This window comes from Vibrio glycogenivorans (genome assembly GCF_051660965.1).
Classification (GTDB): Bacteria; Pseudomonadota; Gammaproteobacteria; order Enterobacterales; family Vibrionaceae; genus Vibrio.
The window spans coordinates 115,344-173,014 of record NZ_JBPVIS010000008.1 but is presented as its reverse complement, the minus strand read 5'-3'; the positions used below and the strand labels follow the sequence as shown (position 1 = coordinate 173,014).

Here is a 57,671-nt window from a genome sequence, read left to right as displayed (position 1 = left end):
TCTCAATTGCCAAGGATAAGCTCGCCACCCGCCGCGCTGAGCTTGAGTCTGAAATTGAGCGTCTTGCCTCACCTGGTGGCTCGAATGATCCACGTCTTAAAGGCCTTGCGGATACGCTAGGCGGTGTGCTGCTGTCTGAGATCTACGATGATATCACCATTGGTGACGCGCCATACTTCAGTGCGATGTACGGTCCGGCGCGTCATGCGATTGTGGTGTCTGATCTGTCCGATATTGAAGAGAAGCTCGTCGAGCTGGATGATTGTCCAGAAGATCTGTACATCATTGAGGGTGATATCGACGCCTTTGATGACAGCAGCTTTAACGCCGAAGAGCTTGAAGGCGCAGTATGTGTGCGTCTTAACGAGCGCCAAATGCGTTACTCTCGCTTGCCGGAGATCCCATTGTTTGGCCGCGCAGCCCGTGAGCAGCGTCTTGAGCTTCTTCGCAACGAGCGTGAAGAGGTGGTTGAACAGCATGCTAAAGCGGCGTTTGATGCGCAGAAACAGCAGCGTTTATACCAGAGCTTTAATAACTTTGTTGCCAAGCACATCCAGGTGGCTTTCGATGCTGACCCAGAGCAAGCTTTGGATGCGGCGCGTGATAAACGCAATCAAGCGGTGCGACTACTAACTGAACTCGATAGCAAAGCTCACCAGCAACGCAGCCAGACAACAACCAGCAAGCAAGCTTTGGCAGCGATCGATAAGATTGCGCCAACCATGCGTCTGCTAGAAGACGACACCCTATCTGAGCGATTTGAAGAGCTGGAAGGGAAGATTGCCCAGTTGTCTGAAGCTAAAGTGTTCTTGAATGCCCATCGTAAAGCCGTTGTCGAACTGGATAAAATCGCCAATGCGCTTGAAGCTGACCCAGAGCAGTTTGATGCTTTGCAAAATGATTATCAACAAGCCGATCAAGCACTGCAAGCACTCAAAGCACAGATTTTTGCTGTTTCGGATTTAGTTGAACGTCGTCACTACTTTAGCTACTCAGACTCAGTGGACTTGCTGAGCAAGAGCAGTGAGCTCAGTGAGCAGCTTAAGAATAAATTGGTCGAAGCCGAGCGTGCACGCACCCGCTCGCGCGATGAACTTAAGCAGTCTCAAGGTCAGATGAACCAATACAACCAAGTGTTGGCTTCACTGAAAAGCTCGCATCAAGCGAAACTTGAGACGGTACAAGAGTTCCGTCAAGAGCTGCAAGAGTTCGGCGTGAACGCTGATGAGGGCGCGCAGGAGCGCGCATTGCGTCGCCGTGATGAGCTTCAAGAGCGCTTGCACGCTTCACGCACGCGTAAGAGTGAATATGAGCGTACTCTAACGTCCACCGAGCTAGAGATGAAAGGCCTAGCTAAGCGGATGAAGAAGGTACAGAAAGAGTATGTTGAGCTGCGCACCTTTGTGGTCGCGGCGAAAGCGGGCTGGTGTTCAGTGCTGCGTCTTGCACGCGAGAATGATGTCGAAAGACGACTACACAAGCGCGAGTTGGCGTACATGAGCGCCGATGAGCTGCGTTCGATGTCGGATAAGTCGCTCGGTGCGCTGCGCCTTGCGGTGGCTGATAACGATGACCTGCGTGATGCACTGCGCCTATCAGAAGACAATGCTCGTCCAGAGCGCAAAGTTCTGTTCTATATCGCGGTCTATCAGCACCTGCGTGAGCGTATTCGCCAAGATATCATCCGTACCGACGATCCGGTTGAGGCGATCGAAGAGATGGAAGTGGAGCTGGCACGTCTGACCGAGGAGCTGACTCAGCGTGAAAACCGTCTGGCAATCAGCTCTGAATCTGTCGCGAGCATTATCAAGAAGACCATTCAGCGTGAGCAAAACCGCATTCGTATGCTCAACCAAGGCCTATCGAATATCTCGTTTGGTCAGGTGAAAGGCGTGCGCTTGAATGTCAAGGTGCGCGAGAGTCACGAGGTGTTGCTTGATAGCTTGGCAGCGCAGCAAGACACGCATAAAGACTTGTTTGAGTCGATGCGCTTTACCTTCTCAGAGGCGATGGCGAAGCTATTCCAGCGCGTTAATCCGCACATTGATATGGGCCAACGCTCACCGCAGGTACTGGGTGAAGAGCTGCTAGATTACCGTAACTACCTTGAGCTTAGCGTTGAGGTGAATCGTGGCTCCGATGGTTGGCTACAAGCGGAGTCGGGTGCACTATCAACGGGTGAGGCGATCGGTACCGGTCAGTCTATCTTGTTGATGGTCGTGCAGAGTTGGGAAGAGGAATCGCGTCGACTGCGCAGCAAAGACATTGTTCCGTGTCGCCTATTGTTCCTCGATGAGGCTGCCCGTCTGGATGCCAAGTCGATCTCCACCTTGTTCGAGTTGTGTGACCGTCTTGATATGCAGCTTTTGATCGCCGCGCCAGAAAATATTAGCCCAGAAAAAGGCACGACCTATAAGCTGGTGCGCAAGGTATTTAAAGATCATGAGCATGTGCACGTGGTTGGCCTGCGTGGGTTTGGTCAAAACGATAAGACCGGCTCGCAAGAGCTAGCTGCAGAAATCGACTAACCTTGTCAATTTGCTAACTATAAAAATGCCCGCAGATGCGGGCATTTTTCTATCCCTCGGTTGAGCTGAGGGAAGAGCGATTCTACGTTACACGTAGCATCAGGCTGCATGTTTGGTAACCTCATGAGGGTAGATGCGCATGCCGCTTAAGGTATTCTCATAAACAGAGAGCTCGCTAAGGTAGGACCAAGCAGTAGGCTCTGTCGCCGTTTGGGCCGCTAGGCGAGCGATGACGACGTCAATATCACGACCTGCGTAGTCTCGTACTGGAATAAACAATTCTTTTATCACTGATAACATAAGCTTTCCTTTTCTAAAATGTAATTAAATTACGCCCTAAAGCCCTTTAACCTTAGTTTAAATTCAAAATGTGATCAAGATCGGCTTGATAAATGTCATAAAGAGTTCATTGACTGTAATTTGATTACATAATTTGCGAATCTGAAATTTGTAGACAAATGATGGTTATTGATTAATTTATCAAATTGAGTGCAAGTTTTGCTTCGTTTGTTAGGTCTAGACGTATGAGACCCTGACAAAGGAGGTAACTCATGAAAACACTACTGTTTAGCATCATCATTCTTTTCTCTGGCACTGCGTTCGCAGGTCAGGGCACAGGAGGTACGCCGTCTGTTCCTTGCTACATTAACGGCGAATACGAAGGCACGATTCAAATCACCACTTGTCACCGTATGGGGGGCAAAGTACCGGGTGAAGCGGGTTGGAAAGACAGTCAAAGCTAACGCAATAGCTTTGTCAGGACACGTGGCATAGAGGCTGTTGTGCCACGCCTTCCCTCCAAAATTACCACTATTGAACACTCTTTACTCCAAGCTTATTTATCCCTCCTAGTCTTGATAAAACTGTCAATCAGAGGCGGTTTATCCCAATAATTTGCTATTTTTACAAGGTCGAGACGTATCACAACTTAGTTAATAGGAGGCATCCGATGAAAACTTTGTTAGTCAGTATTGCGCTGACATTCTCTGGCATCACGCTTGCGAGCAATGGCTCAGGAACAGGGGGCGCTCCGACAGCGCCATGTTTTATCAATGGTGAGTATGAGGGAACCATGGTTGTCACTGAGTGCTATCGCAAGGGTGGCAAAGCACCAGGTGAGAAAGGTTGGAGAGAGCGTCAGTGATCAACGAATGATAATGGTTGTTGTAGATAAAGATTCGGGTGCGTGGTGTGTGTTGATCAACTTCATACACCCAGAATCTTAGTCATATTAGTGAGACCGTTACTCGATGGGCACTACAAACACCATCATCATCCGATAATGTTGTCGCTTGTTGCTTATCTTGTCGATTTCCTCGGCGGTTACGTCAAGATTACTTGGGATCAACACATCGCTGTGCTTATCAAAGCGCTTGCGATAGAGGTAGAAATTCTCATTGCCTTCATTGAGCGAGTACTGACCATCAACAAGCTGATAATCAGCGGTCAACCATGCTGGGGTCGGCACCGTATCGGGATGTGCCACGTATACCCATGCGTCTTGGTTGATCACAAAACCCACTACATCAGCTGCCCAGTAATCCCAGTCATGGAACGGTAGGCGGATCTGCTCTGCATGCGCGATACTTGGGTGCACAGCTTGAAATGGGTTGGGGTAGTCACTGTAAGCCGCTTGGCCAGCGATTGGTCTAACGATATCGGCACCCGCCTGAGAAGGACCCGTGTAAGTCAGGTTGGTAACAATGCCATCAACTTTTTGCGCCTCTAGCGGTTTGGTTCTGCGCGCCATCTCAAAGTCCTCTGCCCCTGGTGGAGATTGACGCACCGTTGGTTGGGGTACAGGGATTATTGGCGGATAAGAGCTGATGCCATTATCAATCTCGGCAGGCAGGGACGCGATAGTGATACTCGCAGACTCAATACCTTGCGCTTTGGCCGTCAGGGTTATCTCTCCGGGGATTTGAGTCGAGCGAATCGCAACGCGATTGATCCCCGATTCTAGGTCCAAATAAAGATGATTGATTGAATCAATCTTGCCGCTATTGTATCCCCCGCGCCATATGCCTGGGCCTGAGACACTAAAGTTAACCTGCTCATTCCATGTTGGCACACGATTTTGCTTGGCATCCAAAGCCTCAACATCAAACAGCACCACATCACTACCGTTGGCAAGCAAGCCTTTTGGTGACGTCATAGGCGTAAGCCTTAACTCAACCGCTTCTCCTGTAGTAAGCTTGCGCATCTGAGAGACGACTTTCCCGTCGTTGTAGCCAAGCGCCACGACTTCGCCTGGGACAAAGTCAACGTCAGGCCAGGCGAAGATCATCGGATGCTGATTATTGAGTACATCAGTGCCAAGGGTGCGCGGCTTTTTGCCCAGCGATTGACCGTTGATAATTAGCTCAACTTCTTCGACATTGGCCACCACATACTGGGTTTTTGATGTTCCTAGCGGGTAATTCCAGTGTCCAAGTAGGTGCAGATCAGGTTCATCAGCAAAGATCACCCTGCTAGTGTAAAAGGCTTCTTTCGGTAAGCGTACGCCATCGACCTCGCCAGAGGTTCTTGCCACCTCGGTATTCACGCGACCGCCGCTGGTGGAATCAGAGAAGATCCAGTTGGCGCCCCCACCATGGGAGCGATGGCTAACCTTGTCCCATTGCCAAACTTGATTTAGGGCAAACTGCTCGGCGGTAAGATCATAGCTGCCACTCGCATGCCAGTTTTCATACGGTGGTGTTTGTCTATCCCATACCCTGCGCGGGCTCTCCTCACGGTTGTATTCGCCCTCAATCGGCGTCATGTTTTGTCGAAAACCACCGCCTTCCATGGTAATGCTGACATCACTGTATTTCGCCACCACTCTGTCAGGGGAGCGATGGCCATAGCCGCGACCTCCGTAAGGGTCATACTTTTCCACCCAAGCGGTGAGCTCTTTGACATGCTCTTCACTCACTCTGCGGTTGCCTCCTTCCCAGACAATGATCGAAGGGTGATTGCGAAAATAGATTATCATGTCTCGAAACGCTGCGCTGCGCACATCCCAGGCATGTCCTTCTACGTCCTGCTCACCGTCAACGCCGGGTTGGAGAGTGAGAATACCAAGGTGGTCAGAGGCAACGAGGGATACCTTAGCACCGGCAGTATGCCCCCAGCGCACCATGTTGCCGTTAGCCTGCTGCATAAGCTCCATGGTGTAGTAGTGCATCCAGTCAGGTTGGGCAGCGCCAAGCCCCGGCCACTCGTTAGTCGATTTCTGCCCCCAGCCTTTGAGTTTGACGTAGCGGTCATTGATGTAAAACCCCGTGTGGGGGTTGAATGTCATCCAACGGATCCAAAGTGGCTGTTGATCGCTATCGATAAGGCGCCCGCCATGAAAGAGCTCAGTGGTGACTTGATAAACGTGGGGTGACGCTGGCTCCCACAGTCGCGGCATATCAAGTTGACCACGCAGGGTGACGATTTTCTTTTCTCCTGAATCAAGCGAAACATCTTGGCTGAGCGACAGAACAGAAGCGCCATCTTCATCTTTCACCGTTGAGACCAGCGTCAAGTTGATAGGGTGGTTGGCGGTATTGTGTATCTGTGGCTCAATGCCGACGGTGGTATTTTCTCGACTTGGCTTAATCGCGTAGGTATAGGTCCCCACGGTTCCAAGGTTGTCGTAAATTGGAAGGGTAAGGTGTTGCGGGCTCTTGATATGCAGCTTAACGTTGCGATAAATTCCGCCATGAGCAGGATGCCAGTGGGGATTGTTCCAGGGAAGGCGAGCGCCTCCTTCGTACACATGCCACTTGGTTCCCTTGCCCTCTTCATCGGCCACAAATCGGTTATCAACCATGAGTGCGAGGACATTGTTACCGTCCGGGTTTAGATGTGGCGTCAGGTCAAAACCAAACGGCAGAAATCCATTCTCTGAGGTGCCAAGTAATTGACCGTTTAGATAGACCTCAGCGAGTTGGCGAACCGCTTCAAATTCAATGTACACACGCTTATCTTGCCATTCTGATTGAGTGACAAAATGTTTACGATACCAGGTACGCCCCGACCATTGATTGCGTTCACCAACATGGCCTAATTCTGACCAATCATCAAAGGTGTCGATGTCGTTAAAGGTATGGGGCGCCGAGACCGTTTCCCAATCACTGTCATCAAGGTCTATCGCTTGACCATCGACCACATCTTGTTTGATGAACTTCCATGAGGGATTAAAGTTGAGGGTATGTCCAGCCACACTGGCTGACAGTAGTAGGCTCGCTAAGGTTACTGCGGCCTTGAGCAGGTTTTTCATGCATCTCCTTACACTGTCATGATTTTATCAGATTGAGTTGTGAGAACAGAGCCAAATTCGGCTTGATCGAATCGTTTCACTTTAATCAGATAGTGATAAATTGCGAGCTTACGACGGTTAATTCGTGACTGGGTAACGAGAGGATAATAAGGAGTTTGACCTAGTTCAGATTACAAACCAAGATCAGTCGAAACCGCCATTAGCCTTCGACAAAAAGTGTGATAATAGGGCGGTTGGGGAGAAATGCTCATGAGCCGTTGCAGGGACCCATGAGCAATATAAGTGCTTATTGATTGAAGATAAATTGCTCGATGCAGTGCGCGACACCATGTTCATCATTACTGATGGTGATGTGATCAGCGATTTGCTTTGTCTCTTCCATCGCATTAGACATTGCAATCCCAAGCCCTGCGTAACGCAGCATATGGTGATCGTTTTCCGCATCACCCATAGCGATCACTTGCTCAGCCGGAATGTTGAGGTATTCTGCAATGGCCGCGACACCAATACCCTTGTTTGATAATGGGTTAAGGAATTCAAGGAAGTAGGGCGCACTTTGCACTACGTTGAATTCTTGTCTCAACTGCTCATCAATCGCAGCAGAGGTCTGAGTGATTTTCTCAGCAGGGCCGACCATCATGACTTTGATTATCGGGTGATCATCCTCAAGCGATTCGAAGTTCATTTCAGTTGCAGGGGTACCGTTGATATCGGTTTCAATCTGGGTATATGGGTTGTGCTCTGTGGTGATCAAACCCAGCTCGGTACTGAACGCATGGCAATAAACCCCAAGCGCTTTTGCCTTGCGTGCCACCTTTTTCGCTGCCTTGCCGTCAATGATCTGCTGATGGATCACCTCGCCTGTAGCAATGTTCTGAACCATGGAGCCGTTATAACAAAGGACAAAATCTCGATCAGAATTGATTCCTAGCAGTTCTAGTTTATCAACCATGCCTTGGATAGGGCGCCCGGAAGCCAAAACGACGGTTACGCCCGCTGCACGCGCTTTAGCGATAGCTTGTTGGTTTTGCTCAGAAATGCGCTTGTCGCTTGCGAGTAGGGTGCCGTCTAAATCAAGGGCAATTAACTTGTACATCTATACTTACCTGCAAAATAAAACCGTAATGAAACACTAAATAACGGTAAAAGAAAAATGAATTTTTGGCGAATGACGAAAATCATTCAGTGACCACTACTTCTGGTGGATAGCTTGAAACTGCTGGGATGGCGGTGAGGACAATAAAAGAAGTGATGGGAGAGGTGACTTTAGGTCTAGCCTCTCCCTATTTTGCTACCACTAGAAAGCTATCGGAGTTGTTTAAAACTGTGCGCGGATTAGCTCGATATGGCGGTTGGTCACTTCGCCTTGTTGATAGATGGATTCAAGCTTTTCTGCAATTTGTATTGTGCTTTGCAGTAAATCACCGGTTTCTTCAACATGATTGTCGATATGGCGAATACTCTCCAAAATTCGCGTTGTTTGCTCGTTGGCCACATCCATTTCACTAGTAACGGTGGTTACGTCCTTAGTGATCTGCCCGAATTGGTTAAGCAGTCTGGCCACACTATCACGTGAATCATTGAGTGATTCTTGGGTGTTTTGTGCCAGCTTGCGCACTTCATCTGCGACGACGGCAAATCCGCGTCCATGTTCCCCTGCGCGAGCGGCTTCAATACTGGCATTCAGCGCCAGCAGATTGGTTTGCTCTGCAATCTTCTCAATAATGCTAAAGATGGCCTCAATTGTTGAGAGATCACCCTCGGCACTATTAACGTTGCCACTTAAGACATTAAGCTGCTCGGTTAACGTCGTGATCGATTGATTGAATTCACTAAATTGATCGTTAAGCTCTCGACTGTCACTATTGATTGCATGAGTTTTTTGCTCAGCCTGCTTTGATAGCGCCAAAGATTCATTGGCCACCGACATGGTGCTTTGACTGGTTTGGATCATGCTTTGTTGCATTTGGCTAAGCAATTGACTTGCTTGCAGCTCAAGCTCTACAAAGTAGCGGGCGAAAGAGGCGTACTGGGTGACAAAATTACTACTGCTGACTGGGTGGTGTGCTTCTTGACGATAGAAGAACAGCGCGCTTAAGGTTTCATTGACGTTGACGCCACACAACTCGCCCAAGGTAGAAAAGCCCGCACACGGGAAGTCGTTAAAACTATTCAAACGGCTCAAGGCAGTTGGGTTTTTTAGGCGGCGCAAGATGCAGTCAAACAGTACGCCACCCACCGGCTCCGAGCCGTGACCATTGAGTGCATCGAAATCGCGTTGGGTCGTTGCGCCAAAATCATTACTCTTCATTAGATACAGATGAGTCGCTAGTGGAAGATCACAGTAGAAAGAAAGACCGCCTTGTGCGATATCAATTGCTGCCACTGAGCGGATATAGAAAGTGTCTTTGACCTTAATTGCAAACGTATAGCCCTCTAGTGCCTTCTCTAGCTGCTCTGGCTGGCAGTTAAGATAACGACACAGTGCATCAACGATGGACACCATTCCTGACTCGCCCTGATCAAGCACCTTGGCGACAGTACGCAGGGGAGGATTGGCCTCGGTGATCAGCCAGTGTTGGCTGGTCGGCTGATAATTATGGCTGGTGAACAACTGGTAGCGATACGCCTTACTCAGTTTGACAAAACAAATGATGGCGTGCTGGTGAACAACCTGCGAACTGGTGGCAATAGAGGTCACATTGGTAGACAGATCGTTGCCCGCAGTCCCCCCGACCACAGGAACCGCAAACTTACCGCTTTGATACAGTGCCTCCATGAGCCAGCTCTCACAGTTGGTGAAGCCATTGACTAAGGTGAGGGCAAAACTATTGTGGTGGTCAGGGACAAAAGACGGAGTAATTGCGCTTAACTGGTCGGTGATCGCCTTGATTCTTTGCTCTTTGGTTAAAGATAAGCTTTGCTTATGAATATCTTGGCAAGGGAGCTTAATCACATGACAAGAGACCTGTTCAATCAATTCTGAGGAGAATACTTGTAACACGACTTGTTTGTCTTGCCCCGTTTGGTAGAGGTTATTTCCCCCGGTGCTCGCGAGTTGTCCCGCTGTGCTGGTAAGAACAACCTCACAATCAACGATTGAGGTCAGCGTGCGACGAATTCTGTCAATGTCAAATTGACAAGGAACAAAACCAAGCACTAGGGCTGGTTGGTCGTCGGAATCGGAAAGCTGGGCTTTAGATAAGCTCAATACTTGTTCAAACTCTAATGAGAGAACCTTTATCGGCTCGACATTCGCCGAGCGCTCGGTACTTTTTTGTCGGTTAAAAAAACGCTTCATTTGCCTGCTTTTCCCTGGCCTGTGTTACTTACTGCTTTACATGATCCCGAATCATACTAATGATTTGTGACAGATATTATATTATTTGATAATAATATCAGTGCTTTGGAATCGCCGTCTCATTTTGTAGAACTCAAAGACTAGCACGGCTGTTATCAACACCTCGCTGTCAAATTGCAAATTTTAGTGTAAACGTTTCCACAGTGTGAAAGTAGTCACAAAATCAAGCGCAATTCTTGTCTAGAATCTATCTCAACAACTTGGGAGGAGTTTATGAAAGTATTAGTAACTGGCGGTATGGGCTACATTGGCAGTCATACCTGCGTGCAGATGATCGAAGTAGGGATTGAACCGATTATTGTCGATAACCTGTCAAATGCGAAAGAGGAAGTCTTGCATCGGATTGAGGCGCTAACGGGTCGCAAGCCTGCGTTCTATCAGGGTGATATTCGTGATGAAGCCTTCCTTGACTCGGTATTTTCTCAGCATCAAATCGACGCTGTTATCCACTTTGCGGGTTTGAAGGCTGTTGGCGAATCAGTTGCTAAACCCATTGAATACTATGACAATAATGTCAATGGTTCCCTGGTGCTGGCGCGCAGCATGCGCAAGGCTGGTGTTAAGAGCATCGTGTTTAGCTCATCGGCCACTGTCTACGGTGACCCTGAGGTTGTGCCTATTACTGAAGACTCTCCTACTGGGGCAACGACGAACCCATATGGTCGCAGTAAGTATATGGTTGAGCAGTGCTATTCGGACCTGTTTAACGCAGAGAACGACTGGAGCATTACACTGCTACGCTACTTTAACCCAGTGGGTGCACATCCATCTGGCACCATGGGTGAAGACCCACAAGGAATTCCGAATAACCTGATGCCATTTATCGCTCAGGTAGCCGTCGGTCGGCGCGAAAAATTGGCTGTTTTTGGTAACGATTACAATACCCCAGATGGCACGGGCGTGCGCGATTATATCCACGTGGTTGACCTTGCTGATGGCCATATTGCGGCATTGAAGTCGGTGGGTAAAGAGTCAGGTTTACATATCTTTAACTTAGGTACTGGTAAAGGCTCGAGCGTGCTTGAAATGGTTGAAGCATTCAGTCAAGCCTGTGGTCATCCCGTACCATACGAAATTTGTCCTCGCCGCCCAGGTGATATTGCCGAGTGCTGGGCAAGTACAGAAAAAGCAGAGCGTGAACTAGGCTGGAAAGCCACGCGCAGCGTTGCACAAATGACTCAGGACACTTGGACCTGGCAATCGAAGAACCCACAAGGATATGAAGGATAAGTAGTACTTATGTCAAACATCGAATTTAACCCAGTCGACCATCCACATCGTCGTTACAACCCGCTAACGGGTCAGTGGATCTTGGTATCACCGCACCGTGCGAAGCGCCCTTGGAGTGGTCAGGATGAGAAGCCTTCAACTGAAGAGCTACCAAGCTACGACCATAAGTGCTTCCTATGTCCAACCAACGAGCGTATCTCGGGTGACGTTAACCCGGATTATGAAGGAACATACGTATTTAGTAACGATTTTGCGGCCTTGATGGTGGACTCACCAGATGCACCTGAATCAGATAATCCATTGTTTAAAACGCAAGGCGTTCGTGGTCTTAGCCGAGTGATCTGTTTCTCCCCAGATCACAGCAAGACTCTGCCAGAGCTGCCGGTTGCTAAAATTCGTGGTGTAATCGATACCTGGAACGAGCAAATTGAAGAGCTAGGCAAAGACTTCCTTTGGGTTCAAGCCTTTGAGAACAAGGGCGAAACCATGGGCTGTTCTCAGCCACACCCACATGGTCAGATTTGGGCAAACAGTTTCTTGCCAAACGAGATAGAGCGTAAAGAGCAAAATCTACGTGAGTACTACGAGAAGTACGGCTCTAACTTGTTGGTGGATTACGTGAACGCGGAAGTTGAAGACGGCTCTCGCACTGTAGTTGAAACCGAGCACTGGATTGCCGTGGTTCCGTATTGGGCAGCATGGCCATTCGAGACCATGCTTCTACCTAAAACTCACATTCGTCGTATGAGTGAATTAACCGATGAACAGCGTGATGATTTAGCGGTAGCAATCAAAAAGCTAACCAGTCGCTATGACAACCTGTTCCAGTGCTCATTCCCATACTCAATGGGTTGGCACTATGCTCCGTTTTTTGAGGAAGGAACGGACATTGAGCACTGGCAACTTCACGCCTTGTTCTACCCACCATTGTTGCGCAGCGCGTCAGTACGCAAATTTATGGTCGGTTATGAAATGCTGGCAGAATCACAGCGTGATTTGACCGCAGAGCAGGCAGCACAGCGTCTGCGTGACTTAAGTGATGTTCACTATAAAGAGCAGTAACTGTCTGTTCAAAAGACAGTCATTAACTATAAACATGGGGTACTTGAGTGCCCCAATCCCAAAAACTATCAACTATTATTGAGGACGAAGGATGTCTGATTTAGTCCAAAAAGTGAAAGCCTCATTTGAGGCGGTATTAGGCTACGAGCCGACCCACATCATCCAAGCGCCTGGCCGCGTTAACCTGATTGGTGAGCACACCGATTACAACGATGGATTTGTATTACCATGTGCGATCAACTACCAAACCGTGGTTGCCGCCGCTAAACGTGAAGACAACTTGGTTCGCCTAGTGTCTGTTGACTATGGTAATGCTCGCGATGAGTTTAGCCTTGATCAAGAAATCGAGTTCCAGCAAGACAAGATGTGGTCGAACTACATTCGTGGCGTGTTGCAGTGTCTTCAAAAGCGTGGCTTCGAGTTCGCTGGCGTTGATATCGCGGTGAGCGGTAACGTGCCTCAAGGCGCTGGCTTGAGTTCATCAGCAGCGCTTGAAGTCGTCATTGGTCAAACCATCAAAGAGCTGTACGGCATTGAGATCACTCAAGCAGAGATCGCGCTGAACGGCCAGCAAGCAGAAAACGAATTCGTTGGCTGTAACTGCGGCATCATGGATCAGATGATTTCAGCTGAAGGTAAGGCGAATCATGCGCTGTTGCTGGATTGTCGCTCTCTGGAGACCAAAGCAGTGCCGATGCCAGATGATATGGCGGTGGTGATCATCAATACCAACAAGAAGCGCGGTCTCGTTGATAGTGAATACAACACCCGTCGTGAGCAGTGTGAAGAAGCGGCGCAAGTATTCGGTGTTAACGCATTGCGTGATGTTACCATTGAAGAGTTTAATTCACGTGGACACGAGCTTAATGAACTGGTTTATAAGCGTGCGCGTCACGTGATCACCGAAAACGATCGTACCGTTCAAGCGGCGGAAGCTCTACGCCAAGATGACATCCGTCGTTTGGGTGAGCTGATGGCGGAATCTCATGCCTCTATGCGTGACGACTTTGAGATTACAGTAAAAGAAGTGGATACTCTGGTTGATATCGTTAAGGGTGTGATTGGCGATCAAGGCGGTGTGCGTATGACTGGCGGTGGTTTCGGCGGTTGTATTGTGGCTCTTGTGCCGCCAGCATTGGTTGGTGATATCACGGCAACAGTTGAGCGTGAATATGAAGCGGCAACCGGTCTCAAAGAAGACATCTATGTGTGTCAAGCGACCGATGGCGCCGGCTTGATCGCTTAAGCGACTCAATGCCAAACTGAGTGTGCTCGTGGTAATTTTGCTACGAGCCACACAGGCTGCTTACATCAGTATTAAAATCGCCTTACATTTACGGTAACGTTTTAGTTGGATAGTCGTGATAGTGTTACTATCAACGTACCAATGTTGACGCAAAAATAGGTTAATGCGAATGCTGTTTGGCCATGTAAGTAAACTCAATCTTGTCCCCTATATTCATCCAACCTTGCGCGCTCTGATACAAGAGAGCTGGATGATCGCCCACGATGACGCCGCTGAAGATGGGCAATATGCTCTCTCGATGAGCGGTGCCTATGTCGTATTAGCCCGTGCAAAAACCAGTCCCAAAGACCAGCGCTCTGCCAAGTTTCATAAACATTACCTAGATATTGAGCTTCTGCTTGAGGGCAGAGAAGCTATCGGTTTCTCTAACCATCTTGAAGACGAGCTGGTTGAAATGGAGTCGCTCGAGCATGACATCAAAATATGCAAAGCGATCAAGGATGAGCAATTTGTAACGCTCGCGCCTGGTGATTTTGCGTTGTTCTATCCTAATCAACCTCATCGCCCCCTGTGCATGGCAGAGGAGGCGCGGGTGGTGCGTAAAGCGATCATCAAAATCCCTTGCTCGCTGTTTGCGTAGCAAGGTTTTATTTCAATAGTTTGCAAGAAGTTACTGTCCCCCCTGGCTGATGATTCGGCACAGGGTTTGGCGCAATTTTCTTACTCGTTGACGCAGTGTCATGACGTTTTCTGAATATTGTTCATCAAAGCTCATCGATTGTTGAGTGAGGATCTCAAACTGAACTCTGAGCGCCTCTAGGCACAATCGAGTGCGTTTATTACTGGCGCGTAAAATGGTCCGTGCACGCTCATCTGGGCCATGTTGAACCTTGAGTTCATTGCCGATGGTGCTCAGGTGGATGAGCTGGCTGTCGATATCCCCCAATAACTTTTTGATCTCTCCAGCCCGTTGTTTAGTCGCCGTGGTTTCGAGAAGATTGATGGAAAAAATACGATCGAGAAGCGCGTTAAGGGGCATGAGGTCAGCATTAAGGGTGTTCATATCTTGTTGTCCGTTTCATTAGCTTTACATTTTCTCGCAGGTGGCTGCTGAGAGTGATTAAAACCACTGACGTCTGACAACGAGCTGCCTCTTGCTGGGCCTTATTAGCTCACGAAAGAGCATAGTGGGGGCTAGTCAGAATTGTTAGTTGAGGCAGCCCATATTTGGCAAAATTCTTTACAATGATACGCAGTTTGGTTCACTAGAGTGATTATATTGGTGACACTGTCACTTTTGTTTTGGCCTTCAAATCGAGGAGCTCGTCAAGGATCATCAGCGATGAGTGCAATCTATCACCCTTGGTTGACTAAAATGACGATTTAACAAGGAGAATGGTTTGATACAGGTATATTTTGTTTGTGGGTTTATCGGCTCTGGTAAGTCGACACTTTCCAACAAGCTCGCCACTGAGCACAATGGATTTATTTTTTCACCCGATGAGTGGATGATCCCGCTGTTTGGTGAGCATATGGAGCGTGAAGTATTTGATCGCAGACTCAACACACTGCGCGAGTTGTTCGACCGCAGCGCACTGCGTATGGTTCAGCTGGGCGTTCCAGTGATTTTTGACTACGGTTTTTGGAGCAAACGAGAGCGCGAGCAAGCCGTCGAATGGGCGCAGTCTCATCAGCTCGACTTTGAATTTATTTATTTGGGCGTTGATTACGAGGTATGCCGAGCGCGGGCATTGCTGCGTAACACAAAAGAGGGTATGACTTGTTATCAGATGAGTGATGAGATGCTCGAACTGTTTTGGTCGAAGTTTGAACCACCAGTCGACGAGCCGTACATAACCACTTATCAAGGAGAGGGGATGCTGAAGTAGGTTACCAAAAGTTAACTAATTGAAACTTGGATTCTAGGTTACCATAATAAACCACATAGCGAGTCGACAAGCTAAATGTGTATTTCTACAAGGTATTTATATTATGAGTAACGTATTGATTATTAACGCCCACGAGCCTTCTCCTTACTCACAGGGTAAACTAAATTCCAGTCTTGTCGATATGGCGGTAACATCGCTTGGCGCAAAAGGACATCAAGTTCGCGTGGTGACGATGCAAGATGATATTGTTGTTGATGAGCAACTCAGTCATTTTGAGTGGGCTGACCGCGTGATCATTCAATCACCGATCAATTGGATGACAGTGCCTTGGTCATTTAAAAAGTATATGGATGATGTGTTTACTGCGGGCATGGGTGGCGCGTTGTGCCACTTTGATGGTCGAAGTGAACAAGAGCCAAAGAAGAATTATGGTACGGGCGGAACACGAAACAACAGCAAGTACATGCTTTCTTTGACGTTCAATGCGCCACAAGAGTCATTTGACGACCAAGAAGAGTACTTGTTCCAAGGTAAGAGTGTTGATGATCTGATGCTGCACATGCATGCTAACTTCCGTTTCTTTGGTATGCAGGCGCTGCCAACATTTGCCTGTTACGATGTGATGAAGAACGCGGATATTGAGGGTGATTTCGCGCGATTCGCAGCGCACCTCGATAGCCACTTCTAACAGGTATATTGAGTCGCCCAATGTGGCTGAAGCAAACCAAGTAACCCTGTATTGAAGGCAAGACGTCATCTAGGGTTACTTGGATGTAATGAGTTGTAGGAGAGATATGGAAAGTAAAATCAGTATTGACCAACGTGGTCGAAAGTCAGTGGTTAACGTGTGTTCGGAGCCGTGTGCGATTGAGAAAGGCATGCGCCTTATCGGCGGGAAGTGGAAAGGGTCTTTGATTTATCACCTCAAAGATGGTCCCGTGCGCTTTAATGACTTAGCCCGAATGCTCGGTGGGGCAAGTAAGAAGATGATCGATCAGCGACTTAAGGAGCTGGAAGCCGAGGGCATGATCACCCGTACCGTACTGTGTGAAAAGCCGCTGGCAGTGTGTTACGAGCTTACCGAGTTTGGCCGCAGTGCACTGGATATTCTCGAGTCTTTGCGCCTTTGGTCAGAGGCACATCAAATTGAGCTGGTTAAATAAGTGATACTGGCAAGGCCAGTATCACTTATTTGTTTATCCTTAGTAATCCAGTGTCCCGCGGATCGGATAATGGTTATCTGGGTCTCTAATCCAAGCCAGACCGCGCGTTAATGCTCCAAGCTCAGGGCGGACAAATGGGTTGTTTGAAATGTCCACCACATGCAGATTCCCTTCTTCATTTACGATAAACAGACCAGGCTCTGCGAAGTTGTGGTCGGTCTCCTTTTCTGATCTTGGTATTGAGATGTAAACGCCCAGCGTTTTTAACTGCGCTTCTGTCAGTCCGTATGCGATTGGGAAGTTAATCTCCAGTTTTTCAAGGTGTGACTCAAGCTGAGTTTTTGAGTCAGCCGATACCGCAATAATGTCGACGCCAGCGTCAGCAAATGCCTGTTTATAGCTCGCTAGCTCGTTAAGGTAACGAGTGCACAGTGGGCAATGTCTACCACGATACACGAACACAGCCTGCCAAGTGGCCGGGCTGTTTGGCTTACCCAGTTGTACTAAAGAGCCATCAAGAAGGGTGGCTTCTATTGAGGGAAATTGATCACCAGCTTTAAGCTTTGAGGAAGTCGCCATTGCTGTCACTCCATATTCAGATTGTCGATTTACCTTAATCAATTTAGTCATGCTTGCATGAATTATCAATTAGTTACCTTTTGGTAACCTATGCTTGCCCAAGTAAACAACATCCCCGAGTAATCAGGTGGTTAAAATACACTATTCACTAAATACACATTTTTGTGGAAACGTTTACACAAACGATAAACCGATCACGGTTAGCCGGTAAGACCAGTGGTACTATTTAGCCAAATCAGAATTACAAGGATTGAAAATGAGCGAAGTAATATCAGTGAACGATCAGTTGAATGGGTTAGAGTTACTCGAGCAAGCGATGACACAAAGCGTTTATCGCGATGGTCGAGCGGCGAAAGTGGTACACCTGCGTAACAGCAATGGTGTGACTGCCTCATTTATGGATATTGGGGCAACCTGGCTGAGTTTTTGCGCCCCGGTTGGCGGGCAAAACAGAGAGCTGTTGATCAGACCCAAGCACATTGAAGCTTTTGCGCAGCACGGGGCTTATATGGGGGCAACGGTCGGACGTTTTGCTAACCGTATTGCCAATGGTAAATTCAGCATTGATGGTAAACGCTATCAGTTACCGGTCAATAATGGGCTCAACTCTTTGCATGGCGGTGACGCTGGATTCGACCAGCGTCGCTGGGAAATCACTGAGTTCAATACCAGTCGTGTGGTGTTTGAGCTTGCGTCAGCGGATGGTGATCAGGGTTACCCGGGCAACCTTATGGTCAAGGTGGTTTATCAATTAAGTGAATCAAATGAGCTGACGATTGATTACTACGCATCATGCGATCAAGCGTGCCCAATCAACCTGACCAATCATGCTTATTTTAACCTCAGCGCGGAAAATGCCGATGGAAGCGCTCTCGAGCATCAGCTACAGATTTTATCTGATCACTATTTGCCGACCGACCAAACCGCGATCCCGACTGGCGAGCTGCGCAGTGTTACGGAGACCAGCTTTGATTTTCGCGTGGCGAAATCCATCGGACGTGACTTTTTGCAAGATAGCGATCAAAAACTGGCTGGCGGCTATGATCACTGCTTTGTGTTTGAGCCTGAGGTGTGTGATTCAGTTTCTGTACTGGCCAAAATGGTCGCGCCGGAAAATGACGTCACCTTGTTAGTCAAGTCAACCAAACCAGGGATGCAATGCTACACAGGTAACTTCCTAAATGGTATTGAAGGCTTTGATAAGCAATACGCCAAGTACGATGGTGTTGCGTTAGAGACTCAATACTTCCCTGATGCACCTAATAACCCTGAATGGCAAGACCGCTGTCCAATGCTTCGCCCTGAAGAGACCTACCGTCACCGCACGGCGTATCAGATCATGTTCTGAGTCGATGTGGATTAAGTGATAGAAGCCTGCGCAAAGCAGGCTTTTTGCTTTATGACGAAATAAACTACTGCTTAGCCTCTTGCTGGTACTGGCTTGGTGTCATACCCGTCAATTTCTTAAATACCGTAGAAAAGTAAGTCGGGTTGTTAAACCCAACATCAAACGCCACATCGGTGACCGGGTGGGAGAGCAGCAGTATCTTGGCGCGATTGACGCGAACGTCGGTCAAATATTGGGTAATGGTTTGCTGTGTGGTGGCTTTGAACACTTGAGTAATGTGAGAGCGGCTCACGTTCATCTTTGCCGCAACATCATTGAGACTAATGTCTTTGTCATAACAGGTGTCTAGGTAGGTCTTGATGTCTGTAACCAATTGGTTGTCCGATTGGTTATCCAAGCGGTGACTCGAGAGCTCCACCATGGTTTGTGCCACATACTGACACTCATGAATGATAATATCAAAGATTGCCTCACCGTCAGTGACATCATCAATAGCTTGACTAATCTCTTCAAGCCTCTGAATCAGAGGGGGCGCATCCGCTCCCGCCAAGATAACCGTGTCGTAGAGCATAAATACAATTTCTTTTACTCTGACACGAATCGTGTTGATGTCGTTGTCAGTAAACTTTTTTAGCTGGTGAAAAAGTGCGGCGGCTTTGTCCTCAATCAAGCCAATACTTGACGTCTTAACAATCTCGATTAGCTCTTCACGCTCTTTCACTGGGAAAGCAGATTCTCGCTCTGTGGGATAATAATCGCTAAACGACTGTTTATCAGGTGACGAAGTGCCAGCCTTAGCCAGTGCCTTCTCGTGATGATGCTCGAGACTACGGTTGGTTTGCTTGATATCAAAGAACATCGCGGCTGCCCAAATCAACGCGGTTAGGCTTGAGCCGGCATAGTAGAGTTCCCAGTATTCAAATACGTTGCCGATTAACATGAAAAAATACAGGCTCAAAACACCCCAGAGGAAAAACTGCACGAATCGGGATGGGCCTTTCAGCAATATATAGCAAGTCGGTGCTAACAAATATAGGGTAATGAGTACGGCTTGTGAGCGATAGACAGTACTAAACCTTGGTGAAAAATCTATGCCTATATCGATACCAAGCGCCAATGCGAGCAGTAATGACCAAGATAACCCCAACAAATACGGCCAAACTTTCACGGCCCTGGGAATAGGGATATTGGCGAGAATAAACAAGCCCTTTAATAACATAGGAATACCTATGGTAAACAGCAGAAAATTCCGCAAAAGACCATAAACTGTCTTAATCGATTCATTGGGCATCACATTAATCAGTGGTCCGCATAAGAAGATAATAAAACACACAATGAATGCGGCTATGTAAGGATAGGCATGGTCGATAGTTTTCCTGACCAAGGTTAGATAAATTAAAACCCCTGCAAAAACATAAGCACCCGCAAAGGGTAAAATCGTCCTAATGAGAATTGCCCACTCAATTTTCATCTCATCCATAAATATTGGCCACAAATAATCCTAGTCAAATTCTACAAGCGCTGCGCGTAAGACCTCAACAAGTATTGCTAAAAAGATGATCTAACAGACATTTTTGCGTGTTGTAGGGCTGATGATGAGCCATTAGTTGCGCCTAGGTGATTTGATGAAGCTCTCATTTTCCGCTTTGAGTCTAGGTTTAAGTTATTGAAATTATGAAGTTTGGCCGATTTTTAAAGTGGTACTGAGCAAATCTTTAGGCATGTGTTTTCAGCAAGTGGTTAAATCCGACACAGGACAGAAGGGAACAGTATATCTTTACCGGAATGACATTCTGCATCCCAAGCTAATAACATGTTTTATGCAGTTATATTTTTTCCTGATAGTAATTGTCTATGCCTTAGTGGTTAACTAACCCCAACTTTAAATAAAGTATAAATGTAAATTAAAATCATAGGTCAGTGGAATATATATGAACAAACAGCTAATAGTGATAGCACTACAAATATTTTTTTACCCAATAAATCCTTAATTCGCTATTTAGCCGATATCCAAAGGAATGGAACCAATGAAGAAAAATAGTTATTGCCGTCAGTTAGGTACACTGTGTCTCTCGATGTGTGCGATCTATAGTTATCCGACGCTCGCCGAACATTCCCAGCCCAACATCTTGTTAATCGTCTCTGATGATGCCGGTTATGCGGACTTTGGTTTTCATGGTAGTCGTGTGATGCAAACCCCTAGGCTCGATGAGCTGTCTGCCGCTGGAACGATATTTTCACAGGCCTACGTGACTGCAGCCGTTTGTGGGCCATCACGAGCAGGTTTACTCACTGGGCGTTATCAGCAGCGCTTTGGTTACGAGGAAAATAACGTTCCTGGTTACATGAGTCAATCGGGTTTAACGGGTGATGACATGGGGCTGCCACTTGAGCAAAACACCATGGGGAACTACCTCCAAGATTTGGGCTATACAACGGCGATCATCGGTAAATGGCACCAAGGCAATGCCGATAAGTTTCATCCGACCAAGCGAGGCTTTGATTATTTCTTTGGTTTTCGCGGTGGGGCACGAAGCTATTGGGGCTATGGTGAGAACGACCGTTATTTAGAGGAAGACAAACTCGAGAGCGGACTTGGGAGCTACAAAGAGCCAGACTATTACTTAACCGATGTTCTTGCTGATAAAACTATTGAATTTATTCAGCAAAACCAAGATAAACCTTTTTTTACCTATCTCTCTTACAACGCGGTGCATGCGCCCATGGATGCGATGGAGGCCGATCTTGAGCAATTTCCTCAGTTGACTGGCAAGCGCCAAAAACTGGCGGCGATGACGCTGGCAATGGACCGCGCAACGGGTCGGATTGTTGATTCGCTTGAGGAGCTAGGGCTTGCAGATAATACCTTGATTGTCTTTACCAATGACAATGGCGGTCCAACGGATGCCAATGCATCGGATAATGCCCCGCTAAGCGGTAACAAAGCCAACCATTTAGAGGGGGGACTGCGTGTGCCCTTTTTCATTCGCTGGCCGAGTTCTATATCAGCGCCAAGTCAATTTGATTACCCAATCAGCACGCTTGATCTATTGCCAACCTTCGTGGCGCTTGCAGGCGATGATCCTAGCCAGTATCAGGAGTTCGATGGTGTGAATTTGATCCCCTATGTCGCTGGTGATGACGATACGCGGCCTCATCAAACGCTGTATTGGAAAAAAGAGACCCGCGCAGCAATACGTGACGGTGATTGGAAACTATTGCGCTACCCCGATCGCCCGGCCGAGCTGTTCGACCTGAGCAAGGATATCTCAGAGCAAAATGACCTGGCAGCGGTCAAGCCCGAGTTGGTGCGTGAGTTATACAAAAAGCTCTTTGCTTGGGAGCTGGAATTGGAGCGACCACTGTGGCAACTGCAGAGAAAATATGAGGGTTATGCGATGGAAAGAATGGATGCTCACCGGGCACCAGTTACGCGAGTACAGCCCAAATAGATAAAAATCCCAAGGGTCATATGTTGCCGCTTGGGGGAGTTAAGCCGTAAGGAAAATACCTGGAAAAACATTATGAAACTATCTAAGTCTACTTTAGGTCTCTCGATAGCACTCGCCTGTACCGGTATGGCACCGATGCAGGCAACGGCAAACACCGAACTACCTAATATCATTGTTATCTTAGCGGACGATTTAGGCTATAACGATGTCGGTTTTACGGGTAAAACTGAGATTCAAACACCCAACGTCGACCGATTGGCCAAGGAAGGGGCAATCTTCAATAATGGCTACGTCACGCACTCATACTGTGGTCCATCGCGAGCGGCATTACTAACTGGTCGCTATCAAGCCCGTTTTGGGATGGAAAACAATATCCATTATGCCCCTTACGATCCACATATGGGCCTGCCGCTGTCTGAAACGCTGTTCGTTGAACATCTTCAGCAGGCGGGGTATCGCACGGGTATGATGGGTAAATGGCATATGGGCGGTGCTTTGCACTTTCAGCCACAAAACCGCGGTTTCGACTATTTCTACGGTTTCCTAGGTGGCGGTCATAATTACTGGCCAGACGCTGTCGCTGTTGGACACCCGAACTCTTACTGGGAGCCGATGGTTGAAAATGGTAAGCCAGTCGAATTTCACGAGTACCTCACCACAGCGCTAAGTCGCAAAGCCTCTGACTTTATTGGTGAGACCGCAGGCGAACAACCATTTTTAATGTACGTCTCTTATAACGCGCCGCATGCTCCGCTGCAGGCGCCCAAAGAGGATATTGCCAAGTATCAACACATCGAAGACAAAAACCGACGTACCTATGCTGCTATGGTGGATTCGATGGACCAAGGCATTGGTATGATCATGGACAAGCTCGAGGAGACAGATCAGTTTGACAACACACTGATTTTCTTCCTTTCAGATAATGGTGGCGTGTTTCCAGAGGCTTGGCTGCCCAACTCAGATTGGGCGGATAACACGCCATTTCGCCGTGGCAAGGTGGCACTGCTTGAGGGTGGAGTTCACGTACCGTTTATCGCTCACTGGCCAAAAGGGTTTGAGGGTGGCATTGAGTTCGATGGTCTTGTCTCTGCGTTGGATATTGCCGCAACTTCACTGGATATTGCTGGCGTAGATACTTCCGACTTGCCACTTGAGGGCAAAAACTTGATCCCTTACCTTAATGGTGAAAAACAAGGCTCGCCACACGCCGCCCTGTTCTGGCGCTTCGAGGAAGGCGACGATATCTGGTCAGTACGAACGCCTGAGTACAAGTTTATGTCTCAAGGCTTCCCTGCGACTGATCGCGGAAGAGGGGATGCGGGGATCAGTGGTCGCTCGTTGTTTAATATGATTGACGATCCATACGAGAGCACCAACCTTGCTGGTAAAGATGCCCAGCTTGAAAAAGAACTGGCCGCCATGTGGAACACATGGAACGAGGGTAATATTCGGAATGTGCTTGAGCAAAGCCACCATTACAAGAAATCGGTAGGGGATTGGTATGATAGACATTATGCAGAGCGCAGAAAAATGGCTGAAAACCGTGCTCCTTTCAAAATAGATTAAATGTCCCACCTTAAAAATTAACCAAAGCCGGATGATGCCATTAGCCGCTTTGTTATTAAATTAAAAAGCCTGCGCACTGCAGGTTTTTGTTTCAAAGAAGCCAAAATCAATGGGAACAGAATAGCTCAAAATTTCCTAAGTATTTACTGCCGTGCCACTTGTTGGTATTGACTGGGTGTCATACCAGTTGACTTTTTAAACACAGTAGAAAAATATGTGGGGTTGTTAAACCCTACATCGAATGCCACATTCGTTACTGGTTGAGACAAAAGCAATATCTTAGCTCGATTAACACGGATATCGGTTAAATACTGATTAATGGTTTGCTGTGTGTTAGCTTTGAACACCTGCGTAGCTTGGGAGCGACTGACCTTCACCGTGGCGGCGACATCATTAACACTAATGTCTTTGTAATAGTATGTATTCAGGTATTTCTTGATATCTTCTACTAACTGGTTGTTTAAACTACGATTGGAACTCTCTTTTACCGTTTGTACCAAGAACTGACACTCTTGAGTGAGTATAACAAAGATGTCATCGCAGTTGGTGCAGTCGTCAATACGCCTACTGAGCCCTTCAAGTTTTTGAATTAGCGCAGGTGCTTCAGCACCAGTAAAAATGACAGTGTCATAAAGCATAAACAAGATTTCTTTGACTCTCAGGCGAATAGTATTGATATCGTCATAAGTGAACTGCTTAAGCTTAGTAAAAAGCATAGTAGCTTTGTCCTCAATTAGACCGGAGCTGGATGTTCTTACTATCTCAATCAGCTCTTCACGCTCTTTCAATGGATAAGCCAAATCACGTTCAGCTGGGTAGTAATCGCTGAATGTCACTTTGTCTAATATTACTTTTTCTGGCCTAGTTTTTTCTTGTTGATGACTGTGCTCTAACTCACGGTTAGTTTGCTTGATATCAAAGAACATTGCAGCACCCCAAATTAAGGGGGTCAGGCTTGAGCCAACGTAGTAGACCTCCCATAGTTCTAGCAAGTTACCAATCAACATAAAAAGGTATAAGCTCAATGCACCATAGAGAAAAAAAGATACAAACCGAGATACACCTTTAAATAACAAATAACAGCATGGAGCTAATAACCATAGAGTGATAAATAAAGCCTGTGCATAGTAAATAGTAGGGTAAGTTGGCACATAATCGAGCCCTAGATTAAAAGGAAGGGTTAGAAAAAATAATGCTGACCATGCTAAACCTGATGTAATACTTAATATTGCAATTTTTTTTGAGATGCGTGAGTTAGCGAGAATGAATAGCCCTATTAGTAAAGCAGGGATCCCAGTTGAGAAAAGTAGTAAGTTTCGGATTAAATCATAAATAGCTTTGATTTCTTCGTTAGGCATAACATTAATCAGAGGCCCGCATAAGAAGAGAATGAAGGTTATGATAAAGGTAGATATATATGGGTAAGCCTTACCCATACGCTGCCTTACTAGTGTTAAATATACAAACACACCAGAAAAGACACAAGCACCCGCAAAGGGGATAATGGCTCTAGCAAGGATTGTTAACTCTACTTTTATTTCGTACATAATCAAATTCTATGGTTAGTTTTGTAGATTATATAAGCTGAGTTGGTTACAACTCAAGAGATTGTTTTTGAAATATGATCCAACGAGCACTTTACTGACATTAGCTAGGTTGTGATTTTTTTCAAATATATTCATTGTTGATCTAAGTCTCGTTATGGAACGATGGTTTTGTTGTAAGTCTCTGTTTTGTATGAGTTTAACCTATTTTTAAAAATGTTTACATAAAATGTTGAAGCACTATTGTGAGGTAACTGGTTAAATGTAGTTACTAACGGATATAAGGGGGTGGTTGCTGGTAAAGTACTTGTGTCACACGTCTTGCTGGATTTGCTTTCTGATAGCTAAAAAAGTGACTGTATAGGACTTAGGTAAAGTACGTTGCTTGAGAATTAAATGTTGATTTGTCGCTATGATAGGTGAGGTTAAATATAAAGTTAATGTAGTTAAATTAGTAATCTTTAAGTGATTGCTTATCTAAGGATATAGCCAGAATAGCAAGAGTTAAGTTGTGGCATGAAGCTGCTTGGTGTTATTTGGCTAAGCGTAAAAATATTAGGGAAAATAATATGAAATTGACTAGGTCTACCTTAGGTCTCTCAATAGCACTCGCCTGCTCGGCCTGTAATGGTGTTACGCCTGCGCAAGCAACGGTTAATTCCGATTCACCAAATATTATCGTCATACTAGCGGATGATCTAGGATATAATGATGTAGGCTTCACTGGTGAGACTGAAATTCAAACGCCAAATCTTGATAGGTTGGCAAACGATGGAGTTATATTCAATAATGGTTATGTGACGCATTCATACTGTGGTCCCTCCCGTGCTGGATTACTTACGGGTCGTTATCAAGCTCGCTTTGGTATGGAAAACAATATTCATTACGCACCAAATGATCCACATATGGGATTACCTCTTTCAGAAACACTCTTTGTAGAGCACCTGCAACAAGCTGGCTACCGTACTGGTATGGTGGGAAAATGGCACATGGGGGGCGCTTTACACTTTCAACCACAAAATCGCGGATTTGACTATTTTTATGGATTCCTTGGTGGCGGTCACAACTACTTTCCTGAAGGGGTCGCGGTAGGGCATCCGAATGAGTATTGGGAGCCAATGGTTGAAAACGGTAAGCCAGTGGAATTTCATGAGTATCTGACAACAGCGTTAAGCCGCAAAGCATCTGAGTTCATCGATGAAACAGCCGGTCATCAACCATTTTTAATGTATGTGTCATACAATGCCCCGCATGCTCCTCTACAGGCGATGGGGCAAGATATTGCAAAATATAGCCATATTAAAGACAAAAACCGTCGGATCTATGCTGCTATGGTTGACTCAATGGACCAAGGTGTTGGAATGATAATTGATACCCTTGAGAAGACCAATGAGCTAGACAATACCTTAATTTTCTTCCTCTCAGATAATGGAGGGGTGTTCCCAGAGGAATGGCTACCCACGTATGATTGGGCGGACAATACGCCCTTCCGTCGAGGAAAAGTAGCCTTACTTGAAGGCGGTGTACATGTACCGTTTATTGCTCATTGGCCTAAAGGCTTTAGTGGGGGTATCGAATTTGACGGTTTGGTATCTGCACTCGATATTGCCGCTACCTCACTCGATATCGCAGGTATTGATATTTCAAAATTACCATTAGAGGGGAAAAACTTGATCCCTTATCTCAATGGAGAGAAAAAGGGTTCCCCACATGATGCATTATTCTGGCGTTTTGAAGAAGCCGATAATATCTGGTCTGTGCGCACACCTGAGTATAAGTTTATGTCGCAAGGTTTCCCTGCTACAGATAGAGGCAAGGGTGATGCTGGAATCAGCGGCCGATCGCTGTTTAATATGATTAATGATCCTTATGAAAGCTCCAACCTCGTGGGTAAGGATGCAGAGTTAGAAAGAGTGTTGGCTGCAAAATGGAATGAGTGGAACGAAGGTAATATTCGTAATGTTCTAGAGCAAAGTCATCATTACAAGAAGTCTGTCGGTGACTGGTATGACAGACATTATGCAGAGCGCAGAAAACTCGCTGAGGAGCGTCCTCCTTTTAAAATCGAGTAAGCCTATAGTTTCCTAACCTTCGGGCTAGGAGTTTAATCATACAATAGATTGAGGCTACTAGTTGGACTCTAAAATCCACTTTGGGAAGAGTGATTAAATTAAAATTATAGGGTTGGTAACATAAAGTTAAACCTATAAATGTATTGAGCTGAGTGATGAAGCTTATTATACACATCATTGAAATTATTTTTTTCATAGGTTTTACTTATTGTTGGTTAAGTGATCACTTGTAATGATTAATTTTTTGAAGGTTAGAGCGCTACAAGTGTGTCTGGTTTCAATACTCAGTGTGAGTGTTTGATTTGCTTAATGAATAAATTGTCCAGTAATAAATCTTTATATCTCAAAGGAACTCTAAATGTACATGATGAAAGTAAAAAGCACTGTAATATTGACTATTATACTTTTTGGTGTCTACGGTTGTGGAACGACAAATGTGGCACAACAAGCAAGTACAAATGCCACGGTCAAGGTGAATGAGTACAACTCAGCAGTATTTCTATCTTCTGCTAAACCTAAATATTCAAAATTGATAATGGAAAATCAGACTCTAAAGGTTGAATTTGAAGGTGTTACGGCAGCACAAAGTAACTCACGCTGGCCAACAGCGCGCTTTTTTCCAAAGAAGGGGTGGTGGAACTGGGAAGATAAGGAAGCAATTAAATTTGATATTACCAATCCGAGCCAAAAACCTGCAAAAGTCGTTTTTAAGTTAACGGATAAAAAAGGTCTTTCAGGCATTAGAGCGAATCAATTGGACTACGTTGTAAGTCTACGTCCTGGAGAAAAGAAGCAGATCGAAATGAAGTTGGATGGAGGTTTGCGAAAAGCTCCTGGATATACCGGTGGTACGGAGCTTGATCTCCAATCACTTATGGAACTCAAGATGTTTGTCCGAGGCCCTGTTGAACCTCAGACGGTGTACCTTGAAAACTTTCAGTTAGTTGGCTCATCTAAAGGGTAACTTAAAGTATTTAATCACTTCCCACAAATAGGAATAAATTGATGAAAATTTATAAGAAAAATATCGTACTATTGGCTAGCGCCATCCTCTTTACGACAGGTGTTGCAGCGGATTCAGCAGCAACCAACAAAGTCTCTGAGTTGACATCTGAGATTTTTCTATCAAATGCCAAGGCAAATAATTATGCTAAGACTGAGATGGTAGGTAAACAATTAAAAATAGAGTTTGATGCTGTTAGTGAAATGCAAAAGTACTCTCGCTGGCCACTAGCAAGGTTTACGCCACAAAAAGGTTGGTGGAACTGGGCAGATAAGCAAAGTATTAAGTTTAATGTGACAAACCCAACGAGTGAATCAGCACAAGTATATTTCAAATTAATTGATAGTGTTGGCCTAACTGGCCAAAAAACAAACCAACTAAACTACGGTGTAAGAGTAAAACCAGGCGAGACGAAAGAAGTCGAAATGTTACTAGATGGTGGCAAGCGTAAGTTACGTGGCTATGAAGGAGGGACACAGATTAACTTGCAAGGCTTGATCGAGCTTTCGGTATTTGTTCGCGGACCAATTGACCAACAAACCGTGCTGCTAGAAAACTTTCAGGTTGTAAGCCCAAGTGATAGTTAACATCTAGGTGAGTGAACGTCAGTGAGGTTATTTTACACTGTAGGTTATTAACTGATAGATAACTCTCACTTTTCTAACTTTAACTGTCACTAATAGGTGTTGTTTATGGAATCACCACACCTGTTGTATCGGCTAGGTTTTGAGTGACTAGAATAGTATGCCTTGCTCGTTTTATAGGAAAATAAAATTTTAATGTTAACATGCCATTCTAATTTACAGTTTATCGGCGTGTCGAAAGCGTTCAACTAAAAAATTGGGATGAATATTTTTATAATCTGGGTAGGGCTAAAACGCATCCTTAAGGTTCAGTATAGGAAATGAATAATATAAGAACTTTTTGATATCGATATTTAAGGAGTTACGAATGAAAGCAATAAAGTTGGCCTTAATCAGTTCACTGATTGGCCTGAGTATAAGTGCTAATGCAGAAAATATAGTTGTATTAGAATCTTTTGATTATCCAATAGATACAAAGCTCAATCCCGAGAATGCTTCAAATGTGGAACGTGTTTGGAATGAGTACTCTTCCAATGGGGATGAGCGCTCATGGGAGGTCAATTTTCGAGAAGCCTGGGTCGGTGTTAGTTCAGGGTTTCAACAGCCAGTAGATTTGAGTAAATACAGCACTTTTAGGGTCGATGTATTAAATAAATCTTCTAAGAGTCAAGGTGTTTGGGTAAGGTTAGCAAACGCTGACGGCCAGCGTGTTGACAATAGCTACCAAGTTCCCCCGAGTGTTGACGGTACATTCACTACCCTAGATTTACCTATTGCATCTGCAGGTTTCAATGCAGACTTCTTCGAGTTTTATCTAGGAAACTCATCTACAGGTGACGATATAGTGTATTTCGACCACCTTAGAGTAGTCGAAATCTCTGAAGAAGAACCTCTTGAGACATTTACACGTTTCGGCCTTAACAATCAGGTGGACTCACGAGATATTGCGCCAGACAATATCGTTACTGATGGATTTGCACCCAACGAAGATACCTTGTCTTGGCAGATCACGTATAGCCCAGAAAAACAACGCGCTGCAAAGCTTATGTTTAACGGTACGAAAGATTGGAGCCACCGAAAATCAATAGAATTTGATATTTACAATCAATCTGGTATACCTGCCGAAGTAACTTTCAAACTATTTGAAACTTATAAGTGGGATGAGATTGATGCCTACATTGGCAAGTTTACTCTTGCTGCACATGATCAAGTTCAAAAAATCCAATTACTCTTAGATGATGAAGAGTTTGCTGGCGCGAATTTCGTGGACAGTGTTCTTGTTGACGAATTGCACTTTGTTAGTTGGAGTGACATTACCGTCTCTGTAAATAATATGATGCTAACCAACAATGGCGATGACGATGGCGGTGAAGGTGGTGACGGCGGTGAAGGTGGTAACGAGGACAAAGACTACGATCACACCATGGTACAAGACTTCGAGTCTGCGCAAGATGGTGCGCCGTTCGATACTAAGTCTAACGAAGCCGTTATTGCAACCAATTATATTGTAAGTCAAGACGAGTATGTATCGAACGGGAGTCAATCACTGCAAGTAATCTATGAGGATCTAGAGTTAACTAACTTTAATCAACGCTCGGTTGCGCTTGAAGTTTTTAACGATTGGTCAGCACGTAAAACACTTGAATTTGATGTTTTCAATGCTAGTGGCGATGTATTTTCATTGATTGTTAAAATTATAGCCGGTGATGACTATACTAAGGATTCTATGCTGCAAAAAGAAGTCGTGCTCGATGCTGATGAAGCAGTACAGCGCATTCAAGTCGATATTACTCAACTAGCAGACGCAGGCCCTAATTACGATTTGACCAAAACAAAAATGTTGTATTTTGCAAGTAATGAAGAGGGCATGGTCTATATCGATAACATTCATTTATCCGATAGAGACCTTGAAAGCAAACCTGATCTAAAGCCCGGCGGTGGTTCTGGCAGTAGCAGCGGTAGTAGTTTTGGCCTATTTACATTTTTGATGCTGCCACTACTTATCTTATTTAGAAAGAACAATAAGATAATTAACTGATAAGAACCAAGTACTAGTTGTAGGCTCTATATAGAGTATTTGTACTGTTGAACCTGGTTGACTCGAATTTGTTCTGATATTTTATTAATTTTATATGTAGTATCTGTCAGTTCAAATATCGAGTGTTACAAGTCAATGTATCTAATTGCAAATGTCCGATATTAAAATGATGTTAGCATATTTTAAAATTAGCCATCAAATCAGCGGGCAGTGATTATAATAATAGGGCTATAATCATGTCTCTATTATTTTCAAAAGAGACATGAATCCTATCCATGTCTCTTTTTTTTTCCTAATTCAACTGCAGGTGTCTAATCGAGTTGTTTGTCTTACTATTCGTTACTAATAGAGTCTATCAGGAGTTCGTACAGAAAGCTTAGATTAGAAAGCCTTTAATCTCTTTTGTCACAGGCCACCAAAAAGGGGCGATGTCGCTATTGATACAGTGAAGGGAGTGGGAGTTATCATAGATAGGTCACGAGCGACCAAAAACCATTTGCCATAGGTATAACGTTTGCTCTACCCTAAGTAGAACAAACGTTATACCTAGTTGGAGAGAAAGAATGAGAGAGCAGATCGCAGCGGAGCTGGAAAGCGCATTTAGTTTGCATGGCTTTGCTCAACCGAGCGTCGCTCAGCTCAACAAAGCATGCAGCGTCAGTTTACGTACGCTGTATAAATACTTCCCCTCAAAGGAGGCGATGATCGTTGGGGCACTAGAGCACCGACATCAGCGTTACCTCAATCACCTGATGTCTGATTTGGCCAGCGAACCCCATCAAGCGATAATGCAGATTTTTGAACGTCTCGAACTGTGGATGGAGACAGAAGCACCAAACGGCTGTATGTCAACCAACGCGCTGACTGACTTTGCTGATAATCCAGAGATCAGTCAGGTGGTCAGTGAACACAAACAACAAGTACGCGCCTACCTGGCTAGCTTATGTGGTTGTGAGCAACTTGGGGGCGCGATTTTCCTTATCCACGAGGGCGCTTCTAATGCTTGGCCGCTGATGGGTAAGGCCACTATCGATATAGCTAAATATACCGTCAACCAATTAATCAAAGAGAAATAAACAATGACTTCGATACCTAACACGATGACCGCAGTCCAAATGATCGGTCACGGCGGGCCAGAGATGCTGAAAGTTAATTCTAGCGTCACCGTGCCACAGCCAAAAGAGCACGAGGTGTTGATCAAGGTCTCAGCCGCAGGGGTCAACAACACGGACATCAATACCCGTATTGGTTGGTACTCTAAAAATGATAACAATAGTGAAGATGCAAGTTGGTCCGGTAATGCGTTGCAATTTCCCCGTATTCAAGGGGCTGATGTGTGTGGATACATTGTCGCTGTGGGCAGTGGGGTTGACGCTTCCCGTATCGGTGAGCGTGTTCTGATTGAACCATCACTGCAGAAGGTTAACGGTCAGCAATTGGATGCGCCTTGGTACTTTGGTTCGGAGTGTGACGGCGGCTTTGCCGAGTACACTGTCGTTTCAGATGTGCATGCCTACAAAGTTGAGACCTCAATGACTGACATTGAACTGGCATCGTTCCCTTGTTCATACTCGACGGCAGAGAATATGCTGACTCGCGCAAATGTGAGTGAGCAGGATACAGTGCTGGTCACTGGCGCTTCTGGCGGGGTGGGCTCTGCAGCCGTTCAATTGGCGAAAGCGCGTGGTGCAAAAGTTATCGCTGTTGCAGGTGCTGGTAAGGAAGGGCAATTGATGGCCCTTGGTGCTGAGCGTGTGATTGAACGCGGTCAGGATTTGGTGGAAGCACTTGGCACTGAGAGTGTCGATGTGGTGATTGATTTGGTTGCGGGTCCAACATGGCCAAAGCTGCTTGAGATACTGCGCCCTAAGGGGCGTTATGCGGTATCTGGTGCAATTGCAGGTCCAATCGTTGAGTTGGATGTACGTACGCTGTACCTCAAAGACTTGAGCTTTTTTGGTTGTACGGTGCTAGAGCCAGAGGTGTTTGGTAATCTTGTTGCTCGCATTGAAAAAGGCCAAATTTCGCCTTTGGTGGCTAAGAGCTATCCACTTGAAGAGATTGCTCAAGCTCAAGAGGATTTTCAGCATAAACGCCATGTGGGCAAATTGGTGTTAGAGGTTACTGGTCGATAAGTAAGCTTGTCACTCGAAGCTTTGCCGCTTAACTCGCGTGGGTAAGTGGCAAAGCTGTTTTAAGCTTGCTCAGCCAGCTCAAAGGAATTTCTTATCAGATAAATGCCCATCCCGATAAGTCCTAGATTACGTACCGTGCTTCCAATTGTTTGCAATATCTCAGGAGCACCAATAATCGCAACCAATAAATTGGCGGCTATGCCGATGATAAATAAAATGGAAGTCCAAACCGGGAATATCTGGACTTTGTATGTAGCGATACCGAAACCAATACCACCAACCACCATCAATAGGCCATGAACAGTATAGAGGGAGCCGAGCTGTTGCAACAGAGCCTGATAATCCAAGACGTTCTCTGTGATCGCGTAAAGCGAGGTATGGGCGAAATAGACAAAGGCTATACCGTATAGTAAGGCGCCGATGAGACCAAAGGATTGAATTTTCGACCTCTGTATTGCGTAGAGTCCAATTACGACAAATGGCATTGCAACGAAAGCGATATAGTTTAGCCAAAGCCAGAAAACAGAGAATCTGCCATGATACCACTCTGCTGCATCAGTAAGGATGTGAACACTAGGAGCAACAATAGTACTAACACCAATAACAATGAGTAATTGGCGGTATGACAAATGAGTCGATATACGCATGTTTAACATTGTTACTCCAAAAGTCTGTGACTAACCTGGCTTAATCAGCGAGTAAATGAGATTAATTAATCGAAACATGGACCAACAAGATAACACTATAAATTAAGGATTTTATCGTAGTTATATTAGTGCACTTTGACCCTAGTCATAGGATTTATCTGTTTTGTTGAACTTATACTGAACAAAAAGAAAATAATGAAACATATCAGAGACTCTGATGAAGAGTATAAATTGTGATTGGCAAACCTTTGTGTTAATTTTGGTTGATGTGTTGTTGGGTGCATACTTGTTGATGCTGTGTAACTTCGACTTAAGTTATTGATAAGGAGATCAAAATGAATGTCGTCAGAATAGTCTTTTTCTTGGGTGTGGTAGGCTTAATATTTGGGTGTAACTCAGACGGTTCCGGTGTGAGCACGCAAACTGCAGGTTACTATCTTGATTCATCAGGGTTTGGCGATGATCACGAAATAGGTGTCACTATTACAAAAAACGGATCTTTGAGCCTTCAGATACGACCTAGTGACGCGCCACCGATACTTAGAGGTGTTTCTCTATTGTCGTCGATAGACTCTCCAGTAGTGCATACCTTTCCTGTAAGATATGAGGATACTTTGTATGATGCAACGCTATCAATACCTTATACAGGGTCAGTTGATGGAGAGGTATTGCCTTATACATTAAATATTCCGATGCTTGATATCGATATATCTTCTTCCTTGTTATACACAGCACAAAGAGGTGAGGCGGCTAGGCTTGATAAGCGAATCCTTAACAGAGAGTTTTACAATAGGCTCGGGTCTGACATTGAAATCCGTTACCTTGGGGACGATCTTGTCGAGATTAATTATTACTCCGATTGTTCAATAACAGCCAAAATTCTAGACTCAGGTTTCTCAAGGGGCGAGTACATCAGCGAGGGTTATACAGGCATTGGTGATTCCTATGATCTTTTGTTTACGTTGCCCTCATACTCATGTGGAATAGATGAACATTCTGTCGGGAGCCTGCACTTAGAATCAGAACAATATGAGTATACTATGTTCATCATTCTTGAACGCTCATCTGGACAAGATTTTGGGTTTTACTACTCAGTTAAATAGTTAAGTTGTCTGATAAAAAGTGGACGATAGTAATGGTTTGGAGTTCGAGACATTACCGAATTTCGGTTGCTTGAGCTTCACATTGATGACAATAAACAAATCCACCAAACATATACTTGGTTGCCTCAGCCCCTAACACGACTACTTTTGAGCCTGGTTTTAATTTGCCATTATTTACCAGGCTTGAAAAACTGCACCAAATCGCCGCCGAGCCTAAATTACCCCAATGTTTGGCATCGTTAACGATCTTAGCCGGGTCCACATCCAGAGCTTGAGAAAGCATAGTATCGATATGCCCACTGGCTTGGTGGGGAATGATGTAGTCAAAGTCGCGAAGCCGGTGACCTCGGCTCTCTAAAGCCTGAATGCTCGCTTCGAACAGAGCCTGACCATTCTCACGTACTTTGCGAGCATTATGATGAAAGCGCACCTTAGTATTTTGGGTATAGGCGGACAGTGAGCCGCCATCGAGAGACAGCCCAGGGGATTTGTCGATGCCGATTTGCCCGGTAAAGCAATCTGAGATAGTGCCGATGCCTTGATGTGTCTCTGGCGCTACAATGATCCCTCCCGCACCGTCACCCATTTGCATGTAATTGACTAGCTGTGATTTATCTAAAAAGTCCGGCTGATAATCAAAATAAACTGAGCCGGTTTCACTGCCAACGATAGCGACGGGCTTATCTAACATCGCAATTCGCGGGATTGCGATTTGTAGTGCATTGGCAAAGCCGGTGCAGGCTTGGCGCAGCTCCATAAAAGGGCCCTGATATCGAAGTTTCTCTGCCACCCATGCGATGTTTGGCGGCAGTTGGGTATCCGGTGTGGTGGTGTGGCCGATAAGATAATCGACATCCTCGAGAGTTAGCCGTGATTGCTTGATCAGAGCGCGGACGGTTTGCTCGGCAAGATCGGAGTTGGAAGGGGTAGGGTGACTGACGGCTTTTTTGATGCTTCGTGAGAAATGTCGCTGCTCTATGCCTAAATAGGGTGCAATCCTAGCAGCAGTCTTGGCGTAGCGCTTGCCGGATAATTGTTCGAGTGCCGATATCAATTGGGTATTGCTAAGTACCTGTGGTGGGAATTGATGACTGGCAGCGAGTACAGATACTTTGTCTGGTAAGAAAGTCACGCTCATTGGTTATCTCTCCTTGAAAATCGAATTGGTTAGGCACTGGTCGCGTCGAATATATCGTCTAGTTGGACACCGATTTCTAAAAAAGCCGTCCGCTCAGTATTGAGAAGTTCAAAGAGTCGTTGTGAGATCACCGCATCCATCTCTCGCCATTTTGATTTATCGTAGCCCAGCCTCAGTGCATGCTTTTTAGATACTGAAACATGTCTAGCTTCATCTTGTTTTATCGCGCGGCACAGCAGGACGAAAGGATGCTGAGGGGCTAGGCGACCTTTTTCGATAAACAGCATGAGCTTGCAAACTAGCGCATCCAGACAAGCTATTTGCGCAAAGTGCTCTTCAATGGTTTTGCGTGCGCCAAGTGAGGCAAAAAAACGCTGACTACGGCGTTTGATCGACAGGATATCGACCGGCTCACCTATTTGACTGCGCACACATTCAAGCGCTTGCTCATGGTATTTCTCATCTAACACAATCCGCTCGAAATCGTCCTGCGCGGTGACTTCGATTGAGTGGCTCTTTTGTCGCTGCGACTCGTTATAAAATACCCATTGAGAGCTTTGTTCGCCGCATACCAGTAAGGGTAGTAGGCGAGAAAGGGCATGAGCCTGCGCGTCGCTAAACAGAAACTCACTAGTCTGATATTGCTCAAGCCACGCGCGTACAGGGCTTTCACTATTGGCAGCAAAAGTACTTGGTGCCTCTACAGGGACAGAGGGAAAACACGCTTTCATGGTCATGGGCACAATCCGTTGGTAACACACGTTATAGATAGACCGGGTTTTTCGGGATTTCTTTACTTAGAAAAACTTTAACACGGGGGCGAGGTTCGGGGACGGGCGTTGCCCTACGAGGAGCTAGGAGACTTGTGGTGGTTGGCAGTGCAAGAATACGTACCCATGGTGTGTGTGAATATTGACCGTGGTGACTAGTTGAAAGGTGATTTGCTTGAACGCAAACGTTTAATTGAGGTGGAAGGTTGTGCTTTTGATCTCAATTGGTTGGGTTTTTGGTTTGTTGGTGTTGCGCATAATGGTGACTCGGACAGGGGGTGTCCGAAGCGGTTCTATAATTGAGTTGTCAGCATCAGAATTCGCTGTGTGATGCCAATATTATGTGCCGCAACGGGAGGCGATATGCTTAAGCAACAACGAATCAACACTATTCGTTCGCTATTACTCAAAGATAAGCAGGTTACCGTTGCTGAACTGGCAAGCATGCTAGAGGTGACGGACCGAACGATAAGACGAGATTTAAAACAATTAGCAGACTCCGGCGTCGCAGAGCTGTTCTTTGGTGGAGCAAGACTCGCAAAACAAAATAAAGAATTATTAAAGCAAGTAGGCATTAAAAGTATTATGAGTGCGCTCACTGACAAATATGATCAGGAACTTGAGGGTATGAACGCAGAGAACGAGGACACATTGGGTGTTTACGTACTGGGTTCATTCAATATCGATATCGTTTCTGAAGTTCCCGACTTCCCAAGAAAAGGCGAGACGATCCATTCGCTATCGACCGATTTTTTTGCCGGTGGGAAAGGCTCAAACCAAGCCACAGCAGCAGCTAAGGTCAATAAATCCGTACACTTAGCGGTAAAAATTGGTGATGACGAGTTTGGTACCAAGGCCAAACAGTATTTCTCTGGTACCGATATTCACTCATTTACCATTTTTGAAAATGAACATCGCCACACGGGTAACGCGTCAATCTTTGTCTCTCAGTTATCGGGAGAGAACTTTATTGCGATTGACCTCGGTGCCAACAAAACGATTTCTGATCTTGAGGTCCATCAAGAATATAACCTGATTGAAAAATCAAAGGTGTTTTTGACTCAGTTAGAGAATAACTTTTCTGCCACCAAACTGGCGGTTGAATGTGCCAGTCAGAGCGGTTCACAAGTGATACTCAACCCTGCGCCATACATTGAGGAGTGTCAGTCGATTCTGCACTTAGTCGATATCCTGACGCCAAACGAAACCGAAGCGCAAGATATTACTGGGATTGAGGTCACTGATATTGAGTCGGCAAAACAAGCCGCGGCGGCGATCCAGCAAATGGGTGTCAAGGTGGTGATCATTACCCTTGGCAGCAAAGGCGCCTTGATGTACGACGGCACACAATACCGCCACTACCCACCGTATCGAGCAGCAGTGACGGATACCTCTGGGGCTGGGGACTCGTTTAATGGTGCATTGGCCGCGTGTTTAGCCAACGATCAATCACTGGATTATGCGATTAAATTTGCCAGCGCTTATGCCTCACTCGCTGTGGAGCGTAAAGGGGCATCCAATATGCCGGAATACGCTCTCGCCAAAGCCAGAATGTCTGAACAGGATAAATTCCAATGAACCCACATCAACCAAGATTGACGCAAATGACGGCAAGCTTTGAAACGCTGACTTTAGCTGAGCGTATGGCAAACATGGACGTACCAAAGCAGGGTAAGGTGGCAACGGTTATCGATAGCGATACCTACAACGAGATTGATGATCAATTTGCCATTGCTTGGGCGATGCTGCGCAGCGATCGTATCGATCTGCAAGCGGTGTATGCAGCACCCTTTACCAATGCGATGTTTGACGATGCCCACGAGCCAGTGGCGGACCCAAAAGTGGGTATGACCCTGAGCTTTGAAGAGATTGAGCGTGTGTTGGAGCGTGTTGAGACTGAACGCAAACCGCAGATCTTCCGAGGCTCCAGTCGCTATGTGTATCAAAGTGATGCGCCGGAGCGCTCTGAGGCGGTGGAAGACCTGATCGCCCGTGCTCATGCTTGTGATGGTGTGTTGCAGGTGATCAGCATTGGCGCACCAACCAATATCGCTCATGCTTTGATTGCCGATCCATCGATTGTTAAAAAGCTTCATGTGCTTTGGCTTGGCGGGCACAGCTTTGATTGGCACGATACCCAAGAGTTTAATTTGCTCCAAGACCTCGATGCCAGTCGCGTTCTGCTTGACTCGGGTGTGGCTTTAACACTGTTCCCTTGCATGGGAGTGACCAACACCTTGGCGACCTCCGTACCGGAGTTGCAATACTACTTGGCGGGTAGCAGCAAGATTGGTGACTACCTCGCAGCAGAAGCCCCTAAGTGTCCTTGGATTGGTTTCGCCAATCGCAAGGTGATTTGGGATATTGCGCCAGTCGGCTATCTATTAGATTCGAACTGGTACACGGAGACTTTCCAGGCTTCACCCGTATTGAACGATAACTTGACTTGGAGCTTCGATCAGCGACGCCATCCAATTCGTGTGATCAAATTTATTGAACGCGACCACCTGTTTGTCGACCTATTTCAACGCTTAATTAACGGTTAAACATTTTAATGCAAACTCTAATCCCTTTGTGTGGTATCGCCACACTGCTTTTTATCGCTTGGATATTCTCTTGCAATCGCAAGGCGATTCATTTTCGCACCGTTAGTATCGCGTTATTACTCCAGGCGTCGATTGCCGCCTTTATCTTGTTTGTCCCTGCGGGGCAAATCATGCTGGTGGGTATTTCTAATGCCGTTAGCTCGATTATGGACTATTCAGGCGAGGGCATTCGTTTCTTATTTGGTGATTTAGGTGCTTTTGGTTCTGGATTTATTTTTGCCATCCACGTTCTGCCTATCATTATTTTCTTTAGCGCCTTAATGTCGGTGCTGTATTACCTTGGCATTATGCAGCGTGTGGTGAAGTATCTCGGTATGGCGGTGCAGAAAGTGCTTGGCACTTCTCAGGCAGAGTCGACAGCGGCGGCGGCCAATATCTTTATCGGCAACACTGATGTGTTTGTGATGATGAAGCCTTACGCCCCACGTATGACCAAATCTGAGCTATTTGCCTTGATGACGGGCGGCTTTGCCTCAATAGCAGGCTCTGTGCTGGTGGGCTTTGCTGGCATGGGTATCGAGATCAAATACCTTGTCTCTGCAGCGTTTATGTCAGCGCCAGCGGGCCTCTTGTTTGCCAAGATTATCTACCCTGAAACTGAGACGCCACAAGATGTGGAGTTGGAGATCTATCAGGAAGAGGACCGCCCAATCAACGTGATTGAAGCGGCGACCAGCGGCGCCTTTAATGGCCTAAAAATGGCCGCGGCGATTGGTGTGATGCTTTTAGCCTTGATTGCGCTGATTGCGATGGTCAATGGCATGTTGGGTAGCCTATTTGCGCTTGTTGGCATCGAAGGTGTAACTCTGCAAGCCATCTTCGGTTATCTATTTGCGCCAGTGGCGTACCTACTGGGTATTCCAAGCGATGAGATCATGATCGCCGGTAACTTCCTTGGCCAAAAATTGGTACTCAACGAGTTTGTTGCCTTTATGGGATTCTCTGAGGTGCGCGAGACGTTGAGCCCGAATAGCCAAGCCATCATTACCATGGCACTGGCTGGCTTTGCCAACCTTTCAGCCCCAGCAGCGATGATTGGTGTGCTGGGTACGATTGTGCCGAAGATGAAGCCATTTATCGCCTCAATGGGCGTGCGAGTTATCCTTGCTGCGACCCTGGCTAACCTAATGAGCGCAGCACTGGTCGGCTTACTTCTCTCATTTAATTAATTCACTTTATGGGGGATAACCTCTCCCATTATTTTTAGTCGCTGTGCCCATCTCTGGTGTACTGGGCATAGTGACGCTCGTCCTAAAATAAACACGGTAATAAAACCAATGAACAAAGCAGTATCTTCTTCACTTTTATGTTGTTCTCTAATGGCGACTGGCGCAGTGGCCGGTGAATACTCAGGCTGGGGTAACATCCACCTTGACTATCAAGCGTGGGGTCACGGCGTGTCTGAGAGCGAGTTTGACCAAACCTTGATTGGTATTGAGGGCGGTCTGAACTTCGAATGGGGTGAGGTATTTGGTTTTTACGATTTTGAGGGTCTAGATCGCGACTCTGGTCAGCAGACAGCGACCATGAACCTACAAGCGCACACCTACCTAGGTGATACAGGCGCGAGCATCTTCACTAAAGTCTACAGCACACAAGGCACTGAAATTAAAGAGACTAACAGTTTCCTAGGTTTTGGTTACACGGATATCGGTGGTGATGGCTGGTGGTTCACACCTTGGGTTGCAGCAAACTACACCACGGTATACAACGAGTTTGAAGCCAACAGCAACGTAAACGGCTTTAACGGTGCCACGCTGGGTTGGGCAGCAGGCTACGCGTTTGAAGCCTTTGGTCAAAACCTATTGCTAAGCAACTGGACTGAGATTGAGATGCTGCGTAACAGCGACTATGCCGATAACAACAACGGCAAGACCGGTGTTAACGGTGGCTTGAACCTAGGCTGGGATGTGACCGATAAGATCAATGCAACCTTGATGTACCGTTACTACCACAACAAGCTAGGTGCCGATGGTTACGGTGATATTCTTATTTACCGTTTAGCTTACAAATTCTAATTAAATTAGAATAACTCTCGATATCATTAGCTTTTATGGATGAAAGCTAATGATATGTTCATAGGCCTCTCGACAAGCTGTGATAATTATTCAACCGCTTGCTGACCATTCTCAAATTTCTCTATCACTTTCCTCTAATTTCAATATTCTGCTCTCTATCTATACAAAAATTTGCAAATGTTGCGCGAGATAACAAAATGGCAACATTAAATTTTAAAAGTTGATCCTCTACACAGTTAAACCTTTATTCCCTGACATACAATAAGCTCGCTATAACGTTCAAAACAAACAATTAATTGGCCACATTTTTCTGGGCAATAACTTGTAGGCAAGCGTTTGAATGTTGAGCTCAGCACCTTTTATGACTTGGTTAACCCGGTTTATCGGGCAGGGGATAGCACGAAACCCGGTCACTATCGGTGCAGCAACCATGGAGAGGGTGTTGGAATAGTTTCCAACCAAGGCATCAAGATTCAACCAAGAATAATAACTGGTGTGCTTATGAAAAAATGGATCGAACAATCAATCGTCTCACCGATCAAGCGTCGGACCTTTATGAAATGGGGAGCGGCCATCGGTGGAAGTGCAGCGCTGACGAATACGCCGTTCAAAGCTATCGCAGAAACAGACGATAGCTCTAAATCCTCCAGTGCTGAGCAAAAAACTTACTGGTCGGCCTGCCTAGTTAACTGTGGCAGTCGGTGTACGCTGCGCGTTCACACCCAAGATGGTGTGATCACCCAAGTGGAAACGGATAACCGTGGCCAAGACAGTGAATTTGGCCAGCATCAAATCCGCGCCTGCTTGCGTGGCCGCTCGATTAAGCATCGTGTATATAACCCTGACCGACTGAAATACCCGATGAAGCGGGTAGGGAAGCGGGGTGAGGGGCGATTTGAGCGTATCAGTTGGGATGAAGCGCTGGATTTGATGGCTGACAAGCTCAAGTACACCATCAAAGAGTACGGTAATGACGCGGTGCACATTACTTATGGCTCAGGAACGCAAGGTCTGCGCACCGATGGTAAGGATTGCTTTAAGCGTCTGATGAATCTTACTGGCGGGTTTCTTGATTACTACGGCAACTACAGCTGGGGCCAGATCCAGTTTGCGCTGCCGTTTACCTATGGTACTACCAAACCTTCAGCTTACGGCTCGTTCACTTCTGAGATAGAAAATGCCGAGTTGTTAGTGATGTTCGGTTATAACCCCGCGGAAACTCGAATGAGTGGCGGCGGCGAGATCCATGAACATATTACGGCTCAGCGCCAGCGCAACATTCGCACCATTATTATCGACCCGCGCTATACCGACAGCATGCTCGGTAAAGAGGACCAATGGATACCCATTAGACCCGGCACCGATGCCGCTTTGGTCGAAGGGATTGCCCATGTCCTGATCACCGAAGAGCTGGTCGATCAGGCGTTTCTTGATCAGTATTGTCAGGGCTATGACGAGAAAACCTTACCAAGTAGCGCGCCAACCAACGGTCACTATAAAGCCCATATTTTGGGCCTCGGCCCAGACGGGATAGAGAAAACCCCCAAGTGGGCGTCGCAAGTTACCGGTATTGGTGAAAAACAGATTATTCAGCTCGCACGCGAGATTGGCACCGCTAAGCCGTGCTTTATTACCCAAGGTACCGGGATCCAGCGCCAGTCGAATGGAGAGCAAACGGCGCGAGCGATTGTTATGCTGCCGATTTTAACCGGTAATATCGGTCTTGCTGGCACCAATACTGGGGATATGCCGGCCAACTTTGGCTACCCAGCCCCGCGACTTCCGGTGGGTACCAATCCCATCACCACTCGGGTGACCTTCTTTAACTGGGTCGATGCCATTTGGCGCCATGAGATGATGACGGATAAAACCGCCGGCCTTCTTGGCGGCGATAAGCTGCATAATCCAATCAAACTTATCATCTCTTGTGCCAGTAATGTATTGATGAATCAGCATGCACAGCTCAAACGCCAAGCGGAGATCATTGGTGATGAGAGCTTGTGTGAGTTTATCGTGGTGGTGGATAACCATATGACCGCCTCGGCGCGCTATGCTGACCTGTTACTGCCGGATGTGACTAACTTGGAAAACAGCGAGGTCAGCTCAGATGGGTACTCCTCGGGCTCGGTGGCGGCACTGTTTCCTGTAGAGCGTGCCATTGCGCCCTTGTACGAGACTAAGAGTGTGTATGAAATGTGCGCTGAGTTATCAAAGCGCTTTGACTTGTACGATGAGTTTACTGAGGGGCGCACTCATGATGAGTGGTTAGAGCACTTGTATGCCGAGCGGATGAAAAAGGACCCAAACATACCGTCACTCAAAGAGCTTCGTGAACAAGGACCCTATCAAGTGGTGGCGCCAAAAGAGGGGCGCATCGCACTGGAGGGCTTCCGCCAAGACCCGATAGCCAATCCGCTAGGCACACCATCAGGACGGATCGAAATCTACTCCACCAAGCTTGAGACGATTGCCAAAGAGTGGGATCTGGTTGAAGGCGATGTGATCACGCCACTGCCACAATACACCGTGAGTTGGGACAGTCACCTTGACCCAAGGGCTCAGCAGTACCCACTGCAAGTGTGCGGCTACCATACCAAGGGCCGTACCCACTCGACCTACCACAATATCCCTTGGCTACGTGAAGCGGTGTTTGATGGCTTGTGGATGAACCCGATTGATGCCGACAAACGCGGGCTTAAGAGCGGCGATTTGGTGCGGGTTTGGAACGACCGAGGGGAGCTGCGTATGGCAGTGAAAGTGACGCCAAGGGTAATGCCCGGTGTTACCGCATTGGGGCAAGGCGCATGGTACAGCCCGGATAAAACCGGCGTCGATCATGGTGGGTGTGTTAATACCCTGACTTCACAGCGCTGGACACCGTTGTCAAAAGGCAATGGCCAACATTCCATCTTGGTTGAAGTGGCGAAAGCCTAAGGAGTGCATCGATGATTCAATACGGTTTTCACGTTGATACTAGCAAGTGTACTGGCTGTAAAACCTGTCAGGTGTCTTGCAAAGACCGCTCGGACCTTCCGGTTGGGGTGAACTGGCGCCGAGTCTACGAGTACGCCGGTGGTGACTGGACGCTCGGCAGTGATGGCACCTACACCAATAGTGTGTTTGCTTACTACATGTCGATTGGCTGTAATCACTGTAATAACCCGGCTTGCGTCAAAGCGTGCCCGACGGGCGCAATGCATAAGCGCGAGAGTGATGGTCTGGTGGTGGTGCAAGAGGATGTTTGTGTCGGTTGTCGTTACTGTGAGATGGCTTGCCCTTATGGGGCGCCGCAGTATCACCCGAGCAAAAATAATATGACCAAGTGTGATGGCTGTTATGAGCGAGTAGAGCATGGCAGCAAGCCCGTGTGTGTGGAATCCTGCCCGCTGCGCGCGCTGGATTTTGCTCCGATGAATGAGCTCATTAGCCAATATGGCATGAAGGCCAACATCGCGCCGCTGCCTGATCCGCGATTAACCAGCCCTAACCTGATTGTGACCACCTGCGCTAACAGTAAGCCCAGTGGGGACAAATCAGGCCGCATCCAAAATCCAACGGAGGTAGGACTATGAGTCAGCTCTCTCTTGTTTTCTTTACCGTGTTAGCCCAAAGCGCGGTGGGTATGTTTGTTGCGCTTGGGGTGGTGGAATTGTTGTTCAAGCCTGATCGCAAGGCAATGAGCCAAAGCTTGATGGTCACGCTGATCATTCTAGGCATTGGGGCGATTGCCTCGATGACGCACTTAGGACAGCCACTGCGCATGCTCAACGTCGCCTTTGGTCTTGCCCATGGCAGCGCACTGAGTTTGGAAATTGTTGCCCTGTCACTATTCGGCGCCAGCGCGCTTGCTTATACCGCTATGCGCTGGTTTGATATCGCGGGAAAAATGCAAAACTTGGTGTTGTGTCTAGCGATGGCATTAGGAATTGTGTTTGTTCTGGCGATCGCCAATGTCTACACCTTAGCGACGGTGCCGACATGGAGCACGCGATTTACGCCGTTCCAATTTTTAATGACGGCAGCGGTGGTCGGCCCGATTGCGGCAGCCACGGTGTTGGCTTGGCTTCTACCACAAAGTGAGTCACAAGCGCCGCAAAAACTGCTAGCGAAGATGGCCTTGGTGCTTGCGGTGGTGAGTCTTTCAGGTTATGCCGCCTATCTTGTCTGGCTAGGTCAACTGGATGTCTCAACCAATCCCTTTGCGCTTGTGCTGGATGCCTTTAGCCTTATTGCGGTTCGGGTTGGTCTCTTGATTGGTGGTGTCTTGCTATGGCTCGCTTTCACTATCGACCAACCACGCAAACCCCTATTAATGGCCAGTTTTGCGATGATTGTCTGCTCGGAATTGATCGGTCGCATCTTCTTTTATGATGTCTACCTAAGAGCTGGATCCGGCATGTAAGTATTAAGTATCAGTGAGTGCCTAACATGTTGAAATAGCGAGTTGGCGGTACTGGCTGGTGTAGAAATAAAAACTAACGACGTATTGGCTAATACGATAATTAAGAAGGCCGGCAACGGCCTTCTGCTTTTTGGAAACGCGTATGATGAAAAATTGTCCAGACAGTTATATTGGTTTATCCCTGATCTTGAGCATGCTTTATCGTGCCTTGCATCAGGCCCCAAGCGATGATTTTATTCGTGCGCTGTATGGCAACGATGTGATAGAGGATTGGCCGCTTGAGGTCAATAATCCGGCATTGCAGCAAGGGTTGTCTCTGTTAGCGTCGCCTGCGGATATCAGCCTTATTCAGTTTGATTTTGCCGCTCTTTTCGTAGGACCTAATGCCCTACGGGCAGCGCCTTGGGCATCGGTGTATCTCAACGAGGAGCAAGCTACGTTTGGCGCGCAAACTCTGGCCATCCGCAAGGTTTATAACCAGTTTGGCCTTGAGCTACAGACCGGGCAGCACGAGCCGGATGATCATATCGGGATCATCTTTGGTTTTATCAGTTACCTGTGTGAGTTGATTGCTGAGCAGCAGGTGAATGGTCAGCCTACTGAGGAGTCGACGCTGGCAGTGTTTTTGACCGAGCATGTGCTCACGTGGGCGCCGAGGATGCTCGATACCATGCGCGCTGCTGCCGAATCCCCCTTTTATCAGGGGATCGCGCTGGTGGCACAAGGCACGCTGCGCCAATTGGCCGATTTGGTCAATGCCCAGTATCAATCCGTCCCCTTATATCGGTGAGCATCATGAGTGATAGAGAGAATCAATATCTGCAGGCGCAGCTTGAGCATCAGCGTATCAGTCGGCGAGGGATATTTCGCGGTATTTGGAGAGGAGCTAAAACGGGCTTGGCTGAGATCGAATGCCGTCCTTTTCGCCGCGCGTGTGCAAGGCCACCAAGTTGTGTGGATGAAGCGTTACTCACTGAGCTGTGTGATGGGTGTGGTCAGTGTGAAGATGCGTGTTCGCAGCGAGTATTAAAACTCAGTAAAGGTAAACCTGAGCTGAATTTGGATTGTAATTACTGCACCCACTGTGGCGATTGTGCCCGCGCATGTCAAACTGGCGTCCTGGCTCATTCGAGCCGTTCAACCGGGGTAATCCCATTAATTGGTGACAATTGTCAGCGGATGTATATGGGGTTGTGTGAGCTGTGCGGGAGCAGTTGTCCGATGCAGGCGATCGAATTTAGCGGCAAACTGCCTAGCGTGAATAATGCCTTGTGCACTGGGTGTGGTGAGTGTCGCTCATTCTGTCCGAGCGGGGCGATTAGCTATCAGATTATCGATATTGTCTGAGAGTAAACGGCGGGCTCAGCAAGCAATACCCCTTATCAGCCAAGAAATCAGTGATAAGGGGCAGTCAGTACCTCGGGTATTAGTACCTTAGCTACAAGTCGCTTAGTTCGGCATTGGCAGAATATCGAATAGGCCATCAAACTCATCTAACGCACCGATAAGCTGACTCAGTTGCTCTTGGTCGCCCTCGATGGTGGCTGCGCCGTCTTTGACCAATTGTTCAAGGGTAGTTTTACCTAACACGACCTTGGTCATGTCGGTTTTTGCCATCGTCACAGTCACATCGGTTTTCGGTAACTCATCAACCTGGATGTTGGCCATGTTTGCATTTGACACCTCAGCGTAAAATGCCTCATCGAGATCCGGGTGAATCAAGCCAAGGTTAAAGTCGAGCTCCGCTTGTTCGGCTTTTTGTGCATCTAATCTCACCGCCATAAAGTCAAGGAACATACCGGTCGGGGTATTGGCAATCACGTCCGGAGAGGCCAGTTTGATCGATGGAGTAATGGTTCCCGAGCGCAGCTCTACCGCACCCTGCAAGTAAGAGTTACGCCACGCCATGGTCTCTGATTGGTAGCCTTGCTGCTCAAAGCTGTCCGCCAATGCAAAGCGGTACTGCTGATTGTTTGGATCACACTGCACGAGATCATTAAACAGCTGCGAAGCGGCTTGATAATCGCCTTGTTTAAAATGATTCATCCCAGCTTGATACAGAGTGCTTTCCCCCGCAGCTTCGACATAGACACAGGATTTATCTTGGGTTTGCAGTGGATTCGTATTGACTGGGTTAAGGTCATGATAACCCAGATACAGGTTCACCACTGCACGTGCGTTATGGCTGTAGGAGCCGTGATAGCCGTTGGTATGCCAGGTATCGCGCTGAGCTTGTGGGACAATTTTCTCGATCTCTCGGCCGACATCATTAATGGTGACACCATGGTTAGCCAGGCGCATGGATTGATTATGAATAAAGCCATAATTATCGCGTTGCAGTGTCATGTACTCAGAGATCTCGTTGATGTCCGTAGTCGGATCATTCCAAACTGGTGCTGAGTGCGCAGCGTGAATATTATCCACCAAACCGCTGTCGACAAAGCGCAGTTTAAGCTCTGTAAGGTACTTGGTCCAAATCAGCGAATCACGTACCTTTGCCCCACGGAAGGTGTAGATATTGTGCATGCCGTCGTAAGTGAGCTCTGCCGTATTCAACGAGCGGTATTTTGGCACATACAGCACCATCTCCGCCGGTGCTTCTGCGCCTGGCATGTTAATCGCTAAAAACTCCAAACCATCGATGGTGATATGGGCTTCACGCTCTTGTACCTCCTCTGTCGGCGCAACAAGCGTCACCTTTCCACGTGAGGTCCCAAGTCCCAGTGCATTATCCACGATCCCTTTGGTGTTATTGTCGAGGGTTGTGCCATATTGGTAGTTGGCGCGACGGCTCATCGCTGTGCCGGCAATCACGTTCTCATCCGCCAGCTCTTTGATAAAGTCTTTGGGAGCGAATATCGGTGCATCCTCGGCAAAGTCGCCTGACTCAACGATGCCACGCGAGCCGCCAAAGTGGTCACCATGCATGTGTGAGTAGATCATCCCCGTGATCTTGTGCTCGCCGTTGATTGCTGGCAAGTGCAACTTGGCAAACTCCCATGATGCGGCAGCCGCCTCTTTTGACAGTAGTGGGTCATGGATAACATAGCCGTTGTCGGTGCGGTAAATGGTCATGTTGGATAGGTCTGCGCCACGGATCTGATACACCCCATCGGTCACCTGATACAGACCACCTGCAGCATAGTTGAGCATACCTTGGCGCCAGATTGACGGGTTAACTGAATCAGGCACATGGTGCAATGGCATATCTTGCATATAGCTAAAGCGGTTTTTCAGCTCACCCGCCTCATGATCACCAAACTCAGCGATGAGTCCCTTTTGGGTACGCTCAAATGCACTGGTATCTTGCCATGGCAGCGATTTCGCTAATTGGTTATTCGCCTCAATAGTATGCGCTGTCGCAGGCTTGCCTTGGTAATTTTCTAGACTGGAGTATTCAGCGTGCACAGAGAAGGTAGCAAGCAGTGAAGTGGTTAGCAGGGATAAGGTCAATCGGTTAGTCATAGTCAGCCTCAATCGTGGTTGGTATCGAATTGAGCTCTACTTTACGCATCCAACACATACAAATTAATGCATGAGTTTGTATACTAAACATCATGATTTGTTATGAATGGGATTTTCAATGGCCTTAGATTTCGATCTGAATCTGTTAACCGTGTTTAACGCCGTCTATCGACATGGTTCAATTACGCTAGCAGCGGAAGAGTTGGACATGACCCAACCCGGTGTCAGTGGCTTGTTGAAACGCTTGCAAACCAAGCTCAAGGTGCAGTTGTTTGTGCGCGATGGCAGAGGGATTGCGCCGACCCAGCAGGCGCATGAGCTGCACCGTCATACTGAGCCTGCTTTAGTGCAGATCAATAACGCACTGGAGGGGTTAGGCGGTTTTTCTACCCAGCGTAAACACAAGTTTGTGATTTATGCCTCTGAGCCTATGATGCTGATATTGCTACCTAAGATAGAGTCAGATCCCTCACTTGGTCAGGTAACCATTGAATTGCATCCCTCACGCGCTAGTCATGAGCAACTGCTGCATAACCTTAACCTGCAGCGAGCGGACCTTGCCGTTGATTTTGTGAATCAATCAGCCAGCTCTTTTGTGTCACAACCTCTTTATGACGACCAGATGTGTGTGATTGCTCGTCGGGGCCACCCTAGGGTTAAACAGACGTTATCGTTAGCGCAATATTACCAAGAGCGGCATATCACATTGAGCAAACGACGAGAGGACACACACCTTGCCAGCTATTATGTCCAGGGCGAGCTGAGTGAGCGGATTGTCGCTGCTGAGGCGGAGTCTTTAATGTCACAGATGACCATGGTGGCGAGCAGCGATTGCCTTGCGGTAACGGCGAAAAGCGTGGCAAGTTTGTTTGTGGATAAATTGGAGCTTCAATTGCTTGAGCCACCGTTTAACTGTTCGCCGATTCAGTTTGGTCTGTTATCGCATAAGCGCATGAGTCAAAACCCGGCTAACCAATGGCTAAGAGACAAGTTGCAAAGCTACTTTAGTCACTAGTGGGTGGCAGGTTTGGCAGCGGCTGAGATTGTCAAACAGGGTTTTAGTCTTATACAAATATAAATTGAGGTGGGAGAGCCAAACACTACCTATAGTTACCCAGTCTTTGGACAAACGTTAGGCCATCAGTCGTGCGTTCAGTAAGCGAAATCATCTTCGGTAATGATATGAGTTGCTTTGAGTACTTGCTGTATTAATTAGCACTGTGGATTGAGGGTCTATTTGATGTTAGCCATAGGGAGAAATACCCACATGATAAACAAAGTACTGTTAGCCATTCCTTTTACTTTCGCCTCTACACTGGCCCATGCGAGTCTTTGCGAAACACTACCGAATCACCAACAACTAACGACCGCACTCAAAAGTGTGGTGGCAACCACCAGTGACGAAACCAATGGTGGTCTTGAACTCAATATGTGGGGCACGATTGTTGCGCGCGATGGCACCGTCTGTGCGGTAGCGATGACAGGCCAGGACTATGGTGAACAATGGCCAGGGAGTCGCGCTATTTCAGCACAAAAAGCCAATACCGCCAACGCCTTTAGTCTGCCAGGCCTTGCGTTATCGACTGCTAATTTGTGGACAGCAACCCAGCCCGGCGGCAGCTTATTTGGTTTACAGTTCAGTAATCCCGTTGATACCAGTGTCGCTTACCAAGGTAGTGCTGATAATTATGGCACCCCTGGTGATCCTATGGTCGGAAAGCGTATGGGAGGCGTGAATGTTTTCGGCGGTGGTTTGGCATTGTATAACAAAGATGGGCAAATCGTTGGTGCACTCGGTGTCAGTGGTGATACCTCTTGTGCTGACCATAACATCGCTTGGAAAACCCGCGATGCACTTGGGTTAGACTATGTGCCAGGAGGGGTGTCAGAGACTGGCGATGATAATATTATCTATACGGAGGGACATGGCTACGCGCATGTCTCATGTGGTAATGGCGAGGTTGATATTGCGTTGACATTGCCAGAGAAATATCCGATTTCCAAATAGTGCAAAACAAAGTGAACACACCGTGCAGCAAAACCTGCAGTATAAGTTAATCGTTGTGTCATAGGTGGGAGGTTCGTGACGCCGTCACGAATCTCATGTTTATGGAATTTAAATGTCGACCAATGTTGTATTTAGTTGACCATTTATGACTTTGACAATAAAAAATAAGATATTTGCACTAATATCGGGGTAAAGAGGCCCGATATTCTGCTATTCACATCACTTAACGATCCTATCCGTACTCGTTTTCCAAACTCGAGATCATGAAATTAATCTCACTTACAAACATAGGTTTACCAAAATTGATTTTTTGGTGGCCAATTTGTGAGTCGGATAACAATTCTATTGCGTACCATTTGTACAAAGTATTTCGAAGCGTTACAAAAGCACTCATTCGTTATGTTATAACATAACAGTAAGTTGTTGATGTACTAAATGATCTAAGGAAAGAAAGAGTGAACAAGAAATTTATCTCTGTTGTGGTTGCAGGCCTAGTGGCCTCTCCGGTTGTTGCTGACACCTTGTCTAACCCACAAATTGGTGTTGTATTGGATGGGTATTACCAGAATGGTCACCGCGTGAAATCAGAGCGCGAAGAGGGTTTCGGTCTTGGACATACTGAGCTAAACCTGTCTGCGAGTATCGATGACAAGTTTTATGGCTCACTCACTACGGTTCTCGAGAGCCATGGTGATGAGACTGAGTTGCTGCTAGAGGAAGCTTTCATTGAGACGCTATCAATGCCATACGGCCTGAGTGTACGCGGTGGTCGTTTCCTTTCTGATTTCGGTTACCTAAATAACCAACATATGCATGAAGATAGCTTTGTCGAGCGTCCGATTGCTTACCGTACATTCTTGGGTTCACACTATTTTGATGATGGTGTGCGCTTGAACATTGTCTTACCAACAGATACGTATGTAAAGTTCGGTGCAGAGGCTTTAAGTGGCGAGAAGCTGTCTAATGATGAGGATGGTTCGGATATCGGCGTGTACACAGCCAACTTTAAAGTCGGTAGTGATTTCTCTGACTCTTCAAGCTGGCAATTTGGTTTAAGCTATTTGCGTAATGAAAACGCACACGATGATCATGACGACCATGGTCATCATGACCACAGTCATGACCATGACCATGACCATGATCACGGAGCCGCTGTAACGGGTACTAACCTGTATGGTGCTGATTTGGTCTGGAAATGGGCGCCTAACGGTAATTACAAATACAACAGCTTAACGTTGGCGGCTGAGTACCTGTATCTAGATGAGGTAGCCGGTGGACACCACGCTCCTGATAACATCAGTGGCTACTATGTATCAGGCGTTTATCGCTTTAGTCCGAGTTGGTCTGCAGGCCTGCGCTACGGTCAGTCTGACAGCTACGATGATATCGTTCACAATGATCACTCACACATGGAAGAGACAGAGGCAAAAGAATTTGATGCAATGATTGCATGGGATTCTTCACACTTTGGCACGATTCGCGCGCAATACTCACGTGTTGAGTATGAAACTGCATCAGGACGTGATGAAATGACGGACGATGTCTTCACCCTTCAATACGTGATGACCTTTGGAGCACACGGTGCACATGCATTCTAAGCTGCAAATGATTAAGCAAGGTCTACTCGTGATGGCAGCTTCGGCTGCTATCACACCGACCTCAGCGATAGCGATGAAGGTCTTTGTATGTGAGCCTGAATGGAGAGCTTTTCTAGAAGTTCATATGCCAGAGGCTGACATATTTTCGGCCACAACAGACAAGCAAGATCCACACTATGTCCAAGCTCGTCCCTCATTGATTGCAAGGATGCGCCAAGCCGACTTAGTTATGTGTTCAGGCGCGGAGTTGGAGGTGGGGTGGTTACCGATGCTCCAAACTCGAAGCAGTAACAGTGCAGCTCAAAACGGCGCAGCGAGTATGATCTATGCAACTGAATTTGTGCGGATGCTGGATACCCACGACCATGTTGATCGCAGCATGGGAGATATCCACGCTCATGGCAACCCGCACGTTCAGTTTGCTGCTAACGATATGATTGCAATATCACGTGGTGTCACCAAGAGGCTGAGAGAGCTTGATCCTGAAAATGCCCAAGCTTATCAGGTTAATGGTATGAAGTTTCGCGCTCATTGGCGTGAAAAGCTGGCACAATGGAGCGAGAAAGCCGCTCCACTGAAAGGCAAACAAGTGATCGGTTATCATGCGACGTATCGTTACTTATATGATTGGTTGGGTATAGAGCAAGTTGCCGACCTTGAGCCTAAACCGGGTATTTCGCCCACGACATCGCATTTGCAGTCGTTGAGCCAACTGCCTGAGGATTCGTTTGATGCTATCGTGTATTCTTCACACCAAAATAAGCGTCCAGCGAACTGGCTGCAAAAACAGAATAATAAACCGGTTATTCAGCTTCCGCTAACTGTGACGTCAAAGCAATCGCTTGATGAGCTGTATGATCAAGTTATTGATCAGTTGCTCGATGGATTAGTTGAAAGTGAGAAGCGCTAGATGGAACCGTATCTGTGGCTGTTACCCGCGGTGGTATGTGGCTTAGTCGCTCTGGTAGGCAACATTGTACTGGGTGCGCAGGTGATCAAGCGTCAGATTATTTTCATCGATCTGGCTGTTGCACAAATTGCGGCACTGGGAGCGGTATTAAGCCATTACTATTTCTCCCAATATCATTTCCTATCTGGTTCGTTTATCGGTGAGATGACCGGTCCTTGGTTGCTGTCTTTACTGCTGTGTGCATTGATTGGGATGATGGAAAAGCACTACCAGCATCACTTAGAGGCGATGATAGGCAGCTTGTTTGTGGTCTCAGCCTCGGTCGCTATTCTGGTCGTGAGTAAAGACCCGCATGGGGCAGACTTTATCCAGGGTGTCCTCAATGGTCAGCTACTCTGGGCAACCTGGGATGATGTTGTGCCTTTGGCCGTGATCACGGCGTTGGTACTGGTGTTGGTTTGGTTGCGACCAAGCGTCATGCATGGCCATGGCTTCTACATCATTTTTGCGGTGTTAATGCCGATTACGGTGAAGATGACAGGGGTATATCTAGAGTTTGCTCTTTTGGTGATCCCCGCACTTTGCGCCTCAGCACTGAAAGGTAAGCGGTTCTTACTCACCAGTATCAGTATCGGCATGCTTGGCATTTTATCAGGGATCCTGCTCTCAGCAGTCTACGATTTGCCTAGTGGCGCTAGTATTGTGGTGTGCTTGTTTACTATTGGTGTGGTATTTAACCTCGGTTTTTTGCCCTTTATCTCACGAGGAGAGCGAGTAAAAGCAAGGGGATAAACAGTAGGGGAGCGATAGCGGCTGGCTCTCGATGAAAAAATAACAAAGGCTAGGTAGAAAAGCATAGGGGGATCAGAGCATTGCAAGGATCCCCTTTTTTCACTATAGAGCGAAACCTCAATTTTATCCTTCAAGGGCGTTCTAATATCATCGAGGCACAAAGGACAGTATTACAAGGTCCTAGCCTCTGTTTAAACACCAACGCAACAACTACCAGTAATCAAAGAACAACACCGAAGGCTTCAGCGCTTTTTCTTGAGCCGTTCGATACCAGTGAAATAAGCAACGACTGCGAACGCTCTTAGCACACCCCTAAATTTTGCCTGCCAAATATTCCTAATTACCAGTCTAGTTAGGCAATTTGCTTGGCTACTTCAGTCAATGTGAAGCTCGCTTGTCTGATATACTAGAGCATTGAATTATATTGTGATTTTATACCTTCCACTATTTGCGAGCCGACGTTGCAATGCTAGATGAAGGGGTTCACAAAATTCCGTGAATCCACGCAATCTTGATTGATGAACTGAGTGAGTGGCAGGAGTCTGTGGCTTTGGTTGCTGATGATCATAGCGACAAAGCGCATTGGCGGGAGGCGATGTTTTTTGGCCTGCCGAATGAAGGGCGCTTTACCCTGCTGATCACTGACCCAACGAATCCAGAAAACAGTCACTGTGTGTTTGCCGACCAGCCGTATGCTGCGTTGTTCACTGAGGTGGAAGCGCCAGAGCCAGAACTGGTGCAAAGTGAGAGTCCCTCAGAACAACAAGAACAAGCGCCAAGCGTAAATTTAGAGCAGCATAAGGCTGCAAGGCGAGCGCTTTTTACCAGTTGGAAATAATCTCTGACGAAAGCATAGCTTGATACATATTGAAAGTCGCCTGATGAACCGGGCGCGAAGAAAGGATCCAAAATGAACAAAAAACATTATTTAGCATTAGCTGTGGTAGCCGCGCTAGGGCTCGGGGTTGCGGGTAATGTGCTGGTTGATCACCTTGAGGAGGCCAGCGCGCGCCAGCAAGAAGAAGAGTATATGGAGTGGCTGATTAAAGTGTTAAATAATCCAAGAGGGATTATTAGTTTCGCGCGTGATATCCGTTTTGAGCTTCCAAGGTTTCCTCAACGTGTGCAATGGGATGAGGAGTATGAGATGCCACAAGTGATGTTTGTGGTTGATGGAAGCCTATGGTCAGCAAATTTTAACGGCTCTAATCCGCAGCTTATGGTCCATAGCGATGAAATGACTCGGGGTGTGGTGCAAAATGGTAGCAACAGGCCGAGTCGCTCGCCGAACGGGCGATATCTGCTATATAGTAACCACCGCCAATGTTTTGCTTACGATCTGAAAGAGCAGACGCAGCAAATAATAGGCGACTATCCCTGCCGAAGTATAGTTTGGTCTAGAACTCAACCGTACGGGTTTATGTTTAATTATGGGATTTTGAGATTCAATTATGAAACAGGTGCTTTTGAGCGCGGTGAAGAGATCAATGCCAAGGTTACTCGCGACAATAACGGCAGTTATTATGACCATAAGTTAGAGCGCTATTTGACATTTGTAACAACTTCAGCATCAGAGGGAGGATTCAGAGTATTTGACCCAGAGACATTAGACCTGATTGAGCAGAGTGATCATTTTGCCGAGGGTTGCTCTCTTAGTATTAGATACAGCTTAGATCAGAATACTTACACGTGTGGATTGACCTCGGAGAGCGGGCAAACACAGATATTTGATGCTACAGAGCGCAACAAGAAAGTTGGTTTAGTACCTGAAGGGGCGGGTTCAGTTATTCTACAAAATAACCAACTCTATTTTAATGGCACCCGTATGTTAAGGAGGCTCCCCAAAAATGTCATCACGCCTATTGACAGTATGAGGCATGCTTATGTTTCAGATTATCACGCCGTAGATTTTTATCTATCAGAGAATCTATTTAACAATTTTGCGCAGCAAGATTTTGATCAATATTTATGGCCATGGCCGACGCAAGCGCAAATCGATGAGGCGAAACGCCGAATTGCCCAGATGGAGGATAACGGATGACTGATGTTATATGTCATAGCGTCTATCTTATGGGGCGACTATTTAACTCAGAAGGTTCACAATTTAGCTCTCGGGGTGAACCAGTCGGCAAGTATTACCCATTACCTAATCAGCTACTGCGTATTACGAGCAGTGTTGCGCAAGAGTGTGCAGTAACAATCGACAACAAGCAGAATACGGATAAACATGGTCATCAACTGTATGTGACTAGTGGTTCTGGTCTGCTGGAGCAGTGTGACCACGCAGTTGATACTGAAGTGCTAAAACCGGGTGTTGGGTACAATAAGGTATTGATGAGTGCAGGAGAAACGGCTGAGGTTATGATGTTACCCTCAGAGTTATTGCCAGTTGCGCAGCAAACCTTCGATAGTGATTGGCTAAGCCAACTTAAAATAAACAAGACACCCATTTATAAAAATAACAGCAAAAGTAGATTGCATAAGAACTCCGCCAAATCCAATACAGTGATCCTGTACTTCAATAGGTATGGGTGAAAAAAGTCATTTCTTTGAGATATAAATAACTAGAAAACAGTATCGATAGGCTAATTAACAAGATAGACCGCCCGCTTTAATCGTAGAAGCGGTGGGAGTGCCGTTATTTGTAAGTACACATTGTGCTAAGCAGTTTTAAAATAACGTTTAGCCCCGCGGATCCCCTGCATTCGCTGTAATCCATGATTATACTGAAACGCCCTTAAAGCACCTTCAGATCCTATTGAGTACGAGAGGACACACGCCTTACTAGTTCTGAGCCTAGGTAGAACCTGAGTCTTTTAGCCGTTTTGCTCTTTTCGAACTGCTATTAGGGTTTAAAATGGCATTGGCTTCAGTTCGCGCTCAATTTGTCCTGTGCATATGAACATAATAGATTTTGCCTGCTTAACTGCGTAACAACCATCTTCGTCCGGCTCGCGTAGTTGACCTGCGTAATAACTTTGTGCGTACAGAGCAATGTGGTCCCTTTCTTGATGGTAATACCTGCGTTCTTGTTTAAACTCATCATTGGCTTCACCTACGCGCAAGGTAGCCTCACCAAGCCCATCAAGGCGCATGCTGATATAGGGAAAATCACTGTCTGGCTCAAAGCTAGCCCAATATCCAGCTAGCGCGTTGGTGGTC

At 46.7% G+C, this 57,671-nt stretch carries 50 protein-coding genes and 1 pseudogene (2 of these 51 cut by a window edge); 37 read left to right on the top strand and 14 right to left on the bottom strand.

Annotated features, from left to right (window positions below; genetic code table 11):
- On the top strand, nt 1-2,528 hold the 3' portion of the coding sequence (gene mukB, locus ACSTTG_RS16625; protein ID WP_438475615.1) for a chromosome partition protein MukB. 1,927 nt of this gene lie to the left of the window's left edge; 2,528 of the gene's 4,455 nt are visible here — the last part of the coding sequence; the start codon falls outside the window, past its left edge; its stop codon occupies nt 2,526-2,528.
- Nucleotides 2,529-2,627: 99 nt separating this feature from the next.
- Here mukB and ACSTTG_RS16620 read toward each other — a convergent pair whose 3' ends face one another.
- A complete protein-coding gene (locus ACSTTG_RS16620; protein ID WP_438457368.1) occupies nt 2,628-2,828 on the bottom strand; it encodes a hypothetical protein in 201 nt (66 codons plus the stop codon).
- Nucleotides 2,829-3,079: 251 nt separating this feature from the next.
- On the opposite strand from ACSTTG_RS16620, the gene ACSTTG_RS16615 reads away from it, so the two are divergent.
- Both ACSTTG_RS16615 and ACSTTG_RS16610 read left to right on the top strand, forming a co-directional pair.
- Complete coding sequence (locus ACSTTG_RS16615; RefSeq protein WP_438457369.1) at nt 3,080-3,271, top strand: hypothetical protein; 192 nt, start codon at nt 3,080-3,082, stop codon at nt 3,269-3,271.
- 206 nt (nt 3,272-3,477) lie between these two features.
- Nucleotides 3,478-3,672, top strand: a complete 195-nt coding sequence (locus ACSTTG_RS16610) for a hypothetical protein (protein WP_438457370.1) — start codon at nt 3,478-3,480, stop codon at nt 3,670-3,672.
- A 99-nt stretch (nt 3,673-3,771) separates the two neighbouring features.
- Here the strand turns inward: ACSTTG_RS16610 and ACSTTG_RS16605 are convergent, their stop codons facing one another.
- The 4 genes and pseudogenes from ACSTTG_RS16605 to ACSTTG_RS16590 form a co-directional block, all read right to left on the bottom strand.
- On the bottom strand, nt 3,772-6,780 hold the full coding sequence (locus tag ACSTTG_RS16605) for a glycoside hydrolase family 2 protein (protein ID WP_438475614.1): 3,009 nt from the start codon (nt 6,778-6,780) through the stop codon (nt 3,772-3,774).
- Nucleotides 6,781-7,066: 286 nt separating this feature from the next.
- Nucleotides 7,067-7,876 carry a Cof-type HAD-IIB family hydrolase gene (locus ACSTTG_RS16600; protein WP_438475613.1) on the bottom strand — a complete coding sequence of 270 codons (810 nt, stop codon included), beginning with the start codon at nt 7,874-7,876 and terminating at the stop codon, nt 7,067-7,069.
- 222 nt (nt 7,877-8,098) lie between these two features.
- Nucleotides 8,099-8,710: a methyl-accepting chemotaxis protein gene (locus ACSTTG_RS16595; RefSeq protein WP_438475659.1), complete on the bottom strand. Its 612-nt coding sequence runs from the start codon at nt 8,708-8,710 to the stop codon at nt 8,099-8,101.
- A gap of 201 nt (nt 8,711-8,911) precedes the next feature.
- A pseudogene (locus ACSTTG_RS16590) lies at nt 8,912-10,081 on the bottom strand (FIST signal transduction protein); the annotation flags it as partial.
- Nucleotides 10,082-10,354: 273 nt separating this feature from the next.
- Between ACSTTG_RS16590 and galE the strand changes: the two are divergent.
- The 4 genes from galE to ACSTTG_RS16570 all read left to right on the top strand — a co-directional run bounded on the left by galE (nt 10,355) and on the right by ACSTTG_RS16570 (nt 14,319).
- Complete coding sequence (gene galE, locus ACSTTG_RS16585) at nt 10,355-11,371, top strand: UDP-glucose 4-epimerase GalE (protein ID WP_438475612.1); 1,017 nt, start codon at nt 10,355-10,357, stop codon at nt 11,369-11,371.
- 9 nt (nt 11,372-11,380) lie between these two features.
- Nucleotides 11,381-12,433 (top strand): UDP-glucose--hexose-1-phosphate uridylyltransferase, encoded by a 1,053-nt coding sequence (locus ACSTTG_RS16580; RefSeq protein ID WP_438475611.1) that lies wholly within the window; start codon nt 11,381-11,383, stop codon nt 12,431-12,433.
- Nucleotides 12,434-12,524: 91 nt separating this feature from the next.
- Entirely contained in the window at nt 12,525-13,679 is a 1,155-nt protein-coding gene (gene galK / locus ACSTTG_RS16575) for a galactokinase (protein WP_438475610.1), read from the top strand.
- 169 nt (nt 13,680-13,848) lie between these two features.
- Nucleotides 13,849-14,319 carry a NanQ anomerase/TabA/YiaL family protein gene (locus tag ACSTTG_RS16570; protein WP_438475609.1) on the top strand — a complete coding sequence of 157 codons (471 nt, stop codon included), beginning with the start codon at nt 13,849-13,851 and terminating at the stop codon, nt 14,317-14,319.
- A gap of 30 nt (nt 14,320-14,349) precedes the next feature.
- Here ACSTTG_RS16570 and ACSTTG_RS16565 read toward each other — a convergent pair whose 3' ends face one another.
- Entirely contained in the window at nt 14,350-14,742 is a 393-nt protein-coding gene (locus tag ACSTTG_RS16565) for a hypothetical protein (protein WP_438475608.1), read from the bottom strand.
- Between the two features lie 337 nt (nt 14,743-15,079).
- Between ACSTTG_RS16565 and ACSTTG_RS16560 the strand changes: the two genes are divergently transcribed.
- The 3 genes from ACSTTG_RS16560 (at nt 15,080) to ACSTTG_RS16550 (ending at nt 16,731) form a co-directional block, all read left to right on the top strand.
- Entirely contained in the window at nt 15,080-15,568 is a 489-nt protein-coding gene (locus ACSTTG_RS16560) for a P-loop nucleotide/nucleoside kinase family protein (protein WP_438475607.1), read from the top strand.
- A 103-nt stretch (nt 15,569-15,671) separates the two neighbouring features.
- Nucleotides 15,672-16,256 (top strand): NAD(P)H-dependent oxidoreductase, encoded by a 585-nt coding sequence (locus ACSTTG_RS16555; RefSeq protein WP_438475606.1) that lies wholly within the window; start codon nt 15,672-15,674, stop codon nt 16,254-16,256.
- Between the two features lie 106 nt (nt 16,257-16,362).
- Entirely contained in the window at nt 16,363-16,731 is a 369-nt protein-coding gene (locus tag ACSTTG_RS16550; protein WP_438457380.1) for a winged helix-turn-helix transcriptional regulator, read from the top strand.
- A 39-nt stretch (nt 16,732-16,770) separates the two neighbouring features.
- Here the strand turns inward: ACSTTG_RS16550 and ACSTTG_RS16545 are convergent, their stop codons facing one another.
- The gene (locus ACSTTG_RS16545) at nt 16,771-17,310 is read right to left on the bottom strand and encodes a peroxiredoxin family protein (RefSeq protein ID WP_438475605.1); all 540 of its coding nucleotides are present in this window, start codon (nt 17,308-17,310) and stop codon (nt 16,771-16,773) included.
- A 256-nt stretch (nt 17,311-17,566) separates the two neighbouring features.
- Between ACSTTG_RS16545 and galM the strand changes: the two genes are divergently transcribed.
- Complete coding sequence (galM, locus tag ACSTTG_RS16540) at nt 17,567-18,658, top strand: galactose-1-epimerase (RefSeq protein ID WP_438475604.1); 1,092 nt, start codon at nt 17,567-17,569, stop codon at nt 18,656-18,658.
- A gap of 64 nt (nt 18,659-18,722) precedes the next feature.
- Here the strand turns inward: galM and ACSTTG_RS16535 are convergent, their stop codons facing one another.
- On the bottom strand, nt 18,723-19,598 hold the full coding sequence (locus ACSTTG_RS16535; RefSeq protein ID WP_438475603.1) for a helix-turn-helix transcriptional regulator: 876 nt from the start codon (nt 19,596-19,598) through the stop codon (nt 18,723-18,725).
- 1,087 nt (nt 19,599-20,685) lie between these two features.
- Here ACSTTG_RS16535 and ACSTTG_RS16530 point away from each other — a divergent pair.
- The gene (locus tag ACSTTG_RS16530) at nt 20,686-22,110 is read left to right on the top strand and encodes a sulfatase (protein ID WP_438475602.1); all 1,425 of its coding nucleotides are present in this window, start codon (nt 20,686-20,688) and stop codon (nt 22,108-22,110) included.
- Between the two features lie 72 nt (nt 22,111-22,182).
- Nucleotides 22,183-23,676 carry a sulfatase family protein gene (locus ACSTTG_RS16525; protein WP_438475601.1) on the top strand — a complete coding sequence of 498 codons (1,494 nt, stop codon included), beginning with the start codon at nt 22,183-22,185 and terminating at the stop codon, nt 23,674-23,676.
- Nucleotides 23,677-23,819: 143 nt separating this feature from the next.
- On the opposite strand, the gene ACSTTG_RS16520 is transcribed toward ACSTTG_RS16525, so the two are convergent.
- Nucleotides 23,820-25,223, bottom strand: a complete 1,404-nt coding sequence (locus ACSTTG_RS16520) for a helix-turn-helix transcriptional regulator (protein ID WP_438475600.1) — start codon at nt 25,221-25,223, stop codon at nt 23,820-23,822.
- A 566-nt stretch (nt 25,224-25,789) separates the two neighbouring features.
- Here ACSTTG_RS16520 and ACSTTG_RS16515 point away from each other — a divergent pair.
- From ACSTTG_RS16515 to ACSTTG_RS16490, 6 genes are all read left to right on the top strand, one after another.
- Nucleotides 25,790-27,292 carry a sulfatase family protein gene (locus ACSTTG_RS16515; protein ID WP_438475599.1) on the top strand — a complete coding sequence of 501 codons (1,503 nt, stop codon included), beginning with the start codon at nt 25,790-25,792 and terminating at the stop codon, nt 27,290-27,292.
- A gap of 358 nt (nt 27,293-27,650) precedes the next feature.
- Nucleotides 27,651-28,256 (top strand): hypothetical protein, encoded by a 606-nt coding sequence (locus ACSTTG_RS16510; protein ID WP_438475598.1) that lies wholly within the window; start codon nt 27,651-27,653, stop codon nt 28,254-28,256.
- A gap of 41 nt (nt 28,257-28,297) precedes the next feature.
- Nucleotides 28,298-28,882 (top strand): hypothetical protein, encoded by a 585-nt coding sequence (locus ACSTTG_RS16505; protein WP_438475597.1) that lies wholly within the window; start codon nt 28,298-28,300, stop codon nt 28,880-28,882.
- A 364-nt stretch (nt 28,883-29,246) separates the two neighbouring features.
- Nucleotides 29,247-30,917, top strand: coding sequence for a GlyGly-CTERM sorting domain-containing protein (locus ACSTTG_RS16500; RefSeq protein ID WP_438475596.1), 1,671 nt, complete (start codon nt 29,247-29,249; stop codon nt 30,915-30,917).
- 563 nt (nt 30,918-31,480) lie between these two features.
- The gene (locus tag ACSTTG_RS16495) at nt 31,481-31,993 is read left to right on the top strand and encodes a TetR/AcrR family transcriptional regulator (protein ID WP_438475595.1); all 513 of its coding nucleotides are present in this window, start codon (nt 31,481-31,483) and stop codon (nt 31,991-31,993) included.
- A 3-nt stretch (nt 31,994-31,996) separates the two neighbouring features.
- On the top strand, nt 31,997-33,052 hold the full coding sequence (locus ACSTTG_RS16490; protein WP_438475594.1) for an alcohol dehydrogenase family protein: 1,056 nt from the start codon (nt 31,997-31,999) through the stop codon (nt 33,050-33,052).
- A gap of 59 nt (nt 33,053-33,111) precedes the next feature.
- Here the strand turns inward: ACSTTG_RS16490 and ACSTTG_RS16485 are convergent, their stop codons facing one another.
- Nucleotides 33,112-33,708, bottom strand: a complete 597-nt coding sequence (locus ACSTTG_RS16485) for a hypothetical protein (RefSeq protein ID WP_438475593.1) — start codon at nt 33,706-33,708, stop codon at nt 33,112-33,114.
- Between the two features lie 326 nt (nt 33,709-34,034).
- Between ACSTTG_RS16485 and ACSTTG_RS16480 the strand changes: the two genes are divergently transcribed.
- The gene (locus ACSTTG_RS16480) at nt 34,035-34,802 is read left to right on the top strand and encodes a hypothetical protein (RefSeq protein WP_438475592.1); all 768 of its coding nucleotides are present in this window, start codon (nt 34,035-34,037) and stop codon (nt 34,800-34,802) included.
- A 52-nt stretch (nt 34,803-34,854) separates the two neighbouring features.
- On the opposite strand, the gene ACSTTG_RS16475 is transcribed toward ACSTTG_RS16480, so the two are convergent.
- A complete protein-coding gene (locus ACSTTG_RS16475; RefSeq protein ID WP_438475591.1) occupies nt 34,855-35,940 on the bottom strand; it encodes a 3-oxoacyl-ACP synthase III family protein in 1,086 nt (361 codons plus the stop codon).
- A 29-nt stretch (nt 35,941-35,969) separates the two neighbouring features.
- On the bottom strand, nt 35,970-36,677 hold the full coding sequence (locus ACSTTG_RS16470) for a hypothetical protein (protein ID WP_438475590.1): 708 nt from the start codon (nt 36,675-36,677) through the stop codon (nt 35,970-35,972).
- A 396-nt stretch (nt 36,678-37,073) separates the two neighbouring features.
- Here ACSTTG_RS16470 and ACSTTG_RS16465 point away from each other — a divergent pair, with 396 nt between their 5' ends.
- The 9 genes from ACSTTG_RS16465 to ACSTTG_RS16425 all read left to right on the top strand — a co-directional run bounded on the left by ACSTTG_RS16465 (nt 37,074) and on the right by ACSTTG_RS16425 (nt 47,083).
- The gene (locus ACSTTG_RS16465; RefSeq protein WP_438475589.1) at nt 37,074-38,288 is read left to right on the top strand and encodes a ribokinase; all 1,215 of its coding nucleotides are present in this window, start codon (nt 37,074-37,076) and stop codon (nt 38,286-38,288) included.
- Complete coding sequence (locus ACSTTG_RS16460) at nt 38,285-39,256, top strand: nucleoside hydrolase (protein WP_438475588.1); 972 nt, start codon at nt 38,285-38,287, stop codon at nt 39,254-39,256. The genes ACSTTG_RS16465 and ACSTTG_RS16460 overlap by 4 nt, the downstream gene beginning before the upstream one ends.
- Nucleotides 39,257-39,264: 8 nt before the next feature.
- Nucleotides 39,265-40,485, top strand: coding sequence for a NupC/NupG family nucleoside CNT transporter (locus ACSTTG_RS16455; protein ID WP_438457394.1), 1,221 nt, complete (start codon nt 39,265-39,267; stop codon nt 40,483-40,485).
- Nucleotides 40,486-40,593: 108 nt separating this feature from the next.
- Nucleotides 40,594-41,334: an outer membrane protein OmpK gene (locus ACSTTG_RS16450; protein ID WP_438457395.1), complete on the top strand. Its 741-nt coding sequence runs from the start codon at nt 40,594-40,596 to the stop codon at nt 41,332-41,334.
- A gap of 501 nt (nt 41,335-41,835) precedes the next feature.
- The gene (locus tag ACSTTG_RS16445; protein WP_438475587.1) at nt 41,836-44,268 is read left to right on the top strand and encodes a DMSO/selenate family reductase complex A subunit; all 2,433 of its coding nucleotides are present in this window, start codon (nt 41,836-41,838) and stop codon (nt 44,266-44,268) included.
- 11 nt (nt 44,269-44,279) lie between these two features.
- Nucleotides 44,280-44,906 (top strand): DMSO/selenate family reductase complex B subunit, encoded by a 627-nt coding sequence (locus tag ACSTTG_RS16440; protein WP_438475586.1) that lies wholly within the window; start codon nt 44,280-44,282, stop codon nt 44,904-44,906.
- On the top strand, nt 44,903-45,736 hold the full coding sequence (locus ACSTTG_RS16435) for a dimethyl sulfoxide reductase anchor subunit family protein (RefSeq protein WP_438475585.1): 834 nt from the start codon (nt 44,903-44,905) through the stop codon (nt 45,734-45,736). Before ACSTTG_RS16440 ends, ACSTTG_RS16435 begins: the two co-directional genes overlap by 4 nt.
- A 142-nt stretch (nt 45,737-45,878) precedes the next feature.
- Nucleotides 45,879-46,526, top strand: a complete 648-nt coding sequence (locus ACSTTG_RS16430; RefSeq protein ID WP_438475584.1) for a TorD/DmsD family molecular chaperone — start codon at nt 45,879-45,881, stop codon at nt 46,524-46,526.
- Between the two features lie 5 nt (nt 46,527-46,531).
- Nucleotides 46,532-47,083, top strand: a complete 552-nt coding sequence (locus ACSTTG_RS16425) for a 4Fe-4S binding protein (RefSeq protein WP_438457400.1) — start codon at nt 46,532-46,534, stop codon at nt 47,081-47,083.
- Nucleotides 47,084-47,185: 102 nt separating this feature from the next.
- Here the strand turns inward: ACSTTG_RS16425 and ACSTTG_RS16420 are convergent, their stop codons facing one another.
- Entirely contained in the window at nt 47,186-49,201 is a 2,016-nt protein-coding gene (locus tag ACSTTG_RS16420; protein WP_438475583.1) for an alkyl/aryl-sulfatase, read from the bottom strand.
- A 118-nt stretch (nt 49,202-49,319) separates the two neighbouring features.
- Between ACSTTG_RS16420 and ACSTTG_RS16415 the strand changes: the two genes are divergently transcribed.
- From ACSTTG_RS16415 to ACSTTG_RS16380, 8 genes are all read left to right on the top strand, one after another.
- Nucleotides 49,320-50,216 (top strand): LysR family transcriptional regulator, encoded by an 897-nt coding sequence (locus ACSTTG_RS16415; RefSeq protein ID WP_438475582.1) that lies wholly within the window; start codon nt 49,320-49,322, stop codon nt 50,214-50,216.
- A gap of 252 nt (nt 50,217-50,468) precedes the next feature.
- Nucleotides 50,469-51,209: a GlcG/HbpS family heme-binding protein gene (locus ACSTTG_RS16410; protein ID WP_438475581.1), complete on the top strand. Its 741-nt coding sequence runs from the start codon at nt 50,469-50,471 to the stop codon at nt 51,207-51,209.
- 455 nt (nt 51,210-51,664) lie between these two features.
- Nucleotides 51,665-52,807 (top strand): hypothetical protein, encoded by a 1,143-nt coding sequence (locus ACSTTG_RS16405; RefSeq protein WP_438475580.1) that lies wholly within the window; start codon nt 51,665-51,667, stop codon nt 52,805-52,807.
- Nucleotides 52,797-53,717 (top strand): metal ABC transporter solute-binding protein, Zn/Mn family, encoded by a 921-nt coding sequence (locus ACSTTG_RS16400; RefSeq protein WP_438475658.1) that lies wholly within the window; start codon nt 52,797-52,799, stop codon nt 53,715-53,717. The genes ACSTTG_RS16405 and ACSTTG_RS16400 overlap by 11 nt, the downstream gene beginning before the upstream one ends.
- Complete coding sequence (locus ACSTTG_RS16395; protein WP_438457405.1) at nt 53,718-54,509, top strand: metal ABC transporter permease; 792 nt, start codon at nt 53,718-53,720, stop codon at nt 54,507-54,509. It begins immediately after the preceding gene.
- A gap of 511 nt (nt 54,510-55,020) precedes the next feature.
- Nucleotides 55,021-55,347, top strand: a complete 327-nt coding sequence (locus ACSTTG_RS16390) for a hypothetical protein (protein WP_438475579.1) — start codon at nt 55,021-55,023, stop codon at nt 55,345-55,347.
- Between the two features lie 72 nt (nt 55,348-55,419).
- Nucleotides 55,420-56,550: a hypothetical protein gene (locus tag ACSTTG_RS16385; protein WP_438475578.1), complete on the top strand. Its 1,131-nt coding sequence runs from the start codon at nt 55,420-55,422 to the stop codon at nt 56,548-56,550.
- Nucleotides 56,547-57,044: a hypothetical protein gene (locus ACSTTG_RS16380; protein ID WP_438475577.1), complete on the top strand. Its 498-nt coding sequence runs from the start codon at nt 56,547-56,549 to the stop codon at nt 57,042-57,044. Before ACSTTG_RS16385 ends, ACSTTG_RS16380 begins: the two co-directional genes overlap by 4 nt.
- Before the next feature lie 317 nt (nt 57,045-57,361).
- Here the strand turns inward: ACSTTG_RS16380 and ACSTTG_RS16375 are convergent, their stop codons facing one another.
- A protein-coding gene (locus ACSTTG_RS16375; RefSeq protein WP_438475576.1) for a hypothetical protein crosses the window boundary here: on the bottom strand, nt 57,362-57,671 show its 3' end. Its footprint extends 524 nt past the window's final position; 310 of the gene's 834 nt are visible here — the last part of the coding sequence; its start codon lies off the right edge, out of view; its stop codon occupies nt 57,362-57,364.

Bases quoted from the DNA above. Each gene is read 5' to 3' on its own strand.
- ACSTTG_RS16470 (WP_438475590.1), bottom strand. From the start codon at position 36,677: ATGACCATGAAAGCGTGTTTTCCCTCTGTCCCTGTAGAGGCACCAAGT.
- ACSTTG_RS16610 (WP_438457370.1), top strand. From the start codon at position 3,478: ATGAAAACTTTGTTAGTCAGTATTGCGCTGACATTCTCTGGCATCACG.
- ACSTTG_RS16495 (WP_438475595.1), top strand. From the start codon at position 31,481: ATGAGAGAGCAGATCGCAGCGGAGCTGGAAAGCGCATTTAGTTTGCAT.
- ACSTTG_RS16435 (WP_438475585.1), top strand. From the start codon at position 44,903: ATGAGTCAGCTCTCTCTTGTTTTCTTTACCGTGTTAGCCCAAAGCGCG.
- ACSTTG_RS16425 (WP_438457400.1), top strand. From the start codon at position 46,532: ATGAGTGATAGAGAGAATCAATATCTGCAGGCGCAGCTTGAGCATCAG.
- ACSTTG_RS16570 (WP_438475609.1), top strand. From the start codon at position 13,849: ATGCTGTTTGGCCATGTAAGTAAACTCAATCTTGTCCCCTATATTCAT.
- ACSTTG_RS16415 (WP_438475582.1), top strand. From the start codon at position 49,320: ATGGCCTTAGATTTCGATCTGAATCTGTTAACCGTGTTTAACGCCGTC.
- ACSTTG_RS16520 (WP_438475600.1), bottom strand. From the start codon at position 25,223: ATGTACGAAATAAAAGTAGAGTTAACAATCCTTGCTAGAGCCATTATC.
- ACSTTG_RS16615 (WP_438457369.1), top strand. From the start codon at position 3,080: ATGAAAACACTACTGTTTAGCATCATCATTCTTTTCTCTGGCACTGCG.
- ACSTTG_RS16440 (WP_438475586.1), top strand. From the start codon at position 44,280: ATGATTCAATACGGTTTTCACGTTGATACTAGCAAGTGTACTGGCTGT.
- ACSTTG_RS16600 (WP_438475613.1), bottom strand. From the start codon at position 7,876: ATGTACAAGTTAATTGCCCTTGATTTAGACGGCACCCTACTCGCAAGC.
- ACSTTG_RS16515 (WP_438475599.1), top strand. From the start codon at position 25,790: ATGAAATTGACTAGGTCTACCTTAGGTCTCTCAATAGCACTCGCCTGC.
- galE (WP_438475612.1), top strand. From the start codon at position 10,355: ATGAAAGTATTAGTAACTGGCGGTATGGGCTACATTGGCAGTCATACC.
- ACSTTG_RS16535 (WP_438475603.1), bottom strand. From the start codon at position 19,598: ATGTTAATCGGCAACGTATTTGAATACTGGGAACTCTACTATGCCGGC.
- ACSTTG_RS16380 (WP_438475577.1), top strand. From the start codon at position 56,547: ATGACTGATGTTATATGTCATAGCGTCTATCTTATGGGGCGACTATTT.
- ACSTTG_RS16580 (WP_438475611.1), top strand. From the start codon at position 11,381: ATGTCAAACATCGAATTTAACCCAGTCGACCATCCACATCGTCGTTAC.
- ACSTTG_RS16410 (WP_438475581.1), top strand. From the start codon at position 50,469: ATGATAAACAAAGTACTGTTAGCCATTCCTTTTACTTTCGCCTCTACA.
- ACSTTG_RS16550 (WP_438457380.1), top strand. From the start codon at position 16,363: ATGGAAAGTAAAATCAGTATTGACCAACGTGGTCGAAAGTCAGTGGTT.
- ACSTTG_RS16485 (WP_438475593.1), bottom strand. From the start codon at position 33,708: ATGTTAAACATGCGTATATCGACTCATTTGTCATACCGCCAATTACTC.
- ACSTTG_RS16595 (WP_438475659.1), bottom strand. From the start codon at position 8,710: ATGTCGGTGGCCAATGAATCTTTGGCGCTATCAAAGCAGGCTGAGCAA.
- ACSTTG_RS16465 (WP_438475589.1), top strand. From the start codon at position 37,074: ATGCTTAAGCAACAACGAATCAACACTATTCGTTCGCTATTACTCAAA.
- ACSTTG_RS16620 (WP_438457368.1), bottom strand. From the start codon at position 2,828: ATGTTATCAGTGATAAAAGAATTGTTTATTCCAGTACGAGACTACGCA.
- ACSTTG_RS16460 (WP_438475588.1), top strand. From the start codon at position 38,285: ATGAACCCACATCAACCAAGATTGACGCAAATGACGGCAAGCTTTGAA.
- ACSTTG_RS16420 (WP_438475583.1), bottom strand. From the start codon at position 49,201: ATGACTAACCGATTGACCTTATCCCTGCTAACCACTTCACTGCTTGCT.
- ACSTTG_RS16395 (WP_438457405.1), top strand. From the start codon at position 53,718: ATGGAACCGTATCTGTGGCTGTTACCCGCGGTGGTATGTGGCTTAGTC.
- ACSTTG_RS16545 (WP_438475605.1), bottom strand. From the start codon at position 17,310: ATGGCGACTTCCTCAAAGCTTAAAGCTGGTGATCAATTTCCCTCAATA.
- ACSTTG_RS16505 (WP_438475597.1), top strand. From the start codon at position 28,298: ATGAAAATTTATAAGAAAAATATCGTACTATTGGCTAGCGCCATCCTC.
- ACSTTG_RS16555 (WP_438475606.1), top strand. From the start codon at position 15,672: ATGAGTAACGTATTGATTATTAACGCCCACGAGCCTTCTCCTTACTCA.
- ACSTTG_RS16565 (WP_438475608.1), bottom strand. From the start codon at position 14,742: ATGAACACCCTTAATGCTGACCTCATGCCCCTTAACGCGCTTCTCGAT.
- ACSTTG_RS16490 (WP_438475594.1), top strand. From the start codon at position 31,997: ATGACTTCGATACCTAACACGATGACCGCAGTCCAAATGATCGGTCAC.
- ACSTTG_RS16605 (WP_438475614.1), bottom strand. From the start codon at position 6,780: ATGAAAAACCTGCTCAAGGCCGCAGTAACCTTAGCGAGCCTACTACTG.
- ACSTTG_RS16530 (WP_438475602.1), top strand. From the start codon at position 20,686: ATGAAGAAAAATAGTTATTGCCGTCAGTTAGGTACACTGTGTCTCTCG.
- ACSTTG_RS16525 (WP_438475601.1), top strand. From the start codon at position 22,183: ATGAAACTATCTAAGTCTACTTTAGGTCTCTCGATAGCACTCGCCTGT.
- ACSTTG_RS16385 (WP_438475578.1), top strand. From the start codon at position 55,420: ATGAACAAAAAACATTATTTAGCATTAGCTGTGGTAGCCGCGCTAGGG.
- ACSTTG_RS16500 (WP_438475596.1), top strand. From the start codon at position 29,247: ATGAAAGCAATAAAGTTGGCCTTAATCAGTTCACTGATTGGCCTGAGT.
- galK (WP_438475610.1), top strand. From the start codon at position 12,525: ATGTCTGATTTAGTCCAAAAAGTGAAAGCCTCATTTGAGGCGGTATTA.
- ACSTTG_RS16455 (WP_438457394.1), top strand. From the start codon at position 39,265: ATGCAAACTCTAATCCCTTTGTGTGGTATCGCCACACTGCTTTTTATC.
- ACSTTG_RS16450 (WP_438457395.1), top strand. From the start codon at position 40,594: ATGAACAAAGCAGTATCTTCTTCACTTTTATGTTGTTCTCTAATGGCG.
- ACSTTG_RS16480 (WP_438475592.1), top strand. From the start codon at position 34,035: ATGAATGTCGTCAGAATAGTCTTTTTCTTGGGTGTGGTAGGCTTAATA.
- galM (WP_438475604.1), top strand. From the start codon at position 17,567: ATGAGCGAAGTAATATCAGTGAACGATCAGTTGAATGGGTTAGAGTTA.
- ACSTTG_RS16400 (WP_438475658.1), top strand. From the start codon at position 52,797: ATGCATTCTAAGCTGCAAATGATTAAGCAAGGTCTACTCGTGATGGCA.
- ACSTTG_RS16475 (WP_438475591.1), bottom strand. From the start codon at position 35,940: ATGAGCGTGACTTTCTTACCAGACAAAGTATCTGTACTCGCTGCCAGT.
- ACSTTG_RS16510 (WP_438475598.1), top strand. From the start codon at position 27,651: ATGTACATGATGAAAGTAAAAAGCACTGTAATATTGACTATTATACTT.
- ACSTTG_RS16445 (WP_438475587.1), top strand. From the start codon at position 41,836: ATGAAAAAATGGATCGAACAATCAATCGTCTCACCGATCAAGCGTCGG.
- ACSTTG_RS16430 (WP_438475584.1), top strand. From the start codon at position 45,879: ATGATGAAAAATTGTCCAGACAGTTATATTGGTTTATCCCTGATCTTG.